43 protein-coding genes (2 of these 43 cut by a window edge) are annotated in these 57,671 nt (G+C 65.9%); 15 read left to right on the top strand and 28 right to left on the bottom strand.

Annotated elements, in window-relative coordinates; genetic code table 11:
- From B3547_RS18255 to B3547_RS18225, 7 genes are all read right to left on the bottom strand, one after another.
- Positions 1-1,074, bottom strand: partial view of a M24 family metallopeptidase gene (locus B3547_RS18255; protein ID WP_125953298.1) — the 5' portion only. The gene continues 117 nt to the left of window position 1, outside the view; 1,074 of the gene's 1,191 nt are visible here — the first part of the coding sequence; the start codon lies at positions 1,072-1,074; the stop codon falls past the left edge of the window.
- Positions 1,071-2,747, bottom strand: coding sequence for a hydantoinase B/oxoprolinase family protein (locus tag B3547_RS18250; RefSeq protein WP_125953297.1), 1,677 nt, complete (start codon positions 2,745-2,747; stop codon positions 1,071-1,073). The genes B3547_RS18255 and B3547_RS18250 overlap by 4 nt, the downstream gene beginning before the upstream one ends.
- Positions 2,744-4,816 carry a hydantoinase/oxoprolinase family protein gene (locus tag B3547_RS18245; RefSeq protein ID WP_125953296.1) on the bottom strand — a complete coding sequence of 691 codons (2,073 nt, stop codon included), beginning with the start codon at positions 4,814-4,816 and terminating at the stop codon, positions 2,744-2,746. The genes B3547_RS18250 and B3547_RS18245 overlap by 4 nt, the downstream gene beginning before the upstream one ends.
- Before the next feature lie 67 nt (positions 4,817-4,883).
- Positions 4,884-5,723 (bottom strand): aspartate/glutamate racemase family protein, encoded by an 840-nt coding sequence (locus tag B3547_RS18240; protein ID WP_292965518.1) that lies wholly within the window; start codon positions 5,721-5,723, stop codon positions 4,884-4,886.
- Positions 5,724-5,733: 10 nt separating this feature from the next.
- Positions 5,734-7,983, bottom strand: a complete 2,250-nt coding sequence (locus tag B3547_RS18235) for a TonB-dependent receptor (RefSeq protein ID WP_292965516.1) — start codon at positions 7,981-7,983, stop codon at positions 5,734-5,736.
- Between the two features lie 146 nt (positions 7,984-8,129).
- On the bottom strand, positions 8,130-10,841 hold the full coding sequence (locus B3547_RS18230; RefSeq protein WP_292965514.1) for a LuxR C-terminal-related transcriptional regulator: 2,712 nt from the start codon (positions 10,839-10,841) through the stop codon (positions 8,130-8,132).
- A gap of 146 nt (positions 10,842-10,987) precedes the next feature.
- Complete coding sequence (locus B3547_RS18225; RefSeq protein ID WP_292965512.1) at positions 10,988-11,779, bottom strand: avidin/streptavidin family protein; 792 nt, start codon at positions 11,777-11,779, stop codon at positions 10,988-10,990.
- A 109-nt stretch (positions 11,780-11,888) separates the two neighbouring features.
- Between B3547_RS18225 and B3547_RS18220 the strand changes: the two genes are divergently transcribed.
- Positions 11,889-12,545: a DsbA family protein gene (locus B3547_RS18220; RefSeq protein WP_124808944.1), complete on the top strand. Its 657-nt coding sequence runs from the start codon at positions 11,889-11,891 to the stop codon at positions 12,543-12,545.
- A gap of 15 nt (positions 12,546-12,560) precedes the next feature.
- Here the strand turns inward: B3547_RS18220 and B3547_RS18215 are convergent, their stop codons facing one another.
- A complete protein-coding gene (locus tag B3547_RS18215; protein WP_292965508.1) occupies positions 12,561-13,538 on the bottom strand; it encodes an alpha/beta hydrolase in 978 nt (325 codons plus the stop codon).
- 423 nt (positions 13,539-13,961) lie between these two features.
- Here B3547_RS18215 and B3547_RS18210 point away from each other — a divergent pair, with 423 nt between their 5' ends.
- The gene (locus tag B3547_RS18210) at positions 13,962-15,095 is read left to right on the top strand and encodes a glycoside hydrolase family 68 protein (RefSeq protein ID WP_292965505.1); all 1,134 of its coding nucleotides are present in this window, start codon (positions 13,962-13,964) and stop codon (positions 15,093-15,095) included.
- Positions 15,096-15,135: 40 nt separating this feature from the next.
- Here B3547_RS18210 and B3547_RS18205 read toward each other — a convergent pair whose 3' ends face one another.
- The 4 genes from B3547_RS18205 to B3547_RS18190 all read right to left on the bottom strand — a co-directional run bounded on the left by B3547_RS18205 (position 15,136) and on the right by B3547_RS18190 (position 21,367).
- A complete protein-coding gene (locus B3547_RS18205) occupies positions 15,136-16,137 on the bottom strand; it encodes a LacI family DNA-binding transcriptional regulator (protein ID WP_292965502.1) in 1,002 nt (333 codons plus the stop codon).
- Positions 16,138-16,240: 103 nt separating this feature from the next.
- Entirely contained in the window at positions 16,241-17,947 is a 1,707-nt protein-coding gene (locus tag B3547_RS18200; RefSeq protein WP_292965499.1) for a carboxylesterase/lipase family protein, read from the bottom strand.
- Positions 17,948-18,015: 68 nt separating this feature from the next.
- Positions 18,016-20,181 (bottom strand): TonB-dependent receptor, encoded by a 2,166-nt coding sequence (locus tag B3547_RS18195; protein WP_292965496.1) that lies wholly within the window; start codon positions 20,179-20,181, stop codon positions 18,016-18,018.
- Positions 20,182-20,266: 85 nt separating this feature from the next.
- Positions 20,267-21,367, bottom strand: coding sequence for an alpha/beta hydrolase (locus B3547_RS18190; protein WP_292965493.1), 1,101 nt, complete (start codon positions 21,365-21,367; stop codon positions 20,267-20,269).
- 172 nt (positions 21,368-21,539) lie between these two features.
- Between B3547_RS18190 and B3547_RS18185 the strand changes: the two genes are divergently transcribed.
- Positions 21,540-22,649, top strand: a complete 1,110-nt coding sequence (locus B3547_RS18185) for an alpha/beta hydrolase fold domain-containing protein (RefSeq protein WP_292965490.1) — start codon at positions 21,540-21,542, stop codon at positions 22,647-22,649.
- Positions 22,650-22,659: 10 nt separating this feature from the next.
- On the opposite strand, the gene B3547_RS18180 is transcribed toward B3547_RS18185, so the two are convergent.
- Positions 22,660-23,739: an alpha/beta hydrolase gene (locus tag B3547_RS18180; protein WP_292965487.1), complete on the bottom strand. Its 1,080-nt coding sequence runs from the start codon at positions 23,737-23,739 to the stop codon at positions 22,660-22,662.
- Between the two features lie 218 nt (positions 23,740-23,957).
- On the opposite strand from B3547_RS18180, the gene B3547_RS18175 reads away from it, so the two are divergent.
- The 5 genes from B3547_RS18175 to B3547_RS18155 all read left to right on the top strand — a co-directional run bounded on the left by B3547_RS18175 (position 23,958) and on the right by B3547_RS18155 (position 29,686).
- A complete protein-coding gene (locus B3547_RS18175; RefSeq protein ID WP_292965484.1) occupies positions 23,958-25,079 on the top strand; it encodes a phosphotransferase family protein in 1,122 nt (373 codons plus the stop codon).
- Positions 25,076-26,086, top strand: coding sequence for a DUF7065 domain-containing protein (locus tag B3547_RS18170; RefSeq protein WP_292965481.1), 1,011 nt, complete (start codon positions 25,076-25,078; stop codon positions 26,084-26,086). Before B3547_RS18175 ends, B3547_RS18170 begins: the two co-directional genes overlap by 4 nt.
- A 175-nt stretch (positions 26,087-26,261) precedes the next feature.
- Positions 26,262-27,638 carry an amidohydrolase family protein gene (locus tag B3547_RS18165; RefSeq protein ID WP_292965463.1) on the top strand — a complete coding sequence of 459 codons (1,377 nt, stop codon included), beginning with the start codon at positions 26,262-26,264 and terminating at the stop codon, positions 27,636-27,638.
- Positions 27,628-28,752 (top strand): dipeptidase, encoded by a 1,125-nt coding sequence (locus B3547_RS18160; RefSeq protein WP_292965460.1) that lies wholly within the window; start codon positions 27,628-27,630, stop codon positions 28,750-28,752. The genes B3547_RS18165 and B3547_RS18160 overlap by 11 nt, the downstream gene beginning before the upstream one ends.
- 4 nt (positions 28,753-28,756) lie before the next feature.
- Positions 28,757-29,686, top strand: a complete 930-nt coding sequence (locus tag B3547_RS18155; protein WP_292965457.1) for an ornithine cyclodeaminase family protein — start codon at positions 28,757-28,759, stop codon at positions 29,684-29,686.
- Between the two features lie 265 nt (positions 29,687-29,951).
- Here B3547_RS18155 and B3547_RS18150 read toward each other — a convergent pair whose 3' ends face one another.
- The 3 genes from B3547_RS18150 to B3547_RS18140 are packed head-to-tail and all read right to left on the bottom strand — an operon-like array spanning position 29,952 to position 33,907.
- Positions 29,952-30,323 (bottom strand): EthD domain-containing protein, encoded by a 372-nt coding sequence (locus B3547_RS18150; RefSeq protein ID WP_292965454.1) that lies wholly within the window; start codon positions 30,321-30,323, stop codon positions 29,952-29,954.
- A gap of 9 nt (positions 30,324-30,332) precedes the next feature.
- Positions 30,333-31,580, bottom strand: a complete 1,248-nt coding sequence (locus B3547_RS18145; RefSeq protein WP_292965451.1) for a cytochrome P450 — start codon at positions 31,578-31,580, stop codon at positions 30,333-30,335.
- A gap of 5 nt (positions 31,581-31,585) precedes the next feature.
- A complete protein-coding gene (locus tag B3547_RS18140; RefSeq protein WP_292965448.1) occupies positions 31,586-33,907 on the bottom strand; it encodes a TonB-dependent receptor in 2,322 nt (773 codons plus the stop codon).
- Positions 33,908-34,095: 188 nt separating this feature from the next.
- Here B3547_RS18140 and B3547_RS18135 point away from each other — a divergent pair, with 188 nt between their 5' ends.
- Positions 34,096-36,249, top strand: a complete 2,154-nt coding sequence (locus B3547_RS18135) for a molybdopterin-containing oxidoreductase family protein (protein WP_292965445.1) — start codon at positions 34,096-34,098, stop codon at positions 36,247-36,249.
- On the opposite strand, the gene B3547_RS18130 is transcribed toward B3547_RS18135, so the two are convergent.
- Entirely contained in the window at positions 36,250-36,903 is a 654-nt protein-coding gene (locus B3547_RS18130; RefSeq protein ID WP_292965442.1) for a TetR/AcrR family transcriptional regulator, read from the bottom strand.
- Positions 36,904-36,933: 30 nt separating this feature from the next.
- Between B3547_RS18130 and B3547_RS18125 the strand changes: the two genes are divergently transcribed.
- The gene (locus B3547_RS18125) at positions 36,934-38,676 is read left to right on the top strand and encodes an N-acyl-D-amino-acid deacylase family protein (RefSeq protein ID WP_292965439.1); all 1,743 of its coding nucleotides are present in this window, start codon (positions 36,934-36,936) and stop codon (positions 38,674-38,676) included.
- Positions 38,677-38,754: 78 nt separating this feature from the next.
- Here the strand turns inward: B3547_RS18125 and B3547_RS18120 are convergent, their stop codons facing one another.
- The 4 genes from B3547_RS18120 to B3547_RS18105 all read right to left on the bottom strand — a co-directional run bounded on the left by B3547_RS18120 (position 38,755) and on the right by B3547_RS18105 (position 43,368).
- On the bottom strand, positions 38,755-39,375 hold the full coding sequence (locus tag B3547_RS18120; protein ID WP_292965436.1) for a TetR family transcriptional regulator: 621 nt from the start codon (positions 39,373-39,375) through the stop codon (positions 38,755-38,757).
- A gap of 10 nt (positions 39,376-39,385) precedes the next feature.
- The gene (locus tag B3547_RS18115; protein ID WP_292965922.1) at positions 39,386-40,558 is read right to left on the bottom strand and encodes a CaiB/BaiF CoA transferase family protein; all 1,173 of its coding nucleotides are present in this window, start codon (positions 40,556-40,558) and stop codon (positions 39,386-39,388) included.
- On the bottom strand, positions 40,558-42,912 hold the full coding sequence (locus B3547_RS18110) for an enoyl-CoA hydratase-related protein (RefSeq protein ID WP_292965433.1): 2,355 nt from the start codon (positions 42,910-42,912) through the stop codon (positions 40,558-40,560). The genes B3547_RS18115 and B3547_RS18110 overlap by 1 nt, the downstream gene beginning before the upstream one ends.
- A 120-nt stretch (positions 42,913-43,032) precedes the next feature.
- A complete protein-coding gene (locus B3547_RS18105; RefSeq protein WP_292965430.1) occupies positions 43,033-43,368 on the bottom strand; it encodes a hypothetical protein in 336 nt (111 codons plus the stop codon).
- Positions 43,369-43,460: 92 nt separating this feature from the next.
- Here B3547_RS18105 and B3547_RS18100 point away from each other — a divergent pair.
- A protein-coding gene (locus B3547_RS18100; protein WP_292965427.1) for an IS5 family transposase occupies positions 43,461-44,227 on the top strand; the annotation gives its coding sequence in 2 pieces (ribosomal slippage) (positions 43,461-43,773 and positions 43,773-44,227; 768 coding nt in all).
- 70 nt (positions 44,228-44,297) lie between these two features.
- On the opposite strand, the gene B3547_RS18095 is transcribed toward B3547_RS18100, so the two are convergent.
- From B3547_RS18095 to B3547_RS18085, 3 genes are all read right to left on the bottom strand, one after another.
- Complete coding sequence (locus tag B3547_RS18095; RefSeq protein ID WP_292965424.1) at positions 44,298-44,954, bottom strand: energy transducer TonB family protein; 657 nt, start codon at positions 44,952-44,954, stop codon at positions 44,298-44,300.
- A 41-nt stretch (positions 44,955-44,995) separates the two neighbouring features.
- On the bottom strand, positions 44,996-47,143 hold the full coding sequence (locus B3547_RS18090; RefSeq protein ID WP_292965421.1) for a TonB-dependent receptor plug domain-containing protein: 2,148 nt from the start codon (positions 47,141-47,143) through the stop codon (positions 44,996-44,998).
- A 137-nt stretch (positions 47,144-47,280) separates the two neighbouring features.
- Positions 47,281-47,685 carry a hypothetical protein gene (locus B3547_RS18085; RefSeq protein ID WP_125953275.1) on the bottom strand — a complete coding sequence of 135 codons (405 nt, stop codon included), beginning with the start codon at positions 47,683-47,685 and terminating at the stop codon, positions 47,281-47,283.
- A gap of 232 nt (positions 47,686-47,917) precedes the next feature.
- Here B3547_RS18085 and B3547_RS18080 point away from each other — a divergent pair, with 232 nt between their 5' ends.
- Genes B3547_RS18080 through phnX form a run of 3 tightly spaced genes read left to right on the top strand, consistent with a single transcriptional unit; the run spans position 47,918 to position 51,058 of the window.
- Entirely contained in the window at positions 47,918-49,162 is a 1,245-nt protein-coding gene (locus tag B3547_RS18080) for a DUF5690 family protein (protein WP_292965416.1), read from the top strand.
- Positions 49,155-50,273, top strand: a complete 1,119-nt coding sequence (locus B3547_RS18075) for a TIGR03364 family FAD-dependent oxidoreductase (RefSeq protein ID WP_292965413.1) — start codon at positions 49,155-49,157, stop codon at positions 50,271-50,273. Before B3547_RS18080 ends, B3547_RS18075 begins: the two co-directional genes overlap by 8 nt.
- Complete coding sequence (phnX, locus tag B3547_RS18070; protein ID WP_292965410.1) at positions 50,270-51,058, top strand: phosphonoacetaldehyde hydrolase; 789 nt, start codon at positions 50,270-50,272, stop codon at positions 51,056-51,058. Before B3547_RS18075 ends, phnX begins: the two co-directional genes overlap by 4 nt.
- Before the next feature lie 9 nt (positions 51,059-51,067).
- On the opposite strand, the gene B3547_RS18065 is transcribed toward phnX, so the two are convergent.
- From B3547_RS18065 to B3547_RS18055, 3 genes are all read right to left on the bottom strand, one after another.
- On the bottom strand, positions 51,068-51,808 hold the full coding sequence (locus tag B3547_RS18065; RefSeq protein ID WP_124808957.1) for a UTRA domain-containing protein: 741 nt from the start codon (positions 51,806-51,808) through the stop codon (positions 51,068-51,070).
- 98 nt (positions 51,809-51,906) lie between these two features.
- Entirely contained in the window at positions 51,907-52,932 is a 1,026-nt protein-coding gene (locus B3547_RS18060) for an aromatic ring-hydroxylating dioxygenase subunit alpha (protein WP_292965407.1), read from the bottom strand.
- Positions 52,933-53,053: 121 nt separating this feature from the next.
- Positions 53,054-55,612 carry a TonB-dependent receptor gene (locus tag B3547_RS18055; RefSeq protein ID WP_292965404.1) on the bottom strand — a complete coding sequence of 853 codons (2,559 nt, stop codon included), beginning with the start codon at positions 55,610-55,612 and terminating at the stop codon, positions 53,054-53,056.
- Between B3547_RS18055 and B3547_RS18050 the strand changes: the two genes are divergently transcribed.
- Complete coding sequence (locus tag B3547_RS18050; protein WP_292965401.1) at positions 55,578-56,741, top strand: helix-turn-helix transcriptional regulator; 1,164 nt, start codon at positions 55,578-55,580, stop codon at positions 56,739-56,741. The two genes, B3547_RS18055 and B3547_RS18050, sit on opposite strands and share 35 nt — an antisense overlap.
- 172 nt (positions 56,742-56,913) lie before the next feature.
- Here the strand turns inward: B3547_RS18050 and B3547_RS18045 are convergent, their stop codons facing one another.
- Positions 56,914-57,671, bottom strand: the 3' portion of a protein-coding gene (locus B3547_RS18045; RefSeq protein ID WP_292965398.1) for a CaiB/BaiF CoA transferase family protein. It continues 403 nt past the right edge of the window; only the last 758 of its 1,161 coding nucleotides appear in the window; its start codon lies off the right edge, out of view — the gene reads right to left on this strand; its stop codon occupies positions 56,914-56,916.

Here is a 57,671-nt window from a genome sequence, read left to right as displayed (position 1 = left end):
CGGCTCGTTGGAAAAGCACATGCCGGGCTTCAGCGGCGTCTCGTCTCCGCGCACGAGATAGGGACCTTCGTGAATCGACAGGCCGATGCCGTGGCCGGTGCGATGCGGCAGGCCGGGCAGGCGGTAGTCCGGACCCAGTCCGTGCCGTTCCAGCACCGCCCGCGCCGCCGCGTCGATCGCGGCGCAGGGCACGCCGGGGCGCACGGCGTCGAACGCCGCGCGTTGCGCCTCGGCCTCGATGTCCCAGATACGGCTCTGTTCGTCATCCGCCTTGCCGAAAACGTAGCTGCGGGTGATGTCGGAATTGTAGCCTTCCACCGCGCAGCCGGTGTCGATCAGCACCATGTCGCCCTCGCGCAGTTCGTCGTCCTGCGGCAAGCCGTGCGGGAAGGCGGTGGAAGCGCCGAACTGGACGATGCAGAACGTGCTGCCGGCGCTGCCGATCGCCTTGTGCGCGGCATCGATGAAGCCGCGCACGGCGCTGGCGCGGATACCGGGGGCGAGAACGCGGGCGGCGCGGCGCTGGACTTCCAGCGTCATCCGCTTGGCTTGCCGCATCAGCGCCAGTTCCGGCTCCGACTTGATCGCCCGGCACCCGTCGATGATCGGGGTGGCATCGAGGACCGAGGCAGAGGGCGCCGCCAGCCGGACCCTCTCCGCCATGCCGAACGGCAGCGCCGGATCGATCGCCAGCCGCGTGGCGCCGGCTTCGCGCAGGATCGCGGTGACCAGTGCGGAAGGACTTTCGTGCTCCTCCCACAACCGCAGATCGACATCCAGGGTCAGGATCGCCTCGAGCGACCCCTGCTCGAACGCCGGACAGACGATGTAGGGCTTGCCGCGCGGCGTCAGCACCATCGCCACCAGCCGTTCGATCATGCCCCAGCCGATCCCGGTGAAGTACGAGAGGCTGAGCCCCGCCCCCACCAGCAGCGCATCCGCCCCGGCATCGACCATGGCCGCGCGGGCACGCTCGATCCGGGCCTGCCGCTCCGCCAGCGTGATCGCGGGCGCGCGATCCGCCCACGGCTGGATCGTGGCCAGTTCGGCCGCGATGGTCGATCCGCCGATCATGCCGCCGGATCGAACCCGTAATCGCGCCGCGCCTGCTCCGACGTGACATAGCCATCGCGCAGGTCGGCCAGCAGGCGGGATCGATCGCGTTTCATCGGATCACCATAGCCGCCACCCGTCGCGCTGACGAGCCGGAAGATCTCCCCTTCCACCGCCCGCGCGCCGGTGACCATCGAATAAGTCTCCACCGAGCCATCGCGGCGCAGGATCTCGGCGCGGTTGGTGGAGCCTTCGCCACCGCCGGCCAGCCCCCACGGGCGCGAGGTGGTGCGCGTGGCGGAATAGGTGAGGAAGGCTTCCTTCGCCGTCACGCGATAGTCCAGCACCACGCCCTTGCCGCCACGGTATTCGCCCGCGCCGCCGTCCTCGTCGTGCAAGGCATACTGGTCGATCTCGAAGCCGTAGCGGCTTTCGGCCAGTTCGATGGGGATGTTGAACGTCTCGCCATTGGCGGCGCAGAACTGGCCGGCATCGCCGTCGTGATCGATGCCCGCGCCCCAGCCGCCCACCAGCGGCTCGCCCATCACGAACAGGTCTTCAGTGCCGGGCAGAAGCCCGGAAATGAACGTCGCGCCCACGGTACGCTGGTGGCCCACCGGCAGCTTGTGCGGCATCAGCGGGGCCAGCGCCTTCCACATGACCTCGATCGCGCCCAGCAGCGATTCATAGTAGATCGAAACCGGCGCCGGGCTTTTCGCCGACAGGATCGTGCCTTCCGGGCAGATCACCTCCAGCGCGCGGAAACAGCCGCCGTTGGCCGGAATCTCGGTATTGGTGACCGCCTTGAACGTGCAGCGCACGCCGGTGATGAGGCCGGCGTAGGACAGGTTGATCGGCCCCGGCGCCTGGCCGCTGGTGCCGGTAAAATCGGCGATCATCCGGTCGTCGGTGATCGTCACCTTGACCTTGATCACGAACGGGCCGTTGCCGTGCCCGTCCTCTTCCACCACGTCCTCGGCGGTGAACACGCCCTTGGGCAGCTTCTTCAGCTCCTCGCGCGTCATGCGCTCGCCATAGTCGAGCAGCGAATCCATCGCCGCCAGCAGATCGTCGACCCCGTATTTCGCGGCGAGTTCGACGATCCGCCGCCCGCCCACGCGGCAAGCGGCCACGCCCGCGTGCATGTCGCCGATGGTGCTGTCGGGCAGACGAACGTTGGTGCGGATCAACTCGACCAGCGCCTCGTTCATGCGGCCTTCGTCGAACAGCTTGAGGAAGCGCAGGTGCAGCCCTTCCTGGAAGATGTCGGTCGATGCGGTGGTCGCGCTGCCGGGATAAGTGCCGCCCACTTCGGTCCAGTGCGCCTTGTTGACGGTCCAGGCGATCAGCCGGCCGTCGACAAAGACCGGATAGAGGATCACCACGTCCGACAGGTGCGTGCCGCCGCCTTCGTAGGGCGAATTGGTGACGAAGATGTCGCCCGGCCTGATCCGGTCGAGCGGCCAGTGCTCCAGCGTGCTCTGCACGGCGGTATCGAGCGTGGCGAGGAAGCCGGTCACGCCGTTGCCCTGCGCCAGCAGGTTGCCGCGCGCGTCGGTCGCGCCCACGGCGAAGTCGGTCGTCTCGTAGATGATCGGGCTCATCGAGGTACGGATCATCGCGTTGAACATCTCGTCGCCCAGGGCCACGAGCGCGTCCTTGATGATTTCCTGGGTGAAGGGATCGGTGCTCACGGGCGCGCTCCTTCGGGCTGGGGAAGATGGACATGGTAATTGCCAAGGCGATCGACTTCGGCACGCGCGCCCGGCGGCAGCGGCAGGGTAACGGCCGGCTCCTGGATCACCGCCGGGCCGGACAACGCCATCCCCGGCTCCAGCCGCAGCCCGTCATAGATCGTCGCGTCATGCACGCCGTGCGTGTCGAAATCGACGCGCCGGGTGCCCTTGACCGCATCCGCCAGCGTCAGGCCAGTCACCGCCCGCTCGGCAAGGTCGGGCTTGTCGACCGGCAGGGTGGCGACAAGGTGGAAGTTGACGAGCTGCACCGCCGCGTCGAGCCGGTAGGTGAAGCGCTTCTCGTGCGCCTCGTGAAACGCCGCGATCGCGGCGTCCACCGGCGCATCGCCATCGAGCGGGAAGGCGATGCCCACGGTATGTTCCTGCCCCGCATAGCGCAGGTCCGCCCGGTATTCGAACAGCGGCGCGCGATCGCCCGCTTCGCCGGCGAAATCGCGCAGCGCCTCCGCCTCGATTTCGGCGAAGATGGCGCGCACGGCGTCGATGCTGCCGGGCGCAAGCGGAGTCAGCCGGGTGCGAATATAGTCGCGTCGCAGGTCGGTCAGCAGCATCCCCCAGGCCGAGAACACGGAGGAGTTAACCGGGATGATCACGCGCGGCACCTTGAGCTCCTCGGCCAGCGCCACCGCGTGCATCGCCCCGCCGCCGCCAAAGGCCATCAGCGCGAAATCGCGCGGATCGTAGCCCTTGTTGGTGGACACCAGCCGCAGCGCGGTGGTCATGTTGGCGTTGGCGATGCGGATCACCCCGCGCGCCAGTTCCGCGCGGCTGAGCCCGAGCTGGTCGCACAATGGCGCGAACGCGGCATCCACCGCCTGCCAGTCCGGTTCCACCTCCCCGCCGACGAAGCTGGCCGGATCGATGCGGCCCAGCAGGAGATTGGCGTCAGTCGTGGTCGGACGGGTGCCGCCGCGCCCATAGGCCGCCGGCCCCGGGCGCGCGCCGGCCGATTGCGGCCCGACATGGAGCTTGCCGCCGGCATCGACCCACGCGATGGACCCGCCGCCGTTGCCGATCTCGACGATTTCGGAAACGGGTGTCTGCACCGGATAGCCGGGCGACTTGCCGTCGCGCTCGATGTAGTAGTCGGTCGAGACCTTGATCTGGCCGCCCTCGATCAGCGTGCACTTGGCCGTGGTGCCGCCGATATCGAGCACGATCAGGTTCGGCTCGCCGATCGCCCGGCCGACATGGGCGGCGGCGTAGATGCCGCTGGCGGGTCCGGATTCGACCATGGTGATCGGGTTCGCCTTGGCCGCCGCCGCGGTGGCAATGCCGCCGTTGGACTGCATCATGTAGGGCTTCTGGCCAAAGCCGCCGTCGGCCAGCCGCTGTTCCAGCCGCTCGATATAGCGCCGCGCGATCGGCGAGACATAGGCGGACAGGACGGTGGTGTTGGTCCTTTCATATTCGCGCCATTCGCGGCTCACCTCGTGGCTCGCCAGCACGGCCACGCCGGGCCAGGCCGCGCGGATCGCCTCCACCGTGCGGCGTTCGTTTTCGGGATTCACATAGGCGTGGAGAAAAGCCACCGCGATCGCCTCGACGCCTTCCGCCCGGAAGAAATCGAGCAGCGCGGGCAACGGCGCGAGATCGACCGGCTTCACCAGATCCCCCCGGAAGTTGCTGCGCTCGGCCAGTTCGGCACGCAGATAGCGGTCCACAAACGGCCGGGGCTTGCGGAAGTTGAAGTTGAACAGGTCCGGCCGGTTGCCCCGCGCGATCTCGATCACGTCGCGGAAGCCCGCCGTGGTGATCAGCGCGGTCTTCACGCCCTTGCGCTCGGTCAGCGCGTTGATGACCACGGTGGAGCCGTGCGCGAAGAAATCGAGCGCGGCGGGCGAAAGGCCGGCCTTGGCCATGGCGTTCATCACGCCCTGTTCGAATTCGGGCGGGGTGGTATCCGCCTTGGCCACCTGCACCGCGCCGGGGCGGCCGGTCTCGGGATCGACGGGATAATAGACCAGGTCGGTGAAGGTGCCGCCGACGTCGCTTGCTGCACGCACGGGAAATTCTCCGGTTGGGCCTGTCGCCAGGCCCCGGTGGGAAGGAATCAGGGAAAGTGCGGCGCGGTCAGGCGCGGGGCACGATCACGGTGTTGCCGATCGGCGGCGGCGCGGCGAACAGGCCGCTGGCCGCCAGCCGCTCCTCGCCGGGCGGGGCCATGCTGTAACGCCGGCTGGGCTTCCATCCGAACTGCACCTTGGCCAGCGCCGCCGCCTCGGTCGCCTTGTAACAGGCATAGACGGCATCGACGATTGGGACGCCGAACTCCCGCTGCAACTGCGCGTAGAAGCCGAATTCGATCGTGCAGCCCAGAATCACCGCCTCGGCCTTGTCGATCTCCACCGCTTCGCGCACCGCGCGGCGGATGGCGTCCTCGGTGGCGGCGGTATCCTGCTGGAATTCATCGACGTGGCGGCCGATGGTGCGGAACGAGGCCAGCCGGTCATGATAGCCGTAGTGGCGGATGCGATCTTCCATCTGCACCTTCCACTTCTCGACGCCGATCACGACCGAGAAGCGGTTGGCGAGGTTGGACACGATCTGGAGCGCCGACTGGCACGGCGCGCAGACCACGGCATCGCCGGAAATCTCACGCGCCTCGTCCAGCGCGGTGTCATAGAAGCAACCGATGGCATAGCCATCGAAGCCATGGGTCGCGGCATAGCGCGCGATCGCCGTCACCGGAAACCAGATGCGGCTTTCGAACACCCGCCATTCCAGGTTGGTCAGCGCGACCGGCTCGGGAATGGCGAGCGAAACGACATGGACTTCGGCATTGGGCAGTTTGACGCGGCCGATCAGGTCGGCGATCGGCGCGTCATAGCCCGGCTGGTTGATCGGGTTGACCCAGAGGATCCTGAGCGGCGCCGTGGCCGGCGCCTCGCGGTGATGGGCGATCGCGGTCATGTCCTTTCCCTCAGAAGCTCGTCCGCAGTTCGAAGCCCCAGGTGCGCGGCGAAGCCGGCTGGACGAAGCCCCCGCTGACGAACTCGGCGTTGTACTTCTTGTCGCCAAGGTTGCGGACGAACCCGGTCAGGCTCCACTTGCCGCTGGCGTCCTCCAGCCCGGCATGAAGGTTGACGAGCTGGAAGGAAGACCGCGCCGTGGCATTTTCCGGGTCCCAGTACTGCTTGCCGTGGTGTTCCATCTCGCCGCGCGCGAAGACTTTGAGGCCATCGGACACCGGGAAGCGGTATTGCGCGCCGATCGATCCGCTGTCGCGCGGGATATAGGGTGCCCAGTTGCCGACGTCGGCGGGATTGAACGTGAACTGCTTGATCCGGCTGTGGGTGTATCCGTAGTTGGCGTAGAGGTCCAAGCCCTTGACCGGGGTGAAGGCCACCTCGATTTCCCCGCCGTAGAGATCGACCTTGTCTACGTTGACAAGGATCTGCGCGCCCACCGCGCCCACGAAAACGAAGTAGAACGGGTTCTTGTCAGCGGTGTAGAACGCGGTGCCGTTGATCCGCAGGCGGCCACCGAGCAGCGTCGCCTTGAAGCCGGCCTCGGTCGTTTCCGCGCTTTCCTGCCGGGCCAGGTCGAAAGCGCCGGGCAGGTTGGCGGCGGATGCCGCGCCGGCTTGGTTGAACTGGCCAGACCGGAAACCGATGCCCCAGTCGGCGAACAGCGTGAGGTTCGGGCTGGCCTTGTAGTTCAGCGTGACCTTGGGCTGTGCCTTGCTGAAATTGGCGACGCGCGAACAGGCGGTGGTGGCCGCCACCGTGCAGCCGGCGGGAACGCCCGCACTGCTCAGCGGATCGATCATCTGATGGCGGTGATCGTGGTCGTAGCGGAACGCGACCGCGGCTTCGAGCTTATCGGTCAGATCATAGGCAACGTTGCCGTAAAAGGCATAGGCGGTGTTGCGGTTGTTATCAGCCAGGAACGACAGCGTGGGGTTGATCGGATTGCTGTATTGCGGCGCCTTGTAGATGCTGACGATGCCCTGCCCGTTGTCCTGCCCCGTCGTGGTCGAGATGAACCGGCGGGTGCCGAGGATGTAGGCGCCGATCATCCAGCGGAAGCGGCCGCCATCGGGCGATGCGATGCGCAGGTCGTTCTGCCAGGCCTTGACGGTCTCGTACTGCGTCTGCGTGCCGTCGGTGCCGAACACGTTGCGGCTGGCGGTGTAGGGGAACTGATCGCCTTCGAGGTATTCCTTGATGCGGATATAGGACAGGACGTTGGTGATCGTGCCCCAGTCCGCCTTGTTTTCCAGCTTCAGCGAGACATCGGTCAGCTCGCGGAAGTTGCGGCCCCGGTTGTTGGCGCAGAACCGGCGGCTGACGCGGTCGGCATCGGGCGCCGGGCCGCCGAACGGATTGGCCGGATCGAGGAAGCACGATGTGTCCGAGGCGAACTTGGCGCCCTGGAACTGGAACTGGTCGCCGATCGCGTTGGTGTGGCTGTAGCTCGCGCGCAGGTCCGCGGTCAGCGTATCGGTCAGGAACGCTTTCAACTGGCCGCGCACGTTGCGGTCATGCACCCAGTCGACCGTCTGGTTCAGATAATCGTTACGCAGCAGGCCGCCGAAGTTGCGCGCGCTGCCGGCCAGGCGGAACAGCAGCTTGTCCTTGACGATCGGCCCGCTGACCGAAACCTCGCCGCGATAGTCGTTGCCGTTGCCGGCGGAAATCTGCGCGTCGAGATGAAAGTCGTTGGTCGGCTGCTTGGTGGTGACGATGATCGCGCCACCGATCGCGTTGCGCCCGTAAAGCGCCCCTTGCGGGCCGCGCAGCACTTCGATCTGCTTCACGTCGAACAGGTCGCTGGTGAACTGGCGCGCGGAAATCTGCTGGATGCCGTCGGTCACCACCGCGATCGGGCTTTCGCCGTTGCGGACCTGCGAGATGCCGCGAATGGTGACGAACGAATTGCCCGCGCTCTGCGACTGGACGATCGAGATATTGGGCGTGATGCCGATGAAGTCCGCCACGCCCTTCACCCGCGCATCTTCCAGCGCCTGGCTGGAAAAGGCGGTGACCGACAGCGGCGCCTGCTGCAGCGCTTCCAGGCGGCCACGCCCGATCACGACGATCTGGCTGGGGTCGGCGGGCGCGGCAGCGGCCTCTTCCGCCGGCGCTTGCTGCGCGTGCGCCACGCCGGCGGCGGACAGGACGAGCGCCGAAGCGCAGGCGGACAGGCGTATCGTGCTACGAACGGACATTGGACCCCCCTTGGTCGGATTTGTGTCTCTTCCGGCAAGGTCCGTCATCGGGCGGTCACGAACAAGCTGCCCCGGAGAGTAGCTACCCATCGGTGGAGGCGGCGGCGGACCTACCCGAACGGGGAGGTCCGGCGGCGGGCGAAGGGTCAGGCGCGGGAGGACCAGCCGGTGTCGCGCAAGGCAGACAGCGCGTGGGCGCGACGGTCCACGCCCAGCTTGGCGAAGATGTTTTTGAGGTGGAATTTGACGGTGTGCTCGGTCATGTCGAGCGCGCGGGCAATTTCCTTGTTGGTCAGTCCGCGCGAAAGCTCGGCGACGACCTCCTGCTCGCGCGTGCTGAGCACCGCGATCGGGCTGTCGTCCGCCGGGCCGGTCTCCGCCATGCGTTCGTCGATAGAGGACAGAAACGAGGCCTCGACGGGATTGCCGCCGCCGTCCCACAGCGCGCGCTTGAGCCGGCGGATCAGCGGCGCGAGTTCGGGCTGCTCGAAGAACGGCAACGCGATCCCTTCACCGGCAGCGCGCTCCACCGCCTCGCGCAAATGGCCCATGGCGTCGTCCGGCCGCCGGCCCAGCGCGGCGATGCGCGCCAGCAGCAGATGCGCGCGCACTTCATAGGGACGCGCGCCGATCGCCCGGGCACAGGCAAGCATGTCGCCCGCCCGTTCGCGCGCCTGCGCCGGATCGCGGATCGCCAGCCACGTTCCCAGTGCGAACGCCACGTCCACACCGGCGCGCCAGTGGACGGGATTGTCGCGCCAGATGCCGAGGGGGAAACGGGCGGCGAGGTGTTCCGCCAGCGGCTGCGCCTGCGCTGTCTCGCCCGCCGCACCATGGCGCAGCAGGCGCTGCGCCTGGACGATGCTCGCCAGCCGCTCCAGCCCGCGGGCGCGGGTCAGCGCATCGCCATCGGCAATCACGCGGTCCATGGCCGCGCTATCCTGTGCCAGCCAGGCAAGGCGGAAGCGGCTATCCAGCCCGGCGGCATAGATTTCGAACCAGCCATCGTAATCACAGACATGGCGGAACGCCTCGTCAAGCTCCTGCGCGGTCATCGTCAACCGCCCGTCGCCCCACAGCTCGACCAGCGCCAGCAGCGTCTCCGCCAGTGCCTTCAGGCCACTGTCCGCGCCGAAGTTCTCGACCGCCATCGCCTTCGCGCGCTGGAGATAGGCGGTGGCGCTGCGCAGTTCGCCGCGATAGGCGCACGACAGGCCCGCGTGCAGGAAGCAGTAGTTGAGGCCCAGCACCGAATTGACCGACCGCATCGCGCCCATCGCCTGCCGCGCGAAATCCTCCGCCCTTGCCAGCTGGCCCGCGCACAGGCTGGCGACCGCCCCCGCGCAATCGAGCACGCCGCGCGTCAGTCCGTCGGCATCCGGCATCCGCTGCCGCATCGTCTCGAAGAACGACAGGAACGGCACGTCGACGGTATTGTCCTCGTACGTGCGGATCAGGACGTTGATGTTGAGGGTATCGCGCTCGTAATCGTTCAGCAGGCTCCAGTCCCCAGCAGGCCAGTCACCCGCCGGCGCACCCGGATCAAGGGCCACCAGATCGAACGTCGATCGCGCCTCGCGCAGCAGACCCATCTTGAGCTTCACGTAGGCTTCGGCCAGCAGCAGGCGCGGGTGCGACAGGCGCTCTGCCGGAGGAATGAAACCCAGCAGCTGGTTGAGCTGTCCCATCCCGCCGAACAGCACCAGCCGCCAGCCGCCCGCCTGCTCCACCAGTTCGGCGCAGCGCGCGAAATCGCCGGCCAGGCTGGCGTGGCGCACCGCCTCGTCCAGCAGTCCCCGCCGTTCGAATGCTTCCGAGGCGCGCAAGTGCAGCGCGGGCACCGCCGTCGGCCTGCGCTGGCGCAACTGCGCCTGGAGATAATCGGCGAAGAGATGGTGATACCGATACCAGATCGCGTCGGCATCGAGCGGTGTCAGCAACGATTGCAGCGGCTCCAGCTGCTCCATGATCCGCCAGCTGTCGTCCCGCCCCCGCAGCGCATCGGTGATCTCCACGCTGAACCGTTCGAGGATCGAGGTTTCCAGCAGAAAATCGACCGCCTCCTCGGTCAGCCCGCGCAGGACCTGATCGGAAAGGAAGCTCCACAAGTGCCCTCCCCGCGTTGCCAGCCGGCCCAGAGCGGGCGCACCGGAGGCCTGCCCCTGGCCCTGCAAGGTGATCAGGCGGGCAAGCTGCAGCGCCACTGGCCAACCCTCGGTCCGTTCCGCCAGCGCGTCGCGATCGGCTTCGGCCAGACCGACATCGAGCACCTGCCGCGATTCCGACGGCGTGAAGCGCAGCATGTCGCTGGTGATCTCCACCGCCGCGCCGCTGCCCAGCAGGCGGTGCAGCCCGATATCCGGTCGGCGGCGCGTGCTCATCAGCAGGCGCGTGCCTTCGGGCAGCAGCGCGATCCACTGCCCGAGGAACCCGTCGAGCGGCTGGGCGGACGCGCGGTGATAATCGTCAAGAATCAGCGTGACCGGCGCGCCGCTGCCGGCCAGGCGCGCGTTCAATTCGCGCACCGCGCTGTCGATGGTGATCTCGGTCAGGCCCCGGTCGGCCTGCGCCACCAGATCGCCCACGTCGACATCGGCGCTTTCCAGCGCCCGGATCACCCCGATCATGAAGCGGCGCACGTCCGCATCGCCCTCGTCGAGCGTCAGCCAGCCCACGCGCCCGCCAGCGTCGCGCAAATGATCGCGCCATTGTGACAGCAGCGTGGTCTTGCCGAAGCCGGCCGGCGCGGTCAGGAGAACCAGGCGGCTCGCCGCCACCGATCCCAGCGCGGTCATCAGCCGGGCGCGGTGGACCACGCTCGACGGCATGCGCGGCACTTCCAGCTTGAGCTGGAGCATCCGCTGGGCGTCACTGGCGGTTCCGGTGCTGGGCATTCCCCCTCGACGCTGGCCGGATGGCCCCGCGCCATCCCTGCTTGCCGCCGCATAGTGTGCCGCCCCGCGCTCCGGCGCAACCTCCCCTTCCCGTGGCGGCGGCAGCGACGTCACGGCCCGTCGCGCCGGACCAGCGACAGTGGCCAAAGCGAGGTCTGGAGGTAGGCGCCCTCCAACGGCGTGGCATGCCCGGTCATTGCCTGCAGCAGGAGCACCCCCGCCTCCCCCTCCAGCCAGCCGCCCATCGCGACCGTCCGGTTCCGCGCCTCGTCGCAAGCGGTGATCGCCAGCGCACACCGGTCGCTTTCCTCCGCCTGCCCGTCCAGATCGGCAAAGCCGGTGATGGCGATTTCGCGCCCGTCTTGCTCCAGAAAACCGTCCACCAGCGCGACGCGCCCACCCGGCTCGGCCAGCACGCGGAGAGCAAGCCGCATGCCGTCCGCGCCGCTCCAGACGCCCGACGCCGGATGGGGAACGGCCACCCCCGCCGGCGGCAGCCCGGCATAGGGGGTATCCGAAGTCCTGCGATAGGTGAGCTTGTCACAATAGAGGCCGGGGCCGCACAGGCCCGGAAACTCCCCGGATGCCACGAGCAGATGATTGACCGTCACCTGCGCTCCGCCATCCTGGTCATGATACTGGCCGGCCATCGCCGACGCCCAATGCCAGCTCGGATCGGCAGGATCGCCACCGACCGAACGCCATGCGATCGCAAGAGCAAGCGGCTGGCCGTTCCCGCCGGAAGCGGTCCCGCCCCGACGGCCGGTCACGAGGTAGCGGCCCGTCGATCCGGTGGTCGATTCATACACGCCCCAGATCGCGCCGCTGCCCGCAGGCTTCTCCTCCACCGCGAGGATCATGCGCGAGCCGTACTCGTTCTCCCAGACGCCTGCGACCGTCACTCTGCCATCCCGTCATCACCAACCGGGCGAACTATCGCAGGCGCCAGAGGGGAAACCAGCTACCCGGACGAGTAGGTCGCCGCTATCGAGCGGTCTGAAAGGATCTTGCATGAAGAATACGATGCACGCCGGCCTTGCCGCAATCGCCGCGCTGGCGCTGCTCCTGCCGACCGGGGCCGCGCTGGCCGCAGCGCCCGGGCGCGGGACCGACGATACGCAGGCCGCCGCCAACATCCGCGCCCTGTTGCAGAACGATCCCGTGGTACCAACCGTCGCCCCGCGCGGCGCGGACGTCACGATCGTGCTGTTCTCCGACTACCAGTGCCCTTACTGCAAGCAGATCCACCCGGTGATCCAGCAATTGCTGCGCGAAGACCGGAAAGTGAAGGTCGTCTATCGCGACTGGCCGATATTCGGGGCGGGATCGGTCGAAGCCGCCCGCACGGCAATCGCCGCGAACTATCAGGGCAGGCACGCTGCGTTCAACGATGCCATGATGCAGACCCCGGGGCGGATTACCTCTCAAGGGGTGCGCGCGGCGGCCGATCGGGCCGGGATCGACTGGAACAGGTTGCAAGGCGACCTTGCGATCCACGCAAAGGATATCGACGCCGCCATCACGCGTACCAATCTCTATGCCACGGTGATGGGCCTCAAGGGTACGCCGGGCATCCTTGTCGGCCCCTACCTGATCCCCGGCGCGGTCGACATCGCGAACCTTCGGCGCGTGGTGGCCAGAGCGCGCGCCAATCCGACGGGCGCCTGACCGGAGCCATGCCGTTCAGCCCCCGTGCCGCCCAAGAAACGCATGGAGCAACGACGGCCATTGCCCCGCCGGCGCGTTTGCGGGGCCAATGCCGAAACCATGCCCGCCCTCCTCGAACAGGTGCGCTTCCACCGGCCGTCCCACGCCCCGCATGGCATCCAGGAACAACATCGTGTTCTGATAGGGAACCGCCTGGTCATCGATGGCGTGAGCCAGAAACGTCGGCGGCGTATCGGCACCGACATGCTGCGCAGGCGAGCGGCGGGCGATCAAGGCTGGCTCCGGCGCGGGGCCGAGCAGTGTCTGCGCGGAAAGCGCATGCGTATAAGGCGGCGTCACCGCGATGACCGGATAGATCAGGCCGGCGCAGCTCGGCACCGGGTCCAGCTCGTCCGCGGCATCGCGCGCTTCATAGACCGCGTGCCTGCCGCTGGTGATGAGCGAAGCCGCCAGATGTCCGCCGGCGGAAAACCCCACCACGGCAACGGATTGGTCGATGCCGAAGTGCACCGCCCGCGACCGGATGAGGCGCATGGCCCGCTGCGCATCCTGCAGCGGCACGTCCCAGCGATCGGCCCAGCCTTCGCCCGGCAAGCGATAGATCAGCACGAACACCGTGTAGCCCAGCCCCGTGAACACCCGCGCAACGTCCAGTCCTTCGTTGCGGCTCGACACGAAATTGTATGCGCCGCCCGGGATCGCCAGCAGGGCGCGACCATTGCCTTTCTGCGGACGGAACACCCGTATTTCGGGCCGGATCACCCCGGTGATGAACGTGGGATCGAGCGTGGCAGACTTCGACGGCGCCACCTTCGGCGCGCCGGGCGGCTGCCCTTCCCAAAGCGGCAGTGCAGGCGCCTCCAGCCACGCGGCGGACAACTGGCCCGCACCCTGCGGGATCTTCAGGGCTTCCCTGGCGGCTTGCACCGGCCCGTTCGTCAGCAACATTCCACTCCCCAGCAGCACCTGCCTGCGGTTGATCGGCCATTCCATTCCATTCTCCCGCAACAGGCAGGCCGGAAAGCTTCCGACCATCCGACTCCGGCATACAACCTCAGTCCGCGACAGGCAGGACCGGGCGGCACGCCACCGGCGGCCATCCTGCCACTGCCAACCACCTACGCCAACCTCCCGGAACCGATGTCATCCCCTGAAAATGCACGATTGCGTAATCGATTGCTCTATCCTAGGATCGGTCACGCAGATTGGCCAGCGCGAATTGCCATCAACCAGGAAACGGCAAAATTACGAGGTTTTCAATACAGGTATAAGCGGAAGCGGGCTGCTTCCGACAGCGACACAGGCGCCGTTCGAGAATTTTAGTGTAACGTTTACGCGAGGACCGATCCTCGCCAAGGCAAGCGAGAGGAATATTTCAGTATGGCGACCATGGTCACCGCAAACGGCAATCGTGGTATGCCTGAGTCCACCATGTGGACCGCCGCCGACCTGTCCTCCCTCGCCCTGACATCCGACAGCACCATCCCGGCTTTCACGCTGGACGGAACCGCGCGCGTGCCCGGCTTCGACCTGTGGGACATGTGGCCGGTCGAACGGGCTGATGGCTCGCTTCCGCGCTTCGACGGCGCCGCGCTGTGGATGGTGCTGACCGCTCGGGCGGGAGAAGACCCGGATGCGCGCCATGCCATCGCGCGCATTCATCTCGCCAGCGAGAAGGGCGGTCGCTGGACCCTGCACCAGCCGGTGTTTCCCGATGGCTTTACGCCGGGCGACCGGGAATGGTCGGGCTCGGCCGTTCTCGACGAGACGGCCGGGTTGCTCACCGTCTATTTCACCGCCGCCGGGCGGCGCGGCGTCACCCCGCCCAGTCTGGAACAACGGCTGTTCGCGGCGCAATGCGGGTTCGAAGCGCTGGATGGCACGTTTGCGCTATCCTGCTGGTCCGGGCTGACGGAAGTCATCATCGCGGACGGCCGGCACTACAGGGTCGCGGACCAGACGGAAGGGCGGGCGGGAGAAATCCTCGGCTTCCGCGATCCCGGGTTCTTTCGTGATCCGCGCGGCGGCGGAGACTTCCTGTTCTTCACCGGATCGTGCGCACGTTCTTCCTCGCGCTGGACCGGCGTCATCGGCGTCGCCACGGCGAGCGAGGGCGAAACCTCCGGCTGGACCCTGCGGGCGCCGGTGCTCAACGCGGCCGGGCTGAACAACGAGCTGGAACGCCCGCACATGCGCGCGGTGGATGGCAATTATTACCTGTTCTGGTCGACACAGGGCAAGGTCTTCGCCGAGGACGGCGCGGCCGGGCCGACCGGTCTTTATGGCGCGGTGGCGCCGACCCCGCTGGGACCGTTCACGCTGCTCAACGGGACGGGGCTTGTTGCGAGCGTACCCGAGCAATGCCCCGCGCAGGAATACAGCTGGTGGGTCATGAACGATCTGCAGGTGATCGGTTTCGCCGATTACCCGGGCATCGGCGACATGGGGTCGATCACCGAGGCCAGCCAGCGCCGAGCCCATTTCGCCGGCTATCCCGCGCCGTTCTTCCGGATCGCGCTAGATGGCGCGACATCGCGGGTGGTCGCCTGAGCGATAGGCTGAGCCGATAGGCTGGGCGATACTGGCCCGTTCAGCTCGATGCGCGCACGATCAACCGCGGCTCGATCTGCTGCGACGCCGTTTCCTCTCCGCCGATGCGCCGCAGCAGGGTTTCGGTCAGAAGCTGCGCGCCGTGGCGCAGTTGCTGGTCGATGGTGCTGAGCGGGGGCGACATATGCTCACCGATCGGCAATCCGTCGTAGCCGATGACCCTGACATCGTCCGGTACCCGCCGCCCCAGATCGCGCAACGCGCGGATCACGCTGATCGCGGTGACATCGGAGCCGGCGACGATCCCGTCGGGCATCTCCGACAAGGTTTCCAGCTTCTGCCTTACATCCGCGTAGGCGGCATCGGGCTCGAAGTGCGTCGGAAGTTCCTGCAACGGCGGCAGACCCGCTTCCAGCACGGCCATGCGGGCGCCATCGATACGTTCGCCAAATTCCGAACCATCCACCGGCCCGGCATAGGCGATGCGCGTGCAACCGCGTTCGACAAGGTGCATGGCCGCCAGCCGCCCGCCCAGCCGGTTGTCCGAACCGATCGAACAGTGATGCTGGCCCGGCGAATGGCCGCCCCACACGACCATCGGGCGATAACGGCGCGAAACGGTTTCAATGATATGGAACTGGTCCGACTGGCCGACGACGATGATGCCATCGACCCGCCCGCTCGCGATGAAGCGGTCCATCCAGCGGTCGTTGCGTGGCAGCACGCGCGACAACAGCATGTCGTATCCGTTCTCGGCGAAGGCATCGGCGAGAAAGCCTGTCATCGTGTTGAAGAACGGGTCCGAAAGGTGCTGCAACGCTTCGTGGCCCAGCGGAACGAGCACGCCGATCGTCATGGTGCGCTGCGTGCGGAGGTTGCGGGCGGCGATGTTGGGCTGGTAGCCGAGCTTTTCGGCGAGCGCGGAAATGCGCTTGCGCGTTTCGTCGCTGACGCGGCCCGACCCCGTGAGCGCGCGCGAGGCCGTGGCCGTCGACACACCGGCCAGTTCGGCAAATTCCTTGAGATTCTTGACGCTGACCATCTGATCCTTCGTGTCCCGGCTTCAAGCCTTCAGGCGCAAGCCCTCGATACCCCGGCGCAACACCTACACGCGGTTGCGCAACCGGCCAATGGCCTGCTCCGCCTCACCGCAGGCTGGCACGCTCGGCCGCGTCGCTTTCCGCATCCATGCGCGGTGATCCGTCCAGACGCAGCGAGGGGAAGCTGCCGGCCGAAACCGCCCGCCATTGCGGCAAGGCCGGCGTATCGGGCGAGCCGGTTGCCGCAAAGGCCAGCAGCGCGCCCGACATCCTGCCAGCCAGATCGAGTGCCCCGCGCCCTCCGCCGGTCATTGAGGCGCACTTCCCGGCGTTGCCGAACCAGAAGGGAATATCGAGGCAGTGGAACGCCATCGGCCGTCCATCAAGGATCGACGTCTGCCACGTGAACCAGAACAGATGAGTCGCTCCAGCCCCGGCCGCGACACGCCGCCGCGCCTGATCGATCACCGCCTGCCGGATCGGGGCCGTGGCGATCCGCGACCATAGAGCGAAAGGCGCCGCATCGGGCGCCGTGCGCCGGAACGCCTCTATCACCGGTCCGGCGCGGCCGGGCGCGAATTTCTCGACCCGGGCGCGCAGGCCTTCGGCATCCATGGCGTTCACGTCGGGATTGTTGATGCCGGTCACGAACTCGTTGAGCGTCGATCCGATGATCAACGGCACCTCGGGCATGGTCCGAGGCATAGCCGGATCGACTGCATCGGGCAGGATCGTCCTGCCATCGACGACCGGGGCAAAGTTCAGCATTTGCGGCAGACGGCGAACGTCGAGAAACCCATCGAACGGCGGGTTGATCCTAGCGGTCACGCGCTCGGCGGCGGCGCGCAAGGTCGCGTAGGGCATGGCCTGAAGCCCCGCGAGATCACCCTTGCGCACGCCCAGTTCCTGCAACAGGAGCGCGGAAAGCCGGGCACTGCGCTCCGGCGTGTTGAACTGCGCGAAAGAGCCGCTGAAAATGGCGGCGCGATGGAACAGGCCGCGCGCCGCCGGCATTCCCATCAGCGCGCTCACCTTGGCCCCGCCGCCGGATTGGCCGAACACGGTGACGCGCGCGGGATCGCCCCCGAACTCCGCGATGTTGTCCTTCACCCAGCGCAGCGCCGCCACGATGTCCAGCATGCCGGCGTTGGCCGAATCCCGCAGGTCTTCGTTCCAGGAGGAAAGATCGAGAAAGCCAAGGACATTGAGGCGGTGATTGAGCGTGACGACCACGGCTTCGCCGGTGCGCGCAAGATTTTCGCCATCGAAAGCGGGAATGTCATGCCCCGAACCGGCCGCAAAGCCGCCGCCGTGAAGCCATACCAGCACCGGGCGGCGCACATCGTCGCATCCGGCGGTCCACAGGTTGAGGCGCAGGCAGTCTTCATCCTCCACCGCATCGTTCCAGCGGAAGATGAAGGCTTCCTCATCGTTGAACCGTCCGGTTCCCTTGTCCTGCGGCGCGATCGGGCCGTAGTGCAGCGTGGAGCGAACGCCCTGCCACGGTTTGACCGGTTGCGGCGGCTGGAAACGGTTTGCCCCGCCAGTGGACGCGGCATAGGGCACGCCCTTGAACATCAGGACGCCGCCCTGGCGATATCCGCGAATGCGTCCGTTGACCGTGCGCGCCGTAGCCAGCGCCATGTCGGTCGTGATCCCGTCGTCGGGAACCACGCCGTTCGTGGCCCTTTCGCCTCTCCCGGCGGCGGAAGCAGCCGCGGGCGCGGAGCCAAGCGCCAGGCCCGCCGCCGCCGCGCCCTTGATCAGTCCCCGACGATCGAGTCCCTCGCTGGTGTCTTCACGCCGCGCCATGGCTGAGGCTCCCGCCCCCGGAACGGCAGCACCTTTTCCCGCGGGAGCCGGTGCCGCCACGTCTCCGGTCAGTTGGTATTGAGGCGGAACGTCACGCCGATCGTGCGCGGGCGCGGCCCTGCGAGCAGCGTGGGGCCGTTCGCCGAGGTCGGTCCGCGCAAGTCGGAGAGATTGTCGCCGAACAGACGCACCTCGTAGCGGTCGAACCGCACCCCGATGCTCGCCTGATAGAGCTCATACGGGTTGATCTCGTTGACCGTGGCATCGCCCAGGCGCGAGCGGCCCACGAACGTCGCAGAGCTCGTCGCAAAGAGCACGGCGCGGCCGATGTCATGCTCGTAGGTCGCGTCCAGACGGAAGTTGTGCGTCGGCGTGTTGAGCAGGCGCAAGCCATTGGCAATCCGCGGATCGGCCCCCGAGAAGGCGGGCAGGACGCGCGTGAACTTGGAATTGTTGACGTTGCCGATGGCGTTCAGCGTAAGCCCCCGCAGCGGGGTGCGCCAGGACAGCTCCATGTCGATACCCTGCGCCTTGCCATCGCCCAGATTGGCGAAGGCGGAGAGGCCGATCGAGGTGTTGAAGGCGCTCTGGATGTTCGTGTACTTGATGTCGTAGAGGCTGACGGCGACGTGCAGCGCGCCATCCAGCAGCGATCCCTTGGTCCCCACTTCCAGGTTGCGCAGCTTGTCCGGGGTCAGCGAGATGCTGCTCGGCACGCCATCGGCGATCACCGCGTCGGCCTGCGCCTTTGATTGCAGGATGCCGCTGCGGAAACCGGTGCCCGCGTTGAAGAACAGCATCCAGTTCGGCGATGGATTGATCGCCAGGTTCGCGCGCCAGGTCAGCGCATCGGGCGTAGCCTTGCTGGTCACGCCCACCCCGTTCGAAACCGAATCCGACGAACGGTGATCCTTGAAGTAGCGCAGCCCCACCAGCGGCACGACCTTTCCATCGAACAGCGAGTAGCTCACTTCGGAAAACACGGCCGCGTTTTCGGTCTTGGTGATCGTCCGCCCGTTCAGGGCCAGCGTCGGGAACGTCAGATTGAACGTATAGAGGCTGCGCGCGTTCTGGTAGTACACGCCCGCAACACCCTTGAACGGGCCGGCACCGTTTGTCGCAAGACGCAGTTCGTTGACGAAGCTGCGCGCATCGCCGCCGTTGTTCAACACGCCGATGCCCAGCGGCGCGCCCAGATTGAGCCCCACCTGGAAACCGCCGGGCAGCGACTTCTGGTACGATGTCGCGTTGGTCAGCGTGAAATCGCCGATCTCGCGCTCGATCGTGTTCGAGACGTACCACGCGCGCCGGCGGTCATAGCCGACCACGTCGCCCTGGTACGCGGCATAGGGCGGATCAAGCGAGTTGATCACGTTGAGGTACTTCTGGTCCGTGCTGAAGTACCAGCCCCGCGCGCGCACTGTCGTCAGTTCGTCCGGCTTCCACAGCAGCACCGCCTGGATATCCTTGGAGATGACGTAGTTGGCGTCCTTCTCGCGCGGGGTGCCGGTCGGCGCGCCCGAATAGATGTCGGCCGTGCCGGCGCGGCGGTCATAGCCACCGCTGATGCGCAGCGCGAGCTTGCCCGGCACCAGCGGAACGGAAAAGGCACCTGCCCCGCGGTAGTTGGGATCGCCTGCTTCGCGCGTGCCCGAAAGCTCCAGCTCGCCCGCGTAGGTGATCTTCTCGAGATCGGGATTCTTGGTGTGGTAGATGATCGTGCCGGCCGACGAGCCAAGCCCGTAAAGCGTGCCCTGCGGCCCGCGCAGGACTTCCACGCGATCGATGTCGAAGTACTGGACCGGCGGCGCCGCCTGGTTGTTCGGCACGCCGAACGGTGTGTCATCGAGGTAGTAGCCGATCAGGCCATCGCCGATCGGGCCGCCGGCGCCCGAGCCACGGAACGAGAAGATGCGATAGCCGGCACCGATTTCCTGCGCCTGCGATGCACCGGGGATCAACTGGATCAGGTCCGCCCCGTCGCGCACGTTGCGCTGCTTCAGCGTATCGCCGCTGAACGCCTGGATCGCGAGCGGCACCTTGTCGAGCCGGACCGAGCCGGACTTCAGGGCGGTGACAACGATTTCCTCTGCGCTGGCAGTGTCGCTCGCCTTGTCGGCGGCGGTTTCCTGCGCGTGCGCGGGAGCAATCCCGCAAGCCGCCCCGCAGGCCGCCATCGCCGCAGCGCATAGCAGGCGCGTGTGCAGAGATTGAATATGCTGGTGAGCCTTCATGATACCCTCCCTTGTTTTGCAGTTGAGTAATCGATTACGCATTTGATGTCAAACCGTGCACGGAAGCCAAACACCCCTGCGACCGCTATGCCCCGGGCCGGTCTCCACTCCCCTTCAGGAAAGCCGCCCCCAGGGCGAGCTTCCACGAAGCGGTGAACGTCCGGGCCGCGCGGGATGCCGGCGCGATGAAATCGAAACCGTGGTAAGCGCCGGGAATGACCAGCATCTGCGTCGGCACGCCCTGCCGGATCAGCGCCTGCGCATAGGCGATGTCTTCATCGACGAACAAATCGATCGCGCCCACGCCGATGAACGCCGGCGGCAGGCCGGCCAGGTTTTCCACTCTCGCCGGCACTGCGCCGTGCGGCACCGAGGCCATGCCCGCGGGTTGCCCCAGCAGGCTGGTCCAGCCGACAACGTTGCCCGCCTCGTTCCAGCCGATCGTTCCGATGAACGGCGGAACACGCCGGATGCTGCCGGTGCGATCATCGAGCATCGGATAGATCAGCACCTGATAACACAACGGCACGCTCGCGCGATCGCGCGCGGCGATCGCCAGCATGGCGGCCAGCCCGCCACCGGCACTTTCGCCCTTGATCGCAATACGATCCCGATCGACGCCCAGCGCTTCGGCATTGGCATGCAGCCATGCCAGGGCCGCATGGCAATCCTCCAGCGGCCCGGGAAACCGCGTCTCGGGTGAAAGTCGGTAATCGACTTCCACCACCACGCAATCCAGTTCCTCGGCAAGGGTCTGCGATGCGGGAAAAGTGTCCTCCATCCGGCCGACGATGAAGCCGCCACCGTGGATATGCAGCACCGCCGGTCGCAGCACGCCATCGCGCCGCGCCCCGATCACCGCGACGCCGACATCCGGCTGGCCTTGCGCACCGGGCACTCGCCGAAGCTCGACCGCCGGCGCGGGCGACGGCAGCGCGGCGGGTGGGGGCGGCGCTTTCGCCCGCATTCCAAGGATCGCCTTGTGATCGAGCGGATCGGGCAACGGGCGGGAAAGGATCAGCTTCGCGCCTTCGCGAAGTTCCGGATCGACCATGGCCAATCCGTCCGAATCGGCGCTCGCGATCGCGGGGCTCGCTCCCGCGCGGCCAACTCCAGCCGCCAATATCGCCGGTGCGGCTGTCGCTCCCAGCGCGGCGATGCCGAACGTTCGTCGCGTAAAACCCACCTGCAATCCTCTCGGCCATTCGCTCCTTCAAGCGGGAGCGCACTCTGCGTAATCGATTTCTTACACCTTGCGACGGATAATGCAATCGATTACGCAGGCTTTCGTCATCACGGCGCGGCCGGCAGAAAGCCGTCCCACGAATTGAACGAACGCGCAGGAGAGGATCGAGCGCATGACCAGACCGGCAAAGGGTGCAAGCAGGATGCTGCGCGCGATAGTGGCGCTGCTGGCTTTCCTTCAGGGTTCGCCCTCGATTCACGCGCAAGACACGCCGCCGCCGCAGGTCCGTGTCGAGGACGACGGGACGGTCCACGTTCCCGCAATGACGTTGCCGGTATCGGCGATGCTCAGCCCGGAAGCGAAGCGCTATGTCGCCGATCACCTGAAGGCGATGCAGAGCCCGCAACAGGTGCGTCAGAACAATGGCGTCCCGGTGTTCATGGAGCCCTATCTCGCCGAAGCCAAATCGACTTTCGCCTATGACATGACCGAACGCAGGCTCGGCGGTGTCCGCGTGTTCGATTATGCGCCCAAGGCCGGCGTTGCCCCCAGGAATGCGCACCGCGTGCTGATAAACCTGCACGGCGGCGGCTTCATGGGCTGCTTTCCCGCATGTGCCGAACTCGAATCGATTCCGGTGGCGGCGCTCGGCCAGGTGCGCGTGGTTTCCGTCGATTACCGCCAGGGACCGGCCTACCGGTTCCCCGCTGCCAGCGAGGACGTGGCGCAGGTCTATCGCGAACTGCTGAAAACCTATCCCGCCGCGAACATCGGCATCTACGGTTGCTCTGCCGGTGGCATGCTGACGGGCATGGCGACCGCCTGGTTCCAGAAGCACGCTTTGCCAAGGCCAGGGGCCGTCGGCATCTTCTGCGCCGGCCTTACCACCTCGGCCAACGGCTTCGGGGGCGATGCGGACTATATGACGGCGGCTGTCGGCGAAGCCCGCCCGGCCCCCAAATGGCCCCCCAGCGCCGATGCGCCATGGACCTCCCTGCCCTACTTTGCGGGTGCCGATCCCAGGGATCCGCTTGTGTCCCCCGGATCGTCCGACGAAGTGCTGCGGCAGTTTCCGCCGACGCTGATCATCACCGCGACGCGCGGATTCGAGCTGAGTTCCGCCGTCAGGACGCACGGCCGCATGGTGGCTCTGGGCGTGGATGCGGACCTTCACGTCTGGGAAGGCCTGTTCCACGGCTTCTTCTACAAGCCGAACATGCCGGAATCACGGGAAGCCTATGACGTGATCCTCAAGTTCTTCGACAAGCATCTCGGGCAATAGCGGTCCGTGATCAGGCCGGCGCGCCAAACGCGGCGTGCAGGCTCGATTTCCAGGCCTGCGTGAACTCGCGGGAAACGCGGGCTTGCGGCACCACGAAATCGAAAGCGTGGAAGGCGCCGGGCGTGACGTGAACGCGCGTCGGCACCCCGGCCGCGATCAGCCGTCGCGCGAAATCGAGATCTTCCTCCACGAACAGGTCCAGCGCGCCCACGCCGATGAAGGAGGAGGCCAGCCCCTCCACGTCGGCAACGCGCGCCGGAACGCTGTTTTCAGGCACTTTGGCCGATCCTGCGGGAACGCCGAGAAAGCAGGACCACCCGAACCGGTTCGCCTGGGCCGACCACCCCACCGTGCCGATGTGTGACGGCGCGGTTCGCGTCGATCCCGTGCGGTCATCGAGCATGGGATAAAGCATGACAAGGTGGCAGACGCGCACCTTGCCGCGATCGCGCGCCATAAGCCCGACCAGCGCGGCAAGCCCTCCGCCCGCGCTTTCCCCCATCACGGCGATCCGCGCGGGATCGATGCCGAGTGGTCCGGCATTCGCCGCCATCCATTCCAGCGCGGCATAGTTATCGAACACGGGGCCGGGGAACGGCGTTTCGGGAGCCAGGCGATAATCGACGTTGACCACCACCGCATCGAATTCCGCCGACAGGGTCTGGCAGAACGCGGTCATGTTCCTCGCGCGGCCAGAGATCATGCCACCGCCATGGATGTGGAGAATGGCCGGACGGCCCGATGTGGAAGGCTTTGCGCCGATGACCTCGACCGCGACATCAGGCGCCCCGGCCAGGCCAGGGATCGTCTGCAACGCCACGGAGGGCGCGGGCGCATCGAGGAGGGGCGGGGGAGCCCACGAGGCCCGCATCGCCGGCAGCGTCTCTCGCGTGGGTGGTGGGAACGTCTGGCGCAACATCCCGCGCGCCGCTTCGCGCAGCTCGGGATCGAACAGCCGCAAAGGGTCTGCCGCCTCCTGGGCCAGTGCGCGCGCCCAGCCTAAGCCAGATGCGCCAAGGCCAGGCCACACGGCAAGACCCGTCCCCAGACAGGCCGCGCCGAAAAACAGATCTCTGCGGTTGAACTGCAAGCACGCCTCCCACGCCAGAACCGCTCGATAGCACAGCAGGTTTGGAACTCGAAGCGGGCGCGGCCATGACAGGGCTGCGATGGGCATGGACCTTGCCAGCGTCAGGACCAATTACCGGCGCGGTCCAGGCGTCGCGATCCGATTTTGATAATTTGACAAAAATATCTTTTCGTCACATTTCTTGTTCGGGTCGCAACACGGCGGCGCGGGAGAGATGGATGGTCGACGATAGCGCGCTCGCTGCAAGCCGGGCGATTACCGGGGCAACGCAGGGCGGAGACGACGAGAAAGTCGCCGAACGGCTCAGGGCCTTTCTGAACCGGCAGGCGGCGCTCGGCGGAAACATTGGCGCGATCCGGATCGACGCGGGGCGCCGTTCGGCCGGCGCCTCCAGCGGGACGATCCTGTTCGATGCCGAGATCGCGGGCGAAAGCGAGGCACCGCTGCGGCTTGTGTTCCGTTACGATCTCGGCGGCGCGTTCTTCAGTCAATATTCGCTGCCGCCCCAATTCTCGATCATGCAGGGCCTGCACGCGCGCGGGCTTCCGGTTCCGAAAGCGCTGTGGCTCGACGCCGATGGCGCGGTGAACGGCAAGCCCGGACTGTTCATGGAACGGATCGAGGGGATCGCGCCAAGCACCATGCCGTTCAACGAAGGCCCCTACATGGCCGTGGACGCGGCCGGTCGGCACGCCATGCTGCTCGAAGCGGCGCGGACGCTCGCGCTGATACACGCGACCTCTCCCGGTGGTCTCGCCGACGGGCATTTCGCGCAGCGCGGGGGCGATGGTCACTATCTCGATCGCGAGATCGGCTGGACACTGACCGAGCTGCGGCGAACGATCCCTCCTGCCGCGCAGGATGCAAAGGCGGATTTCTACCGCGACATTCGCCAGACGCTGGAGACGGTCGCCGACTGGCTGACAGCGCACGCGCCGCGCCACCGCGCCCCCGAACTGGCGCATGGCGACGCGAACATATCGAACTTCATGTACGGCGAAGACGGCAAGGTTGTGGCCCTGCTCGATTGGGAACTGGCGCACCATGGCGTCGGGGAAGCAGACCTTGCCTATCAGATTGCCGGGATCGCTCATTTCGCGCTGCTCGCGCCGCCCGTCGATGGCATTCCGACGCCCGACGAGATGATCGCGGCCTACCGGCAAGCGCGCGGGAAGCTCGACGACTGGGAGTTCGCACAGGTGCTGGGCGAATGGCGCCTGGCGGTCTTCGCCTCGATGGGCATGAGCCGCCTGCCCCCCGAGCTCGAAGACGTCGAACGCACCTATTGGACCGCGACACGCAAGCGCCTCGCGGCGCTGGTTCCGGGGATCGGTGCATGATTCCCGCCGGGGATATCATCATCCTGCCGGTCGAGGACGAGTGGCCGCACGCCCCCGAACCCGACGCGCATTGGCAGGAAAGCGTCGTTCTCTGCTTTCAGGATATCGAGCAGGGATTGGGCGGTTTCATCCGCATCGGCCACCACCCCAATCTGGGGACGGGCAATTGCACGTTCGGCGTCGTGGGGCCGGGCGTCGGCTACAACCGTTCGCGGATCGACGTGCCGATGCGCGAGGGCGACCGCTTCGCGAACGGCTTCGCGATCGACGGCTTTCTGACCGCGACCTTCGACAGCGCGACCAATCGCTGGACCGCCAAGGATGATGATTGCGCGCTTGATCTGCATGTCGAAAATCTTCATCCGCACTATGATGCCTGGGCCTTGTCCGGTCTGACCGGCGGCTTCCGCGAAAAGTTCGCGGCGATGCACACCGAGGTTGCGGGGCGGGTTCGTGGAACCATGCGGATCGGTGACCGGACATGGACGGTCGACGGCTTCGGGCACCGCGATCACAGCTGGGGGGTGCGCAAGCACGACGATCCCGAGGCCGCGCTCGCAACCTTCTTCTGGCTCGTCGGTTCGTTCGGACCCGACCTGATCTTCAGCATGAGCGAGTCGATCACCTTTTCAGGCAGGCGCAACCGCACCGGCTTCGTCATCCGGGACGGCGAACTGGCCCGCCCCCTGACGCTGGATGCGCGCTTCGGGGTGACGCTCGACGGCATAACGATGCGCGATGCGCGCGTGACCTTCGACGCCGCCGCGCTCGGCACGCACACGATCGACCTCGAAGGTTTCGGCAATGTCGTCCTCGGCATGGGCGGCCGCTATCTCGAGGTGGGCATGCCGGCGCGGGGGCACTGGAACGGTCGCACCGGCGGGGTTCACCTCAGCACCATGTTCAATGCACGCGGCGGGACCGGCCAGCCACCGATGCTGTTCGGCACCTCGTCCGCCAACGAGCTTTACCGCGAGCAGGCCTTTCAGGAGGTCCGGAAACGCTAGCGCGCGGAGAGATTGCGCTTTGGGGATAACCGCTCTCCGAGGTCGGCGACATAAGGACTCAAGGATCGAAAATCGCTTTTCGACAACGGCATTCGTTCATTTTGTCGAGCGCAGGCATGCTGGTCCATCCAGCATCGCCATTGACCAGAATCTCCACCACTGAAATGCTTTAGGGATGAAGCTGCGACCATTGCGAGCAATCGCCCTAGCCTTTTCAGGCATCTCCCTTCTCCATGCGGTAGCGAGCCGCGCCGCACCACCCCCGCACGACACCGTCTATTCCGATGCAACCGTCATCGATGGAACCGGCGCACCGGCGCTTACGCATCAGGACATCATCGTCTCGGACGAACGCATCGTCGCGATCGTCCCGCACGGTAGCGCGACTGGGCGGGACGAACCCGGCGCGCGACGTGTTGATCTATCCGGCCTTTTCGTCATCCCTGGCCTGATCGACAGTCACGTGCACATGGCAACGCCGCCCGAGCCAGTCAGGGCGCGCGCGCGACTGCGGCGCGATCTTTTTGGCGGCGTGACCGCGGTGCGCGACATGGCCGACGACATCAGGCTGGTCGGCGAACTGGCACGCGAGGCACGCTTCGGAGAAATTCCAGCGCCTGACATCGCCTATGTCGCCGTGTTTGCCGGACGCCCCTTCTTCGCCGACCCCCGCGTCGGCTCGGTGAGCAAGGGCTATACGCCGGGAACCGCGCCGTGGATGCAGGCGATCGACGAGCAGACCAACATCGTGCACGCCATCAGCATGGCACGCGGCACCGGCGCCGCGGCGATCAAAATATACGCCGACCTGCCGTCCGACCTGATCGCCGCGATCACGCATGAAGCGCATCGCCAGCACATGCTCGTGTGGGCGCATAGCGCGGTCTTCCCCACCCGCCCGGCCGATGTCATCGACGCGGGCGTCGATTCCGTTAGCCATGTCTGCTACCTCGCCTATCAGGCCGAGCCGGTCATGCTGTCCTCCTATGAGGATCACACACCGGTCCACGAAAACCTTCTAAAGCAACCCGATGACCCGGTCATGGCTGGTCTGTTCGCCGATATGGCGCGCCGCGGGACGATCCTCGATGCGACCGGCAGCCTGTTCGTGCGCTATGACAAGGAGCAGGCGGCCCATCCGGAACGCAAGGCGCTGCGCTGCACCGGCCCGACCACGACACGTCTGACGCGACAGGCATGGCACGCTGGCGTACCGATCTCCGCCGGCACGGATTCGGTAGCGGGTGCCGGAAGCCAGTGGCCCGATGTCTTTCCCGAGATCGAGTTCCTCGTCCGCGATGTGGGCATGTCTCCGCTTGCTGCGATCCATTCGGCCACCGCCGTCGGCGCGCGGGCGATGGGACAGGGACAGGACATGGGCACGCTCGAATCAGGAAAGCTCGCGAACTTCGTCGTGCTGTCTGCCGATCCCCTCGCCGACATCGGCAATATCCGCAGCGTGCAGATGACGGTAAAGCGCGGTCACGAATACCGCCGGGCAGACTATCGCCCGGTAACGGCCGACGAGATGGGTAACGACAATGACGACTGACAGGCGCACCTTTCTGGGCGCGGCATCGGGAACCGCAGCGGTCGCCGCGCTGGGCGTTGCGGGCAAGGCGAGCGCGCAAGGACATACAATGCTTATCGTCAATGCGCTCGGCGGGATGGACGATCCCAACCATCCGCAAGGCAATCTCGTCCCTGACCTCTCGCCGCGCGTGCTGGCCGAAGCCCACGCATCGGGCCTGACGGCGATCAACGTTACGCTGGGTTATGTCTCGGGCGAGGAGGATCCCTTTGAACTTTCGGTGCGCGATATCGCCGCGACCGATGCGCTGGTCCGCAAGCACGCGCGCGATGTGCTCAAGGTCTATACCGCATCGGACATCCGCCGCGCCGCGCAGGAACGACGCATCGGGCTGATCTACGGCTTCCAGAACGGCGCGATGATGGGCAAGGACCTATCGCGCGTGGATATTTTCGCCGGGCTTGGCGTGCGCGTATTCCAGTTGACCTATAACCCCGCCAACCTGCTCGGCGACGGATCGATGGCGCCGGAGAACCGCGGCATCACCGCACTCGGCCGCGAAGTGATCGCGCGATGCAACGCAAACCGGGTAATGGTCGACCTGTCGCACAGCGGCGAACAGACCTGCCTCGATGCCGCGCTGGCCTCGTCCCAGCCGATCTCGATCAATCACACCGGATGCCGTGCGCTGACCGACCTGCCGCGCAACAAGACGGATGCGGAGCTTCGTCTGGTCGCAGAGCGTGGCGGCTTTGTCGGCATCTATTTCATGCCCTTCCTCAATCCCACCGGACACGCCCGCGCTGCCGATGTCGTCGCGCATCTCGACCATGCCGTGAATGTCTGCGGCGAGGATCACGTTGGCATCGGAACCGACGGATCGGTCACGCAGATCGACGACCTCGTTGCCTATCAGGCCGCGCTCGCCGAGGAGATCGCGGAGCGTAAGGCAGCCGGGATCAGCGCGGCGGGAGAGCGGGCGGACACCTATCCCTTCGTCGTCGACTTGCGCGGGCCGCAGCAGTTCCGCGACCTGATTGCCTTGCTGAAGGGCAAGGGCTGGACCCAGGCGCGGATCGAGAAGATCATGGGGCTGAACTTCGTGCGCTATGCCGAAGCCGTATGGGGCGCGTGACCGGGTGAAGCTGATCGATCGCGAAGAAGTCGCACGCCGACTCGACCACGTCACCTGCATCGCGCTGGTGCGCGAAGCGATGATCGCTCTGGCTGAAGGGCGCACGCGGCAGCTTTTGCGCGGGATCATCGATCTGGGCAAAGGCGACATGTTCGGGGTAATGCCCGGGGCGATGGACGGTGCTGGCTTCGGCGTCAAAGTGGTCAGCATATTCCCCAATGCGCCGGGCGGCCGCTCGCACCAGGGCGTGATCGTCATCTTCGACCGCACAACCGGTGCCCCGACGGCGGTGATTGAAGGCGGCGAAGTGACTGCCATCCGCACCGGATGCGCATCGGCCGTCGCGACCGATGCCCTGGCGAATAGGGACGCGCACCAACTGGCCGTGCTGGGTACCGGCGAGCAGGCGTGGCAGCACATTGCCGCGATCCGCCATGTTCGCGCGCTCTCGCGGGTCACGATCTGGGGGCGCGACCCGGCCAGGTCGGCGGCGCTTGCCTGCCGCGTGGAACGCGAGTTGCAACTGTGCGCGCGTAGCGCACCGGACGTTCCCGCCGCGGTTGCAGAGGCCGACATCATCTGCACGGTCACCGCGGCCGACGTGCCCATACTGTTTTCGCGCGACATCCCCGACGGCGCGCATGTCAACGTGGTAGGCTCCAGCCGGCTAGGTCCGGCCGAGATCGATAACGCACTGGTCGCCCGTGCCCGGTTCTTCCCCGACCACCGCGAAGGCGTTCTGGCACAGGGCGCCGAGTTCCTGAACGCCCGTGAGGCAGGACTTGTCACGGACGATCATGTCTTGGCGGAGATCGGGCACGTCCTCAATGGCGACACGCCAGGGCGCCTGGGCCAGGCGGACGTCACGATCTACAAGTCGCTCGGCTCGATCGTACAGGACCTTGCCTGCGCAGCCTATCTCGCAGGTGTGTGAACACACCCGCTCTCATTCCGGCCGGTGGCGATCGGACGAACTTTGCGGCCATTCGCAGCGCAGGAAAGGTTCGGGCAAAGCCGTCATGAGCTCATGATCTTCCGGTACCGCACTGGGCAAAGTTCGTCGATTACATCGATGGCTTCGAAGATCGGGGGGGGGGGCCGGGCACACGCTGCTGAAATGGGTTGACGGTCGGCATATTTTGCCAAGCCGATCATGTCGGATAGCTGCCGCTCCGGCCACGCCGGAATGCGCGCGCGGTCTAACCTCCCACAATCGTGTGCGAGCGTGCGAAGAAGATGGGCGAGCGCGGAAGGTCGATAAAGCGCTGCTCGTCCTCGAACAGTTCGCGATTGGCGGTACGCCGCGCCGGGTCGTGGCCGTTGCCGAGCAGATCGGCCTCGCTGTTCCAGCCGAGTTCGGCGACGCCATCGAAGGGCTGATCGGCCAGCCTTCCCTTGAGCAGGCCCCCGAGCACGGGATCATCGAGCCGGTGATGCTGGCGGTAAAGCGCCAGGCCGATGGTCGGCGCATGCCGCGCGACGAGCGGCGCGTGCGTTTCCAGCCAGTAGGTCTGGAATTCTTCGAGACTGAGCGACGGCAGCCGATGAAGGCAGAACAGCATCCGGATCATGGAACGACCCTATCGCGCCTTGTAGGCGATTGGCAGACGCTTTAGCCCGCTGACGAAATTGGAAGCGACCCAGGCCGGATCACCAGCGAGTTCGATCGCATCGACGCGCGCCAGCAATTCCTCGAAGAAGATGCGGATTTCCATCTTGGCAAGATGCTGGCCGAGGCAGAGGTGCGGACCATAGCCGAACCCTAGGTGACGGTTCGGCGGGCGCGAGAGGTCGAAACGGAACGGGTCGGGGAAGGCGTCGGCATCCCGGTTGGCCGAGGGATAGCACATCATCAGATGCTCGCCCGCCCTGATCGTCTTTCCGCGCAGCTCACAATCCTCGACCGCGGTGCGGAAGAAGTGCTTCACCGGTGTTACCCAGCGCACCATCTCGTCGACGCCGCCCGCGGCAAGGATCGCGGGATCGGCGCGCAGCCGCTCCATCTCCGGCGGGTTCTGCAGCAGCGCGAGCAGCCCGCCCGCGATCGTCGAACTGGTCGTATCGTGCCCGGCGGTTGCGATGATGATGTAGTAGGACATCAGTTCGAGCGTGCCGATCGGCTGCCCGTCAACCGTCGCGGTCGAAAGCAGGGTGGCGATATCGTCCGACGGATCGCGGCGCCGCGCCTCGGTCAGCTCGGCGAAATAGTCGCTGAAACCCTTGATCGTCGCCGCCAGATCGGGCTTGGGGCCTTTGCGGATGTCGGGATCGTCGGGGCCGAAGATATCGCGCGTCAGGACGAGCATCCGCGCCTCATCCTCGGCCGGCACGCCCAGGATACGCATGATGACGCGGAGCGGATACCACACCGCCACGTCGTCGACGAATTCGCAGGTTCCGCCACGCTCCACCATCTGGCCGACGAACTGCCGCGCGAGCGCACGCAGATCCTCTTCGAGCGCCTTCAACCGCGCCGGCATGAACCACGCCTGCGTCAGCTTGCGGTGCGCCATGTGATCGCGGCCGTCCATATGGACGATATCGCGCAGCATCAGCGCGCTGCCGCCGGTTAATTTGCGCACCTGCTCCTCGACCGAAACCGGCCGCAACATCATCCGCGGCGCGTTCAGGAATTGCGCCGCGTTCCGCTCCACGTCCTGAATATCCGCGAACCGGGTGACGCTCCAGAACGGACGATAGTCCGAGGGTTCGGTCCAGTGTACCGGGTCCTCGTCTCGCAGCCGGGTGAAGAGACGGTCATAGGCATCGGGATCGGCATAGGTCGCGGGCGCGACGATCGCGTCGTCGTCGATAGGCGGCGCGATCATCACCATCAGAAATTGAACCCCACGCGCACGCCATAGGTCGCGGGCGGCGCGGCGCGCGCGTTGCGGACGATCCCGCTGATCGGCAGGCCGCTGTCGAAGTATTTCTCGTTGGTGATGTTCGCGGCGTACAAGGAAACCAGCCAGCGGTCATCGGGCGCTGTATAGGTCAGGCTGGCGTCGACGAGTTGCATGCTGCGCGCCGTCGCCCCGCCCGTGCCTGTCAGATTCTCGGCGTCGAAATAGTACCCGGCGTTGTGCGATGCATCGACCGACAGCTTCAGTTCGCCATCACCGATCGGATATTTGACGTCCGCGCCCAGCGAGACGACGAACTTCGGCGCCCCCGCCAGCCGGTTGCCCTTGATGAACAGCACCCCGGCCCCGCCCGCCGACTCCACGTCGCGATCATAGCTGGTGTCGAGGACCAGGCCGTTCGAGCGCAGGGTGAACATCGGCGAGACCCGCCACAGCAGATCATATTGCGCGCCGGTGATCTTGGCCCCGGTTCCGTTGACCAGGATGTTCGATCCGCTCGCGGAGTCCGTATAGGCAATGTGGATATTGCCATAGTTGTAGTGGAACGCGCCGATGTTGAGGCGCGCATCGGGCGACAAGCGGATCTTTGCCCCGCCTTCGAACGAGGTGATCGTCTCGGGCTTCACACCGGGGCTGAGCAGATTGGTGTTCGAGAGGGTTGCGCCCTTGAACCCGGTGGAGACGCCCGTATAGAGCAGAATGCCGCCGGTGTCGTACTGGATGCGGCCGGTATAGGTGAACTTCGATCCTTTCAGCTCCTGTCGGCCCTGGTTGGGGATACCGAAGACGTTTCTGGGATCGGCAAGCGACAGAAAATCGGTGTTGGTATATTTTTCGTCCGTGTAGCGCCCGCCCGCCGTTATGCTCAGCTTGTCGGTTATCGGCACGGTGATCTGGCCGTAGCCGGCAATGGACCTGTTCTGCCAGCGATTGTCGGCGGTCAGTGCCGATAGCGGCGGCAGGTCGCCGGTGAGCAACACATCGCCGGCAGCGTCGAGGTAGAGCATGCCGGCGATCCACTGAACGGGCGAATTCACCGAAGCGACCTGCAGTTCCTGTTGCCAGGTGCGCGACGGAAAGTCGCCGGTGAAGCCGACGGAGCCGCCTTGAAAGCCCGCCGGATAGCTCTTCGGGTCCGCGAACAGAATCTCGGTCGCCGATAACGACTTCGCCGTCTGGTATGCCGTCAACGAGCTTATTTCGACCGACCCGAGATCGAGCGTGGCTTTCGCCGAATAGGTTTCGGCATTGAGCTGAACGAAGGAGCCCGCCGGCCCCGGCCGCAATATGCCGCGGGTCGATCCGTTGGCCTCGTTTTCGTAAGTCGCGCCATGTTCACCGCTGAAGCGCAAATTCGCCGCCGCGGCGAACGCGTCGGCGGGCGAAACGCCGAAGCTCTGCAGAAAGCCGGCATAGTAAAGCTGCGATCCGTTGAGGCCCGTACCCAGCACGTTGAGGTCGAGCCCGACCGCCTGATAGCCCTGACCCGACCGATCGTCGGATTCGAAATGTTGCGCGCGGAGCACGAGGTTGAACTGCTCCGATGGCTTGAAGACAAGAACCGCGCCAATCGACTTGGAATCGCGATCGTAAAAGTCGGCGTTGCTCGTTCCCGCCCCCGGGGCGTTGAGATTCTTGATGTACCCGTCGCGCTTGCGGATCGACCCGTTGACGGAGAAGGCGAACATCTCGCCAAGCCCGCCCGAAACGATCCCCGACGCCTCGCGATTGTTATAATTGCCGTACCCCGCGCGGAAGCGGCCCGAAATGGGGTCGCCCGGCCGCGGCGTCTTGGTCGTCACGACGATCGCGCCGCCGGTCGCATTGCGGCCATAGAGCGCACCCTGCGGCCCTTCGAGCACCTGGACCTGCTCGACATTGTCGAGGTCGAAAGCGGCGCTTGTCAGGGTCGCGATATAGACCCCGTCGACATAGGTTGCGACACTGGCCGCCTGCCCCGCTCCGGTGACGGTGGAGCCGACGCCGCGGATGAACGGCGTGACGTTGCTCGCCTGATTCTGGACGGTCAGCGACGGCGTCAGCTTGGGCAGGTCCTGCAGGGTGGAAACGTTGCGCGCCCCGAGCACTTCGGGCTCGACCGCGGTCACCACGACCGGAACCTTCTGGAGACTTTCGGACCGGCGTTGCGCGGTCACGACGATATCGGCCAGTTCCCCGCTGTCGGCGGTCACACCGTCTTCCGCGGCCGGCGCGCCGGCTTCCTCCGCCCAAGCCGGCGAAACGTTCATCGTGGCGATGGCGACACTGGCCATCAGAACAGCCTTACGCATCTTCGTCTCCCTCCAGATCGTGAAGCTTTTCGCTTCATCTTTCCGCTTGCCAGTCCGAGCCGCTGTAGCTCATACCCCGACACGACAAAAATAGATATTCGTCGTATTTTATTCTGTCAACATGCATCTTAAACGCTCATTTAAGCGAGCGATTTCGCAGGTTTCCGGCGAATTGGAGGGAGAGGGAATTGGCAAGCAACGCCCCGATTCGGACCCAGACGACAAGCTTCTGCCGGCTCTGCGAGGCCTTCTGCGGGACGGTGGTGACGGTCGAGGACGGCCGCCCGGTCAAGCTGACACCCGATCGCGACAATCCGCACACCCAGGGGCATATCTGCGTCAAGGGCGCGGCGATCATCGACATAGCCAACGATCCCGACCGCGTGCTGCGGCCGCTGAAACGTGTCGGCGGCCCCGGCGAATTCGCCGAGGTTTCGTGGGATCAGGCGCTCGACGATATTGCGACGCGGCTGAAGGCGATCATCGACACCCACGGGCCTGAGGCAGTCGCAACCTATTTCGGCAATCCCGGCGCCTTTTCGACCGACACGTTCATGTCGAGCCAATGGTTCCTTGCAAGGATCGGCAGCAGCAAGTTCTACGCGGCAGGGTCACAGGACAGCACTTCGCGCCACCTCGCGAGCTGGATTCTCTATGGCGTCGCCTTTCGCAACGCGATCCCGGACCTGCCGAACTGCGATTTCCTGATCATAACGGGCGCCAACCCGCTGGTATCGCACGGCGGCCTGCTCACCGCGCCGCGGATGCGCCACGATCTGGACGCCATTGCCGAGCGCGGCCGGGTGATCGTGATCGATCCGCGCCGGACCGAAACCGCGAAGCGGTACGAGCATATCGCGATCCAGCCCGATGCCGACGCATGGCTTCACGCGGCGATGCTCAAGGTCATGATCGGCGCAGGCGCGGTCGACGAGGCCTTCCTTGCCGCGCATTGCACCGGCTGGGACGATCTGCGCACGGCCGTCACCCAGGTCGATCTCGACGAGGCCGCGACCGCCACCGGCATCCGGCGCGACACCATCGAACGCCTTGCGCTCGATTTTGCAGCCGCGCCGCGCGCCGCGATGTACGGCCGGGTCGGCCTGTGCCGCGGCCGTTTCTCGACGATCGCCAACCTGCTGCTCGATGCGATCAACATCGCGGGCGGCAAGTTCGGCAAGCCGGGCGGGTCAACCTTCGGCGCCTTTCCGCTTGCCGAGGGCGCCGAGCCGCTTTCGGGCTATGGCGAGCACCGCACGCGGATCGGCAACCTGCCGGTCGTTGCGGGGCTGATGCCCGCCGCCGCGCTGCCCGACGACATATTGCAACCGGGCGAAGGCCAGGTTCGCGCCATGATGGTCATCGCCGGCAACCCGGTGCTGTCCGCGCCGGGGGGCGAGCGGCTCGAACGGGCACTCGAATCGCTCGATCTCCTGTTCTCGGTCGATCTCTATGTGACCGAGACGAACCGTTTCGCGCACTACATTCTGCCCGCAGCCACCTTCCTCGAAAAGGACGACATCCCGCTAATCGGGCTGTCGCACATGGTGCGGCCCTATCTCCAGTACGCCCGCGCGGCCGTGCCGCCGATGGGCGAGGCGCGCGAGGAACTGGCGATTTTCAGCGATCTCGCCGCGCGCATGGGGCTCGGTTCGATCGCGCCGACCCCGGGCCTGCGCTGGCTGGAGCGGCAGGGCATGGCGATCACCCCGCTGACGCTGGTTGAGCTTGCGCTCCGGCATGGCCCACTCGGCAAACGGCGCGGGAACGAAGCGCTCGGTTTCGCAAAGCTTGCGGATATGCCGCACGGAACGATGCTCGACCTGCCCCTCACCTATGGCGGCTGGGCCGACCATGTCGCTACCGACGATCGCAAGATCCGTCTCTGGCATCCGATCGTCGCCGACGAATTCGCGCGCTTCGCCGCCCAGCAGGCCGCGACAACCGACGGCGGAGAGCTGAAGCTTTTCAGCCAGCGCAAGCTCAAGTCGATGAACAGCTGGATGCACAATCCCGAAAAGCTGGCGCGTTCGCAGGGGCCGGCGCTGCTCGTCCACCCTGCCGACGCCGCCCGATACGGCCTCAGCGATGGTGGCCGGGCCAGTGTGGCGAACGCACATGGCGCCGTCGAAGTCGCGGTTGAAGTGACCGAAGACGTTATCGAGGGCGCGGTCTGCTATCCGCATGGATGGGGGCACAATGGCGGCTGGCGCCATGCCAACACCCTGCCCGGCGCGAACATCAACCTGTTGCTCGGGCTCGGGCCGGAGGCGGTCGAGCGCGTTTCGGGAACGACGTTTATCGACGGCATTCCGGTGACGGTCACGCCGATCGCGGCCTGATCAGCGCGCCATCACCGCCGGCGCCAGAAAGTCGCGGACCAGAGCGTCCATGCTGGCGCGATCGTCGAGATCCTCGGCGGGGCGCTGAAGCAGCGCGCGATAGACGAAGCTCAGCCACCATTCGATCCGCTGGACTGAAATATCGGTGCGTCCCCGTCCCGTCGCCGCGATCCGTTCGATCACCGGCGCCCAATAGTCGTGCATCATCCGCTCGATGACCTGCGAGTGCTCGGCCAGTTCGTTGACGTAGCCCATCGAGCCTTCCTCGAAGAGGCCTTCGAAGATCGGCATGGCGCGTGCCGCATCGACGAGCGCCAGCACCGCAGCCGACAGCAGCGCCTCCCCTTCCAGATCGTCGGGAATGTTGTTCTTCGCGCGCTCGTTCACCAACGCACCGTCGCGCAGCAGCACCGCCGTCGCGAGTTGCTGCTTGTTCGGGAAGTAATTGTAGATCGTCTGGCGCGTGATCCCCGAACCCTTGGCCACGGCTTCCATCCGCAACCGCTTGTACCCGACCTTCGCGATCACCTGATTCGCGGCGTCCAATATGCGGGCCTGCGTCCGGCGCGCGACGTCAGTTTCAAGTTCGTTGTCCATCATCCAACCCGCAGAAACTCTCAAAATTTGACGAAATTTATTTTTTGTCGCATTCATCTCGCATAACGACATACCGGGAGAATTGTCATGTACGGATTCGACCTCGTCATCAAGAACGGGACGATCATCGACGGCACGCGCTTTCCGCGCTTCAGGTCCGACATCGGAATCAAGGACGGGAAAATCGCGCGGATCGGGTACATTGCGGATCCCGGCAGCGCGCGCGTCGTCGACGCCAACGGGCTGATCGTCGCCCCCGGCCATATCGACACCCACACCCATTATGACGCGCAGATCTTCTGGGACCCGGCCTGCTCGAACGCCGGCGAGAACGGCATCACCACCGTCGTTACCGGCAATTGCGGCTTCGGCTTCGCCCCCGTCCACACGAAGGATCGTGAACGCGCGATGCTCATGATGGAAACCACAGAGCAGGTTCCCGCGATCCAGATGCAAACCGCGCTCCCCTGGTCATGGGAAACCTTCCCGGAACTCGTCGAGGCGATGCGGCGGACGCCCAAGGCGGTGAACCTCACCATGTTCCTGCCGCTCAACGCGGTGATGTTCTATGTGATGGGCGAGGACGCGAAGCACCGCCGCCCGACCGCGCCCGAAATCGAAGCGATCAAGGAACTGGTTCACGAGGCGATGGATGCCGGCGCGTGCGGCCTGTCGCTAAGCTTCATGGGGCACGAGAACAACCATGTCGACATCGACGGATCAGCGATGCCGACCGACATCATGCATCCCGACGATGCCGTCGCCATGGCGAGCGCGCTGCGGGACCGGCAGGAAGGGATCATCCAGGTCATCGCGCAGATCGGCCCGGTCGGCGACCGAAGCATCAGCGAAAAGCTGGCGCGCGAGACTGGCCGGCCGATCCTGCACAACGTGTTCTCGGTCAGCGAATATACTCCAGACCTCCACCGCCAGAGCATGGCGTGGCTGGACGCGATGAACGAAGAGGAAGGCGTCGAGATGTACGCCGCCACCGTCATCTGCCGCGCCTGGAACGAGACCGAACTCTTCAACTCGCCCGGCTGTTCGCTCGACGCACTCGACGTCTATCGCGAGCTGACCTTCTGCAAGGATCCCGCCGATAAGCGCGCGAAACTGCTCGATCCCGAATTCCGCCGCCGCTTCAATGAAAGCTATGACCCGGTCATGTTCGAGGCGACCGCGGGCGGGCTCGCCGACTATACCGTGATCGGAATGGGCGAAGGCTCGAACGACGCGAAGGACTATCTCGGCAAGACCTTGGGCGAGATAGCCGCCGCCGAAGGCAAGACCGAAGTCGATGCCTTTATCGACACCGCGCTGGAAAGCGATCTGCGGATAGAACTCAAGACGCCCGGCATCGCGATCGACCCCGCGAAAGTCGCCGACCTGTTGTCGAACGGCCGCGTTCTTGCGGGCGCGTCGGACGGCGGGGCGCATACCAAGAACTTCAGCGGAGGCCAGTGGACCACCGACCTGATCCTGTGGCTCGTGCGCGACAACGATTTCCTCTCGCTCGAGGACATGCACTACCGCCTTTCCTATCAGCCCGCACGCGCGATGGGCATCAAGGATCGCGGCGCGCTGCTCGAAGGCATGGCCGCGGACATTCTCGTCTATGACCTTGCCGAGCTCTATTTCGACCAGGACCGGTTCGACGTCGTCCACGACCAGCCCGGCGGCGACTGGCGGCGCAAGGCGCGCGCCGGCGGGTATCGCCAGATCTTCGTGAACGGCGTGCAGACGTTCGAGCGCGACCAGCTGCTCGGCACGGCCCCCGGCATCTATCTCGGCGACGGCACCGCTCGGCCGCCGATTGCCCGCGCTGCCTGATCGCAGGCTGCGGGACAGGGTCATTCTTGTCGTCGGCGGATCGACGGCGCGGTGAACAACGCCGGACGCGCTCGCCGATTAACGCGCGAGCAGCCCGCCAACGATCAGTTCGCTTACCGTTGCAGCGTAGCGTTCGACAAGGTCATGATCGAGCGAACCATCGCCCAGGATCGTGTGCCGCGACTGCACCGACGAAAAGAGATGCGCGCAGGCGCCGTCGATTGCGAAGCTCACCAGGTTGGCGTCGACCGCGCGAAACGCGCCGCACGCGATTCCTTCGGCGATGATCGCCCGCCGTGCCTCGATCACCGGCCGCACAAAGGTCGCGCCGACTTTCGCCGAGGCCTCGGGCGATGCTTCGCGCAGCAGTTTCTGGAGCAGGCGATTGAGATAAGGCCGTTCGAAGTAAGCCTCGATCAATCCCTTGATATGGATTTCCATCTTTGCCGCCGGGGAAATATCAGCGGCGAGCAGGCGTTCGAGATGCGCCGAGGCGCGCCGTGCATCGCCCTCGATGATCGCGATCATCAGCCCTTCGCGGTTGCCGAAATAATAGCTGACCAGCGCGACGTTGGTGCCGGCGCGCTCCGAAATGTCGGCGATCGACACTTCGAGCAGCCCGCGCTCGATCATCAGGCCGCGCGCCGCATCGACGATACGCTGCGCCGTTGCCGGCTGGTCGGTCACGTCCTCGGCCATGCTGCCCCTGTCATTGCTTCTTCAGCCCCGCGCGGATCCGGTCCGACTGTTCACCCAGCCGCGGGGCATGACGCTTGGCCGATTCGAGCGGCTTTGCAAAGCGCACCGGATGCTCCATCGCGAAATAGCCCCCTTCGCTCGGATGCTCCTGACGCGAGAAAAAGCCTGTCGCCGCCAGATGGGGATCGTCCATGATATCGGCGATATCGCGCACCGGCTGCGCCGGAATTTGCGCCGCATGGCATTTTGCGACCAGCTCGGCCGTGGAGAAAGCCGGGGTCAACCGTGCCATCTCGCGGTAAAGCAGCGGCAGATTGACCGTCCGCGCCTTGCGGGTCGCGAACCGCTTGTCCTTCAGAAACTCGGAATTTCCGAGCACCGCGAATACGCGCGGCCACGCTTCGTCGGTATAGGGCACGATGCTGACAAAGCCGTCGCGCGTCGGGAAGGGTTGCCGATCGGGATCGATCTGGCGGAAATAGCCCACGGGCGCGTTCGGGGGATCGAAGGTCAGCCCGGCCATATGTTCGAGCAGCATGAAATGGCTGAACGCTTCGAACATCGCGATCTCCACCTTCTGCCCCTCACCCGTCCGGAGTTTGTGGACCACAGCCGCGAGCACCGCATAGGCGGCATGGAGGCCCGCGACCTTGTCGGCAATCAGCGACGGCAGATAGCGCGCACGCGGATCGCCATCGACGCGCGGCAGCAAGGTTGCCGTCCCGGTCGCGGCCTGGATCACGTCGTCATAGGCCTGCAGGTCGGCATAGGGGCCGTCCTGTCCGAACCCGACGCAATGCGCATAGATGATGTTGGGATTGATCCCCCGCACCGCGTCATAATCGAGCCCCAGCCGCTCGACCGCCTTGCCGCGCACGTTGAGCACGAACACGTCGGCCTCTTCGAGCAGCGCCTTCATGCAGGCCAGATCGTCGGGCGCCTTGAGATCGAGCGCAACCGACTGCTTGCCGCGGTTGATGGCCATGAAGCCGGGGCTCATCCCCGGCGTCGCCGCGGCCTTGCCCGACCAGCGGAATGCATCCCCCGCGCCCGGCGCCTCGACCTTGATTACCTCGGCGCCAAGTTCGGCAAGGATATGCGTGCAATAGGGGCCGAAGACGACGCTGGTCAGATCGACCACCCTGATCCCTTCCAGCATGGGCTTGCCGTCCATTGCCATCATCACGATCCGCTCCATTCGGGCTTGCGCTTGGCGGCAAAGGCGCTGACGCCCTCGCGGAAATCGCGCGTGCGCATCAGGCGCCCGAAGATGCGGTTGTTGGCCGCCAGCGCCTCTTCGAGCGATTCCAGATTATCGAGTGTGTTGAGCGCCTCCTTCGAGGCGCGGATGGCCGACGGCGAATTTTCGAGCAGCCGTTCGGCAAGCGCCCGCGCGGCGTCCAGCGCATCGCCTTCGACGGCATCGTTGATGACGCCAAGCTCCCGCGCCTCGGCGGCACCGAAATGGCGACCCGTGAGAATAAGTTCCATCGCCGCCTTGCGCCCGATCTGGCGCGTCAGCCGCTGGACGCCGCCCGCCGCCGCATAGAGGCCGACCTTCACTTCCGGCAGCGCGAAGCGCGCGCTTGCCGTTGCGACGGCAAGGTCGCACGCGAGGACGATCTCAAGCCCTCCGCCCATTGCCACCCCATTGACCGCCGTGATCACCGGCTTGGTCCGGTCGAAGCGCGAGCAGAGTCCGGCGAAACCCGACGGCGGGATCGACATGTCCCCGCCCTTCGCCGTGACTTTCAAGTCATTGCCGCTGCAAAAGGCCCGGTCGCCCGCCCCCGTGACGATCGCGACCCACAGGTCAGGATCGCGCTCGAAATCATCCCAGATTTCGTGCAGCTCGAAATGTGCCGCGCTGAAAAGCGCATTCATGGCCTCCGGCCGGTTGAGCGTGACCTCCAGGACATGCCCACGGCGCTCGATCAGCACATGCGCGAACCGCCGTGCCGGCAGGCCCGCTGCCCGGCCCGATGCCGATGGGGGCTCACCAAGCCTGCTTGCGGGTTCGACGAAGTTCACCCCCTTCTCATGCACGATGTGAACGGACCGGCCGATCGCATCCTGTTCGGCAAGGCTCGCCAGTGTCGCGCGATGCCCCGTGCGAACCCGCGCCAGCACCCGCCCCGTTTCGTTCGAGGCGATGACATAGCCGCGCGAAGGCTGCCCCTTCTTCCAGGTCACCGTATAGCTGTCGATCACCGCATCGGTCGTTTCGGCAAGCAACGTCGGCGCGGGCGCATTGTCGATGGCGCGCTGCCCGCCATCGTCGCGCCGCGGTTGCCAGCCTTCGACCGGCTCGGTCGAATAGACGCCGGCCGCTTCCTTCGAGAGGAAGCCGCCATTGGCGAGAACCAGACCGAATTGCCCGGGCGACGCGCGCAGCTGCTCGGCCATCGTCGCGATGGCGTGCATCGAATAATTGTTCCCCGCTCCGCCGAAGAACGGCAGCCCGCCGGTGACGGTGCAGGGGGTGTGCCGCCAATCCACCCCCAGCACCTCCGCCGCGAGCAGCACCGCGCAGGGGAAGCAGCTGTAGAGATCGAGTTGTTCGATGCCCCGCGCCGTCTTGCCCGCCATCGCGAGCGCGCCCCGCAGCGCCGCCTCGATGGCGCGCGAACGCGACAGATCGGGCCGCTCCAGGACCGGCCGGTCCTTCACCGCGGCATAGCCATGCAGATAGACCCATTTGGCCGGATCGATTCCGGCCTGCCGCGCCGTGCCGACCGAGGTGAGAATAACCGCGGCGCCCTGGTTCACCGCGTCCTGCGCGACGTGCCATTTGAGATAGGGCTCGGCGATCGGATAATTGCCGTCCCCCGGTGTTGCGAGGAAATCGCGCGAGCGGCTCTGCGGGAATTGCGAATAGGGTTTCATCGCCGCGACGTCCGAAAAGCCTTCCCACAGCTCGGACATGAGCGCGACATAGCCGGGCCGATCCAATCCCAGCCTTGCGCGCAGCGCCTGCTCGAACGCCGGATAGGTCTGCGTCGGCATGCCCAGCCCGTTGACGCGCTCGTAGTCGGTCAGGAGCGGCGGCCCCAGACCGCGGTCCTCCCACGGACCATCGACGCTGTACGACCAGTCGAGCGTCAGCCGCGCCTTCAGCGCCTGCTTCATCGTCGCAATCGCCTCGGACCCGGCGAGCAGGATCGCTTTGGCATCGCCCGCGAAGATCGCTTCCGCCGCTTCGTTCACCAACGCCTGTGGCTGGTCGCCGCCCACGACCGAATAAATGCAGCGCGCATCCCCGATCCCCAATCCCGCCGCCAGCGTGACCGGCGGGTTGGCGCAGCGGCCGAACGGATGGCGCACGCCCTCGATCGAGTCATGATTGGCGCGTACCACGACCACGCCATCGATCATCTGGCGCAGCGCTTCGCCCGCGCCGCTGTCGGCAAGCGCGCGCTCGGCCGCGGCGAGTTGAAGCCCCAGCGGACTCGGCGCATCTTCGATGTCCTGACCGTCCCAATGGCGAACGATCTGGCCGACGCCGACCAATATGGGGGTTTGCGGATCGATGGCCATGAAGCGCCTCTCCTCGATGCATTTTAAATGCTTGTTTAATCGAGCGCCTAAATGCTCATTTAATCCGAGTCAATTAGGTCGTGAACTCATAAATTAGACGCGGAGATACGCAGGCGGTGCCTACTGGCTGTAGTAAGCTCGATAATCGTCATGCGTTGAGAACAATGCTGCGAAATCGCCACCATCCCGGAACCAGATGGTCAGTTCCTTTCCGAGATCGGCCCAATCCTGGATGGCGATCGAAGCGGTGTTGAGAGGGCCATGTTGGTCCGCATGCACCGACAGTAGCTGCCCCTTATCGTCGATATAGTCGCCTTCGATGGTGTTCGCGTGCTGGGCGCGATCATACCGATCCGAAGGTGAGAACGGGCCGAAAGCGACGCCCATAGGGGGATCGAGGTGCTCTATGATGGCGGTGCCAATGACCACTTCATTTTGATAGACGCTGACCTGCATAATGCAGCTTCCCACTTTGTCCCGATGTCGGCAACTGCGCTGACGGAAGCAGATTCCTTTTACATTCCGTAGAAATCTGATTCAGCGGTGGTATGAGCAGATACGACCTGACCGACTTCGAGTGGCGCGTGATCGAACCGCTGCTGCGTAACAAGCCGAGAGGTGTTCCGCGCGTCGACGACCGGCGTGTCCTAAACGGCATTTTCTGGGTGCTTCGATCTGGTGCACCGTGGCGCGATCTGCCCAAGCGCTATGGTCCGCGCACCACCTGCTACAACCGCTTCGTACAATGGCGGAAAGCGGGCGTCTGGGACCGGATGATGGACGCCATCACCGCCGCCTATGACGGCGACATCCAGATGATCGAGAGCACTTCCATCCAAGCGCACCAACAGGCTGCGACGGCAAAAAGGGGGATCGAGATCATTGTCTCGGTCGCTCCCGAGGCGGGCTCACGACCAAAATCCACGCGGTCGTCGATGCGCAAGGCCTCCCGAGCCGGCTCGGTCTGACCGCTGGGCAGGCACATGATGGCCAAGTCGCGGACGATCTACTCAACCACCTTGGGCCGCACATGATCGTGCTCGCCGACAAAGCCTACGATGCTGACCGCATCCGCACGCTGATCGAGGAACAGGGCGCCACGCCCAACATCCCGCCCAAATCCAATCGAAAGTGGAAGCCTTGCTTCAGCAAGCGGCTCTATCGTGAGCGCAATCTGATTGAGCGCTTCTTTTCCAAACTCAAGCACTTCCGCCGCGTCGCCACCCGCTACGATAAGTTGGTGGAGAACTTCCTCGCCATGGTCCAACTCGCATCAATGCGCCTGTGGCTCCGCGCTTATGAGTCTACAGCCTAGATCGACGGAGCAGGTCGTGATTTTCGATGCCAGTCATCTGGCGACGATATGCGGCGCGCGCGGCACCAGCCTAATGGAACGCGACAGGCACGACGAATGCCAATTGCGCTGCCGTCAGGCCGGCGGGCGGTGCGGGCATCGGACTCGCCTGCCGCACCATCCGCAAGGCGATCCGGTCGAGATTGGGATCGCCGCTGGACCCGGCAATGTCGCTCGCCACCAGGGTACCGCCGCGATCGATCCGGAAGGCGATCAGGACCGTGCCCCGCAACGCGGAACCGCGTGGTCTGCCCGCCCGGATGTGGAGCGATAGCAGAGTGCGGTAAGCGGCCAGCATATCGGCCGGCTCGGCGATGGGCGGCGGAGGCGGTTCGGGCGGGGCCACAACCGCATTCACGGCGTGCGGCACAGGCAAGGGCGCCAAGGCGCCGCCTTCGGGCGACGCCGGCGGAGCGGAAACCGGCACGACCGGTGCGCGTGCGCCAGGAATGGCAACGATCTGCCGCTCCGGCGACCGTCGGGGTGCGTCTGCCGGCTTGTGCAACGGCCGCACCGGGCGGGAGGGCGGCGGTGCGGAAAGGGTCATCCGCGTCAGCCGCAAGGGTTGCGCCGTCTTGCCTGTTTCGCGGGCTCCGTACGCGACCACCAGCGCCGCCACCGCCAGCGCGTGAAGCAGCGTGGTGGCGACCAGCGCCACCACGCGCGGGGCCAGTGGGCCGAAGCCCACCGTTGACAATGGCCAAGGCCTGTCTCCCCCGCCACGCATGGTCAGAAGCTTACGCCAACGCCGACATTGACCGAGCGCCCGCGCCCCGGAACCGGGCGCAACGTACCGGTGGCCTTGTAATCCCCCAGCGAAACCCCGCCCAGCGGCAGACTGTAAGCCTTGTCGAACAGGTTCTCGCCCTCGACGCTCAGCCGCACCGGTCCCAGCGTGTAGGCCACACGCAGGTTGACCAGCGCATAGGCGGCCGTGCGGGGTTCGTTGCGCGTGGCATCGACGCGGTTCTTGGCGGCGACCCATTCAAGATCGACGCCGGCTTCCAAAGCGCCCTGCCGGTGTTCCAGCCCCACTTTGATGTCGAGCGGCATCTGGTGGTAGAGCGGCCCGCCATCGCTTAGATTCTGGCCATGCACGTAGGCCAGCGAGGCGGTCAGCGTGGTGACGTCGCGGTCCGCGCCCTTGCGCAGCGTGGCATGGCCGGACACGTCCACGCCGAAGAACTCCGCCCGCTGGTTGGCGAACTGCAACTGCACCCATGGCGAAGCCGTCATCATGCTGCCGGTCAGCTTTTTGACGAACACCGCATCGATGTAGTCGTTGACGTGGGTGTAGTACGGCGCAATCCGCAGCGACCAGCCCTGCGCCGCTCCCTGGAACTCGATCGCCGCGCTTACCGTGTCCGCGCGTTCCGGCCGGAGGTCGAGATTGCCGAAATAACCGTTGCCGTCGCCGTACCAGCCGATCATCCGGCTGGACATCGCGCCCCGGCCCCAGGTGTAGCGCTCGTAGATGTTGGGCGAGCGCGCCTTGTGGGCATAGCCCAGTTCGATCGCCACGCCACTGGCGGGTGCGTAGCTCAGCAGCGCGGAAGCGCTCCAGTTGTCGTTCTTGCGCGCATGGGACACCGCATTGAACGCCATGGCCGCCATCGCATCGTCCATGTTCATCATGCTGGTGGAATAGGGCTGAACATTGCCCGTGTTCATGGTGACGTGATCGAGACGAACGCCCACGACGCTGGAAAGACGATCGCTCCAGTGCCGCTCCCACTCGGCGAATGCCCCCAGCCGGTTGCGATGCGCGGCATTGACGTTGAGATAGGTGTTCGGCCCCATCATCATGCTGCCGGCGACCGGCGGCCAGTAATCGTTGAGCCACTGGTGATGATACTCGCCGCCAAGACGCAGCGTTTCATGGCGAGAGACGGGGAATTCCAGCCTCAGCGCGGTGCTGAAGGTGTGCACTTCGGTGTTCATCGGCATATTGGCCGGCATCTTGTCCTTGAGGAAGTTCATCTCGTGGTCGGTATCCCGGTAGTCCGCGGTGAACTTCGCCGAGCCCCAGTCGAACTCGCCCTCGTATCCGAAGTTGAGGAACCATGACGTGTTGGAGACCATGTCCATCGCCTGGTTGGCGAAGCCCTCGTAAGGCGAGAAGTGGTAGCCGCCCTTGAGACGGAACAGGCCGATGTCGCTCCGATAGGCCAGCGCGAGCGCCTGATCCGTCTTGGCGAATTCGGTAGAGCGGACAAGGCCCAGATCGCCCCCGCCCTTGTAACGGTCCGACTGGGTGTAGGAGCCGGTGTAGGTGGCGCTCAGCCGCTCGCCCGCAACGGTCAGTTGCGCCGCGCCGCCGAAGCCATCGCCGTTCGAGCGATAAAAGGCCGACATCGTGCCGGTCAGCAGCGTTCCGCCGCCGGTGGCGAAGCGCGGCGCGGCGCTTTCCACGGCGATGATCCCGCCGATGTTGTCCCCACCCATGCTGACCGGCGCGACGCCGGGCACGACCCTGATCGCGTGGATCGACTGGGGATCGGTGTAGGACAGCGGAGAATTCATGTCGTTGGGGCAGGCGAAATCGATCGGACTGCCATCCACCGTGATCCGCAGGCGCTGTTCGTTCAGCCCGCGGATGACCGGCATCGACGAAAAGCCGCCACCGCTGTTGGCGCTGACGCCGGGAATCCAGCGTAGCAGCGCGGCCGTGTCGCTGGTGGAAAGCTGGAGACGGCGAATGTCCGCCTCGGACAAGGTCCGGCCGGTAACTGGTGCTGAGGCGACGGCATCGGCCGGGGTGCCCGCCTCGACATCGACCTGGGGAAGCTGGCTGGCCTCCTGCGCGTGGACGGCAAGGGGCAGGAGCGCCGACGTGGCGCCAAGAAAGGCCCGCAGCGGGCGAACGCAAAACGACATGATATTCCTTTCAGGGGGCGGCCCGATAGAGGCCGGCAGCCCGCAAAGCGCGCGGTCACACGCTCCGAAGAGCGGCGCGCAAAATTTTCGCTGACGGCGGCAGACGCCGGCAGCCTATGAGACGAACGCGGAGGAAATCAGGCGCGCGCGGGCGGACCGCGCAAGGGTGGCCGAATGCGATCCGCGCGCCTGCGTGCCGGCTGTCGGACCGGCGCGAAGCCCAGCGCCAGGATGAAGGCCAGTGCCAGTGCCAGAAGCACCGGCCCCGGCGCGGCCATCGACGCCATGGACAGCGACGAAAACGGGCATTCGCCCTTGTGCTGCTGCGGGGACGGACCGGGCCCGTCACGCTTCAGCGGCACGACCACGTCCTTCGCGGCATGGCTGCCCGTGCCGTCTTCGCACACCAGTATGGTGAGCACGGTTGCGCTTTGCCCAAGCATGTACCCCGCCGGCACCAGTGCCTTCAGGCACAGCGCTGCCGCGACCAGCGCAATGGCGAAGGCGCGGTGCCGCATCAGGAAGGAACGCACGAGGGTCATCGCCGGCGCGCATAACCTTGCGACGCCCCCCTGTCATTAATGCATATCAAAAACCCACTTCCAGCGCTCGCCGACACCCGTGGACCTCCAGCATCGGAACGAAAACGCGCGGCCATCGCTGACGGCGAGGTGTCACCTTACTGCCTCACATCTGGTCCATACCAGATGCATGATTCCCGCGAATCCATCCCCCTCCGATAGCGCGGCCAGCGCGCGTGCCACGGATTGGCCCATGCTGCTGCTGGGCGGACTGGCCGCGTTCAGCGCCTATTTCGCGATGTACGCCTTCCGCAAGCCGATCGCGGCGGCGACCTTCGACGATGTCGGGCTGCATCCGCTGGGGCTGGACTACAAGTCGGCGCTGCTGATCGCGCAGGTCATGGGGTATGCCGTGTCCAAGCTGGTCGGGATCAAGGTCATCGCCGAATTCGGCCGCACCGGCCGCGCCCGCGCCATCGCCGCGCTGATCGGCGCGTCGTGGCTGGCGCTGGTGGGCTTCGCACTGCTGCCCCCGGTCTGGGGCCTGCCCTGCCTGTTCCTCAACGGACTGCCGCTGGGCATGATCTGGGGGCTGGTGTTCAGCTACGTCGAAGGGCGCCGCGTGTCCGAACTGCTGGGGGCGATGCTCTGCGCCAGCTTCATCCTGTCCTCCGGCATGGTCAAGTCGGTGGCGACGCTGCTGATGCAGCACGGCGTGACGGAACGCTGGATGCCAGCGGCGACGGGCGTGCTGTTCGTGCCCGTGCTGCTGGTGGCGCTGTTTATGCTGGAACGGTTGCCGCCCCCTTCGCCCGAGGACGAGGCCGAGCGCACCGCCCGCGTACCGATGAGCAAGGCCGACCGAGCGGCGTTCATGCGCGATCACGGCGTGACCATGGCGCTGCTGGTCAGCGGCTATATCCTGCTCACCGCCTTCCGCGATTTCCGCGATAACTTCGCCGCGGAACTGTGGAATGCGCTCGGCTATTCGGGATCGGCGGCGATCTTCTCGCAAAGCGAATTGCCGGTGGCGGTGATCGCGCTCGCCGGGTTGGGCGCGCTGATGCTGGTGCGGGACAACCTGCGCGCGCTGATCGCCATGCACGGCCTGATCCTGCTGGGCGCGGCGGCGCTGGGGCTGGGCACGCTGGCGTTCCAGGTGGGACTGATCGGACCGTTGGCCTGGATGATCGTGACCGGAGCCGGCGTCTATCTGGCCTATACCCCGTTCAACGCCATGCTGTTCGACCGGATGATCGCGGCGCTGGGCCGCGCCGGCAACGCCGGTTTCCTGATCTACGTGGCGGACGCCTCGGGCTATGTCGGCAGCGTGGCGCTGCTGGTGTGGCGCAACCTCGCTGCCCCACACATGGACTGGCTGCGCTTCACCACCGATTGCGCCTATGCCGCATCGCTGGCGGTCGCGGTTCTGACATGCTGTTCGGCCATGACCTTCGTGCAACGGGCGCGCAGGAGGCATGAGGCGAGCTATGCATGATGTGATCGTGGTAGGTGCGGGGATCGTCGGCCTCGCGCACGCGCTGGCGGCCGCGCGGCGCGGACGGCGCGTGCTGGTGATCGACCGCGATGCGCGGGCCAATGGCGCGTCGATCCGCAATTTCGGCTTCGTCACGGTGACCGGTCAGGAACGCGGCCGGGTGTGGGACCTTGCCCGGCGCAGCGCCGGGATCTGGCGCGAGGTCGCTGGGCCGGCGGGCATCCGCGTGGAGCAGGAAGGCTTGCTCGTGGTGGCGCAGCGGGCCGAGGCGGGCCGCGTGCTCGATGCGTTCATGGAAACCGAAATGGCCGAAGGCTGCCGGCGACTGACGGCAGTGGAAGTCGGCGAACTGTGCCCGCAGGCAAGCGCCCCCGCCGGCGCCCTGCACAGCACGATCGACTTGCGCGTGGAATCGCGCGAGGCGATCCCGCGGCTCGCAGCGTGGCTGGTGGCCGCGCACGGGGTCACCTTCCGCTATGGCGTCGCGGTCGCGCAGGTCGAAAGTGGCCGGGTGATCTGCGCCGACGGCACCGTGCTGGAAGCCGAGGCGGTGTTCGTGTGCCCGGGTGACGATTGGGCGACGCTCTATCCCGCGATCTATGCCGAGGAAGGCATCCGCCGCTGCAAGCTGCAGATGCTGCGCCTTGCCGCCCCCGAATGGCGCCTGCCCTCGCCGGTGATGAGCGATCTCAGCATGGTGCGCTATCTTGGCTATGCCGCGCTGCCCGAAGCGGGGGCCTTGCGCGCCCGGCTGGAACGCGAGGAAGCGAAGGCACTGGGCTGGGGCATCCACCTGATCGCGGTGCAGAGCGCCGATGGCAGCCTCGTCGTGGGGGACAGCCATGATTACGCGCCGACGCCCGATCCCTTTTCCGTGGAAGCGATCGATGCGGCGATGCTGCGCCAGTACGCGGCGGTGCTGGGCGCGCCACCCGCCGTTCTCGAACGCTGGACGGGGACCTATGCCTCCGCCGCCGGCCATTCGATCGTGCGCGCGCCCGCCGAGGGCGTGCGGCTGACCGTGGTTACCAGCGGCACCGGCGCCTCCACCGCCTTCGCGCTGGCCGAGGACGTGGTCGGCGATCTTTTCGACAGTCAGGGGAAAGCATGATGGTTCCGGGCCTTAAAGCGGTGGTGTTCGACTGGGCGGGCACGATGATCGATTTCGGCTGCCGCGCGCCGGTGGTGGCGCTGTGCAAGGTGTTCGAGAACGCCGGCGTGCCGGTGAGCGAGGCGGAAGCGCGCGCCGATATGGGCAAGGCCAAGAGCGACCACATCGCCTCGATCCTCGCCGCGCCGCGCGTCCGCCAGGCCTGGACCGATCGCCACGGCCAGGCGCCCGGCGAAGCGGCGGTCGAGGAACTGTTCGCCGCCGTCGGCCCGATGATGCGCGCGGCGGCCGCCGAATGCGCCGAACTCATCGCCGGCGCGGCCGCTGTGGCGGGCGCCTTGCGCGCGGCGGGCGTCAAGATCGGTTCCTGCACCGGCTATACGCGCGACATGATGGTCGACATCCTGCCGCGCGCGGCGGAACAGGGCTATGCCCCCGATATGCTGGTCTGCGCGGGCGAAACGGCGGAAGGCCGCCCTTCCCCGCTGATGCTGTGGCGCAATCTCGTCGAACTCGGGGTCTGGCCGGCCAGTGCCTGCGTCAAGGTGGACGATGCGGAAGTGGGCATTGCCGAGGGGCTGGCCGCCGGAACCTGGACCGTTGGCATCGCCGCCAGCGGCAACGGTGTCGGCCTTTCGGCGGCGGAACTGGCCGCGCTCGATCCCGCGGACCGCGCGGAACGGATCGCCAGGGCGCGCGCCGGGCTGGAAGCGGCGGGCGCGCACGTGGTGATCGATACCGTGGCCGATCTGCCGGCAGCGCTGGCGCAATTCCGCTTCGGCTAGGGGAACCTGCTAGGGCCGCACGGTCAGGTCCACATGGACCCGGATCGCGTCGTGCCGCCAGTATTCCTGATCGTATTCCACCACGCGGCCCTGCGCATCGAAGCTGGTGCGGACGACGAGCAGGCCGGGCGTTCCCGATTTCACGCCCAGCCCGTCCGCCGCGTCGCGCACCAGCGCGCAGGGGCGCATGTCCACGCGGTTGCGGGTGACGGTGACGCCATAGACCGTAGTGAGGATATGCGTCAGCGACCCGTCCAGCGAATGCGCCAGCAGGTCCGGCGCCAGCGCCGGGTCCACGGTGATGCGCTCGACCAGCACCGGGCGCCCGTCGATCGTGCGGCGACGGTCGATCACGTGCAGCGGCGCGCCGGGCGCCACGCGGAAGATATCGGCCAGCCCTGACGAGGCTGGCACGCTCTGCTTGCTCAACGTCTCGGTGCCGGGCGTTCGGCCCTGTTCGCGGACGTAGGTCATGAACCCCGCCCAGCGTGTCGGGTCATAGGTGACGGCGGGCGGAGAAACATACCAGCCGCTGCGGTCGCGCCGGTAGATCAGCCCTTCGGCTTCCAGCAGGAACAGCGCCTCGCGGATCGTGCCGCGCGCAGTGCCGGTGCCGGTCTGGAACTGGCGCTCGGACGGCAGCCGCGTTCCGGGCTTCAGCCGCCCCATCTCGATGTTGAGCGCGATCTGGTCGCGCAGCGCGATATACTGCGGCCCGTCCGAAGCATCCGGCGCGCGGGTGATGTCCATGAGGTCCGTCCTGGGGCGCATTGGCTACAGCCATGGCAGCACCGGCCGCGCGCGGTCAACGCGGAATGCGGCGTGGTCAGAAATGGCGCCGTCCCGTCTCACCCGTCCTGCGATTGCATCAGCCTTGTGAACAGCGTGATCGCCTTGTCGGCCGATGTGGGCATGACGCGGCGGCCCGGATCGGTATCGATGATGCGCTGTTGCGCCTCGATCATCGTCTTGTCCTCGTTGAACGCCATGATTGCCACGTCGATCATCGCCTGCGCCATGGCTTCATCGCCATGCTCGGCCGCCGGCCCCCAGGAAAAGTAATAGCTCGTCGTGCTTTCGCTGGTGGGAGTCACCGCCTGGCTGGTGAAATTGGCGAACAGCGAAGGCGCTTGCGCCGGGGGTGCATCGTACCCGAACGCCTCCGCGCTGCCGGTCGGGAACAGCGCGCTGTACAGCAGGAATACGCCGGGCAGCACGAAATCGTAGGATGTCCAGATATCGACCCGCTCATGCTCCGCCGCCTTCCCCAGGGGCGGCGTTGGCGGCGTGCCGACGATCCAGCGCGACGAACGCACCCCTTCCGCGATCGGTTCGACCCTGGGGCGGTTGCGCGACCATGCCTCGTCCGCACCAAAGCTGGCCGCATGGACATAGGCCAGATGGGTGAGATCGAGCAGGTTGTCGTTGATCAGTGAATAGTGCGCCCGATAGTGCAGTTCACCGGTCTTCAGCACCCACGCCGGATCGTCCAGCGCTTTCGACGGCGCGATCCGCGAAGGATCGGCACGATCGGGATCGCCCATCCACACCCAGATCCAGTTGTTCCGCTCGACCGCCGGGTACGTCCGCACGCAGGCCGAACCGGGAATGGCATCCTGCCCCGGAATCTCGCGGCAGCGCCCGTCCGCGTCGAACAGCAGGCCGTGATACAGGCAGCGGATCGCGTTCCCTTCGATGCGGCCCAGCGAAAGCGGCGCCAAGCGGTGGACGCAGCGATCCTCCATCGCCACCACGGCCCCCTCCTGCGTGCGCCAGATGACGACGGGTTCGCCCAGCAGCATGCGCTGGGTGGGCTTGCCCGCCTCGAACTGGTGGCTCCACCCCGCGACGTACCAGCAATTGCGGATCAGCATTTTCCATCCCCATTCAACGAAGCGGCCCGCGTGCGGGGCGGTCCGGGAACCTTGCCGGGCAGGCTCCCGGACCCGGCCGCGCAAAGTCTCGCACCGACCCGCGCGGCCGAACCGCACGACCTCAGAACTTCACGCCCACTTTCGCGTACCATTCCGCGGGCCGGCTCCAGGTGCCGTAGATCTGCCCGCCGGAAATCTGCGCCTGCCCGGTCACGATGTAGCGCGTGTTGGTGATGTTGGTGCCGCCCACGGCCAGGTCCCACACGCCCGACGGCGATTGATAGGTCACACTGGCGTTGACGATATCCAGCCCCGGCCGGCGCAGCAGGTAGGTGCGCTCGGTATCGTTCCACAGCGACGAGGTGCGGGTGTAATCGGCCAGCAGCACGACAGCACCGCCGTTGCCAAGCTCCAGCTTGTAGCGCGGCGTCACGTTGAACTTCCACTTGGGCGTCTTGGGAAGAGCCCCGTTCACCACCGTCCCCGCCTGGAACGGGTTCGGCGTGACGATCGCCTGCGGCAGAAGGCTGGTGTAATAGGCATCGGTATAACCGACCGACGCGTTGATCGTGAGCCCGCCCGCGGGCGCGATCGTGGCTTCGGCCTCGAAACCCTTGATCCGCGCGGTGCCGGCGTTCTGGACCGTCGGGCTCACGCCCTGCTGGAAATTGAGCTGGATGCCATCGTAGCGCGTGGTGAAGGCGGCAAGGTTCAGTTGCAGCCGACGATCCAGCCAGGTCGACTTCACGCCGATTTCAAAGCTCTCCGCCTTTTCCTCGTTGAAATCCGGCGCATAGGGCAGCGGGTTGGAAAGGCGCGTGGTCCAGCCGCCGGTCTTGTAGCCGCGCGACCACGAGCCATAGGCCATCACATCATCGGTGGGATGCAACTGGATGCCGACCTTGGGCGCGAAGTTGTTGAACTTCTTCTTTTGCGTTCCGCCCACGTAATAGCGCAGCGGTTCGCCCTGCACGGGGAAGCCCAGCGCGCTCTGGCAGGGATCGCCATAGACCGGGCAATTGAACAGCTTGTAGTTGAACCCGTTGGCGTCGGACTGGCGGCCGATGAAGTCCTTGTCCTCGTGCGTGTAGCGCCCGCCCAGGGTGATGCCGACAAGATCGCTGATGCGCCAGTCGACCTGGCCGAACACCGCATAGTTCTTCGTCTTGAGATCGTTCGGCCCGATGATCTGGAGCAGGCCTTCCGAAAACGTGACGAAGTCCCGCATCTTGCCTTCCTCGCGGAAGTAGTAGCCGCCCAGCACGAAGTTCAGCTTCTTGTCGAGCGCGCTGCCGATCACCTGCACTTCCTGGCTGAACTGGTTCTGCGTCAGCGAGAACGAAGGCTCCAGGATCGCCATCGGGGAATTGTCGAGATCGAGGCCCGACGCCCACTTGATGTTGCGATAGCCGGTGATGGATTTGAGCGCGATCGTGTCGGACAGGTCGTAGTCCATCACGCCGGTGAAGCCATAGACCTTCATGTTGGAGAAGCTGTTGCCCGTGGCGTAGCTGGTATCCTTGTCGGTCGAGACCCAGCGGTTGTCATACGGCAACCGGTTGTTGTTCGGATTGCCGTCGACGTTCACGCTGGCGAGCGGGGGCAGGTTCGCGCCCGGGTTGAGCGGCGTTCCCCGCACCCCACACAAGGCGCCGGCGTTGCGCGCGGCAATCTCGGCGGAAGTGGCGCCGATGCAGAAGTTGTAAAGGCCGGCAAACAGGAAGCCCGAGGTGCCGGTCGCCACGTCCAGCGCGGTGCCGGGGATGTTGTTCGCGGCAAGGCCGGCGAACGGGCCGGGCACGCCCGACGTCACCGCCAGCACCGAATTGGCCATCGAGGACTGGTCGATCTTCATGTAATCGCCGCCCAGCGTCACCTTGAAGCGGTCACTCGCTTCCCACAGCAGCTTGGCGCGGATCGTCCATTCGTGCTGACCGCCCTCGCGATCGGACGTCCGGTAGCCGCTCTGCGGGAGAGAACCCGCCCGGTCGGTGACGTAGGGCGTCGCCGCAGTATAGGGGATGCGCTTCTGGTATCCATCACGGTTCTTGACGGAGAACGTGACCGAACTCTTCAGCGTGTCGCTCAACGGCAGATCGGCATAGCCACGCACGTCGATCCGGTTGTAGCGCCCGGTGGTGACATCGCCCTGGAACGCGGGCTTGTCGCCCGGCGTGCGCGTGACCACGCTGATCGCGCCGCCGATGGTGTTCCGGCCGAACAGCGTGCCCTGCGGCCCCTTGAGCACTTCGATCCGCTCGACATCCGGCAGATCGAGGTTGGCGCCGACCGTCCGTGCCAGATAGACCCCGTCGAGATAGATGCCGACACCCGGATCGATATTCATTGCAAAGTCGTTCGCGCCGATGCCCCGGATGAACGCCGACAGCACGGACGAGGAGCCGGAGAACGGCGTGCCCGCGTCCAGCGTGACGTTGGGTGCCGCATTGGAAAGCTGCGCCACATCGCCCACGGCCCGTTCGCGCAGCGCCGCTCCGCCGAATGCGGAAATCGCGATCGGCACGTCCTGCACGCTTTCCGCACGCTTCTGCGCGGTCACCACGATTTCCTGAATGCCGCCGGCATCGTTTCCGCCCGCGGATCGCCCGCCGGCTTCCTGGGCATGGACAAGGCCCGGCAAGGCCATGGCGACGATACTGACTGCTGACGTGAATCGCATGCGTTCCTCCCCTGCCAGACGCGTTTCGGGGGCGCCGGCTTATGGAGGGAGTTTAGGTCGAGACGGTTGGCAACAAACAGGGCCTGCTGTGCACAAAATACGGGGTGAAACGTGCACTCGTGGCCGGTTTCGACCGATGGCGCCTTCGTGTTATTCCTTTTCCGGGAGAAATCGGGAAAAGCGAGAATACCCGGTGCAAGAATTACTGCACGTCAACACGGCGGATGCGCCCATCGGACAGCGCTGCAGCTTCTGGACAGGGCAGGTCGCCGCGCACCTTTCGAACATGCGCATCGACGTCCGGCGCAAGCTCGATTTCAACGCCAGCATTTCCATCCGCTCGCTCGGCCCTGCGCGGATCGCGCTGGTCGATGCCGATTTCCAGGCCATTTCGCATCGCGCAGACGGCAACGAGAACCGCTTCCACCTCAACCTTGTCCATGAAGGCGGCATGGTGCTGCATCGTTTTGGCGAAAGGATCGAGCTTTCGGCAGGCGATTGGTGCCTGATCGATGAGCGCGAGAGCTACGATTTCACCACATCGGAACGCTGTTCCTGCATCGTGATGCAAATGCCGGTGCCGTGGGCGAAGCGCATCATCCCCGATCCCGGCAAACCCCTGATCGCCAGCAGCACGTGTGAAAATCACTGGAAGACCGCCCTGTCGCACGGCCTGCTCGCGGTCGGCACGCGCGAGATCCGCTACAACGCCGTCGAGGACGGCATGGTTGCGGAACAACTGGCCAATCTCCTGTCGCTGGCACTCGGCCCACGATCGGACATGGTAATCGGCCGGCACAAGACCGCGCTCCTGCGCTCTCTTCGTCAGGTCATGAGCGAGCGCTTCACGGAAAATTCGCTCACCGCCCGCGATGTGGCCGCCGCAAACCGCATTTCCCTGCGCTATCTTCACCAGCTGTTCGCCACACAAAACACGTCATTCGGCCAGCAGCTTCTGGCGCTCAGGCTGCACCGCGCCGAACAGATGCTTGCGGACAGACGGCTCGCCAAGGTTTCGATATCCGAGATCGCTCACGCCGTGGGTTTCGCCGATTCCGCAACGCTGACCCGCCACTTCCGCCTGCACCTTGGCCTTACCCCGCGCGACTATCGCAAATCCAGGGTTTAGGGTTCGTCCGCTCCTGAATATCGAACGCCACCCCCTAAGGTGGAACCGCCATTGATCGTGCCGGTGGCCCGCCACCGGGCGACCGCTTCCGCATCGATGAAAGGCGCGCGGCCGAAAGCATGCATCCTCCATGACCGGGAAATCCGTCGGCTCACGCAGGTATCCATTCCCCTTATTGGGAGGTGCTTTCCAGCCAGGCGAGTATCTCGTCGCGGTTCTCGTCGAGTCTGGGCGGCGGGGCATCGACAGAGGGTTCGCCCGGTACCATGCGGAACCCGACGCCCGGCAGGCGCACATCGCCATCCAGCGGCAACCCCGGGACGGCGAGCGACGCCAGGGCGCCCGGCCCGGCCAGCGCCGAAGCCTCGTCCACCCGGCGCACCACGCCGCACGGTATGCCGGCAGCGTTCATGCCGGCTTCCCAATCCGCCGCATCCCGCGTCGCGATCACGCCGGCCACTTCCGCCTTCATGGCATCGAAGTTTGCACGCCGCGCGTCGTCCGTCGCAAAGCGCGCATCGCGCAGCCATTCTTCCTTACCCACGAAGCGGGCCAGGGCTTCGAACTGGTTCGGCTGCACCACGCCCAGGGAAATCTGACGGCCATCGCGCGCGACAAACAGCGACGCCGTGGGCAATCCGCTGTAACCGGTGTTGCCCATGCGCGACATTGGCTGACCGGTGACGAGATAGGGCGTCAGCGCAGACGTCATGAACGCGAGGCTGGCATCGAACATCGACACATCGATATAGCTGCCACCGCCGCCGCGTTCGCGCTGCATCAGGCCGGACAGGATCGCCAGCGCGGCCGTCTGACCGGTCAGTGTATCCACGATCGGGAACCCCACGCGAACGGGCGGATCGCCTTCCTCGCCGCTCAGCATCATCATCCCGCTGGTCGCCTGGACGATGTTGTCGATCGCCGGCCAAT

This window comes from Novosphingobium sp. UBA1939 (genome assembly GCF_002336885.1).
Lineage (GTDB): Bacteria > Pseudomonadota > Alphaproteobacteria > Sphingomonadales > Sphingomonadaceae > Novosphingobium.
Note: the sequence above shows the minus strand (reverse complement) of the source record. Positions and strands in the feature narration are given on the sequence as shown.

Coding starts and splice junctions, on each gene's coding strand:
- B3547_RS18240 (WP_292965518.1), bottom strand. CDS start 5,723: ATGACCGCGATCGCCCATCACCGCGAGGCGCCGGCCACGGCGCCGCTC.
- B3547_RS18235 (WP_292965516.1), bottom strand. CDS start 7,983: ATGTCCGTTCGTAGCACGATACGCCTGTCCGCCTGCGCTTCGGCGCTC.
- B3547_RS18230 (WP_292965514.1), bottom strand. CDS start 10,841: ATGCTCCAGCTCAAGCTGGAAGTGCCGCGCATGCCGTCGAGCGTGGTC.
- B3547_RS18220 (WP_124808944.1), top strand. CDS start 11,889: ATGAAGAATACGATGCACGCCGGCCTTGCCGCAATCGCCGCGCTGGCG.
- B3547_RS18215 (WP_292965508.1), bottom strand. CDS start 13,538: ATGGAATGGCCGATCAACCGCAGGCAGGTGCTGCTGGGGAGTGGAATG.
- B3547_RS18210 (WP_292965505.1), top strand. CDS start 13,962: ATGCCTGAGTCCACCATGTGGACCGCCGCCGACCTGTCCTCCCTCGCC.
- B3547_RS18205 (WP_292965502.1), bottom strand. CDS start 16,137: ATGGTCAGCGTCAAGAATCTCAAGGAATTTGCCGAACTGGCCGGTGTG.
- B3547_RS18200 (WP_292965499.1), bottom strand. CDS start 17,947: ATGGCGCGGCGTGAAGACACCAGCGAGGGACTCGATCGTCGGGGACTG.
- B3547_RS18195 (WP_292965496.1), bottom strand. CDS start 20,181: ATGAAGGCTCACCAGCATATTCAATCTCTGCACACGCGCCTGCTATGC.
- B3547_RS18185 (WP_292965490.1), top strand. CDS start 21,540: ATGACCAGACCGGCAAAGGGTGCAAGCAGGATGCTGCGCGCGATAGTG.
- B3547_RS18175 (WP_292965484.1), top strand. CDS start 23,958: ATGGTCGACGATAGCGCGCTCGCTGCAAGCCGGGCGATTACCGGGGCA.
- B3547_RS18170 (WP_292965481.1), top strand. CDS start 25,076: ATGATTCCCGCCGGGGATATCATCATCCTGCCGGTCGAGGACGAGTGG.
- B3547_RS18165 (WP_292965463.1), top strand. CDS start 26,262: ATGAAGCTGCGACCATTGCGAGCAATCGCCCTAGCCTTTTCAGGCATC.
- B3547_RS18160 (WP_292965460.1), top strand. CDS start 27,628: ATGACGACTGACAGGCGCACCTTTCTGGGCGCGGCATCGGGAACCGCA.
- B3547_RS18150 (WP_292965454.1), bottom strand. CDS start 30,323: ATGATCCGGATGCTGTTCTGCCTTCATCGGCTGCCGTCGCTCAGTCTC.
- B3547_RS18145 (WP_292965451.1), bottom strand. CDS start 31,580: ATGATCGCGCCGCCTATCGACGACGACGCGATCGTCGCGCCCGCGACC.
- B3547_RS18140 (WP_292965448.1), bottom strand. CDS start 33,907: ATGCGTAAGGCTGTTCTGATGGCCAGTGTCGCCATCGCCACGATGAAC.
- B3547_RS18130 (WP_292965442.1), bottom strand. CDS start 36,903: ATGAATGCGACAAAAAATAAATTTCGTCAAATTTTGAGAGTTTCTGCG.
- B3547_RS18125 (WP_292965439.1), top strand. CDS start 36,934: ATGTACGGATTCGACCTCGTCATCAAGAACGGGACGATCATCGACGGC.
- B3547_RS18120 (WP_292965436.1), bottom strand. CDS start 39,375: ATGGCCGAGGACGTGACCGACCAGCCGGCAACGGCGCAGCGTATCGTC.
- B3547_RS18115 (WP_292965922.1), bottom strand. CDS start 40,558: ATGATGGCAATGGACGGCAAGCCCATGCTGGAAGGGATCAGGGTGGTC.
- B3547_RS18110 (WP_292965433.1), bottom strand. CDS start 42,912: ATGGCCATCGATCCGCAAACCCCCATATTGGTCGGCGTCGGCCAGATC.
- B3547_RS18105 (WP_292965430.1), bottom strand. CDS start 43,368: ATGCAGGTCAGCGTCTATCAAAATGAAGTGGTCATTGGCACCGCCATC.
- B3547_RS18090 (WP_292965421.1), bottom strand. CDS start 47,143: ATGTCGTTTTGCGTTCGCCCGCTGCGGGCCTTTCTTGGCGCCACGTCG.
- B3547_RS18085 (WP_125953275.1), bottom strand. CDS start 47,685: ATGACCCTCGTGCGTTCCTTCCTGATGCGGCACCGCGCCTTCGCCATT.
- B3547_RS18080 (WP_292965416.1), top strand. CDS start 47,918: ATGCTGCTGCTGGGCGGACTGGCCGCGTTCAGCGCCTATTTCGCGATG.
- B3547_RS18075 (WP_292965413.1), top strand. CDS start 49,155: ATGCATGATGTGATCGTGGTAGGTGCGGGGATCGTCGGCCTCGCGCAC.
- phnX (WP_292965410.1), top strand. CDS start 50,270: ATGATGGTTCCGGGCCTTAAAGCGGTGGTGTTCGACTGGGCGGGCACG.
- B3547_RS18065 (WP_124808957.1), bottom strand. CDS start 51,808: ATGGACATCACCCGCGCGCCGGATGCTTCGGACGGGCCGCAGTATATC.
- B3547_RS18060 (WP_292965407.1), bottom strand. CDS start 52,932: ATGCTGATCCGCAATTGCTGGTACGTCGCGGGGTGGAGCCACCAGTTC.
- B3547_RS18050 (WP_292965401.1), top strand. CDS start 55,578: ATGGCGACGATACTGACTGCTGACGTGAATCGCATGCGTTCCTCCCCT.
- B3547_RS18055 (WP_292965404.1), bottom strand. CDS start 55,612: ATGCGATTCACGTCAGCAGTCAGTATCGTCGCCATGGCCTTGCCGGGC.